Here is a 45,947-nt window from a genome sequence, read left to right on the forward strand (position 1 = left end):
AATGATTTCTCGCACCTTATGGATACGATCAAAAAAATCAATGTCCCCTTCTTTTTTAGCAATTGTTGGGTTCGAAGTTACCCCAGCAAGGGGTAACACTCGTGCCCATTTTTTTATCTCATCTAAATTTAAAGTATCAAGCATAAATTCCATATACATACCTCTTTACTATAGAGTATGCTCTGTCCGTCCAATAATATCATCTTGTGTAGCTCTTGATAGTACATTGAAGAAAGCTGAGTAGCCTGCAACACGTACAATTAAGTCACGGTGTTTTTCCGGATGTTTTTGAGCATCTAACAACGTTTCTCTAGAAACCACATTGTATTGAATATGGTATCCATGTAGACGATTAAAAAACGTACGGAGTAAAGCAATAAGTTTTAATTTATCTTCTTCTTTGGCTAAAGTTTGTGGGTTTACTTTTTGGTTCAGTAAAACACCACCAACAATTTCATCTGTTGGCAATTTAGAAACAGATTTTAGAACAGATGTTGGGCCATGTTGGTCCATATTGTGGGATGGAGAGCATCCTTCTGCTAGTGGAGTTCCAGCATTACGACCGTCCGGAGTAGCTAATGTTCCACGACCTTGTCCTACATTGGCTGAAATAGAGGACGTTCCTGAGTAACGGATACCACCGATTGGCCCACGTCCATAGCGAGTATTTGGATATTTAGCAATTTCATCCACATAAATATCGTATGCTTCTCGAACTAAGCTGTCTGCATAGTCATCATCGTTTCCATACTTCGGTGCATCATGAATAAGCATCTCTTGAATTTCTTTTCCACGTTCGCCCTCGTAATCGGTTTCCAGAGCATGCCATAGCTCTTGTGGCGTTAAGCGTCCTTCTTCGAATACCAGTTTCTTGATTGCTGCAAGTGAATCGGATAAGTTTGCAATACCCACTTGTAAACCAGAAATATAATCGTAGACAGCTCCACCTTCTTTTAGGTGTTTTCCACGTCCAATACAGTCATCTGTCAAAGCTGAACAGAGAATATCTGGCACTTCTCTTTCAAGAGATAGGTCGATCGAGTTTTCTACGATCACACTCATGCGGGTTAAGTGGCGCAAAGTCTTGTCCCAAGCAGTTTGCAATTCATCGAAGCTCTTCATGTCTTTAAAATGACCGAAGCTTGGTGCAAAGCGCTTGCCAGAAGCAGGATCGATTCCATCGTTCATCGTGATGAGCAAAACTTTAGGGAAGTTCATATAACTCATACCTGTACAGCGATAGCCCCATTTACCTGGAACAGCTGTTTCTACACAACCAATTGCACTGTAATCATAAGCATCTTCTTCAAGAACACCTTTTGAAATAAAGGATGGAATAATGATCTCATCATTATTGAAAGCAGGCATACCGAATCCGAGCTTCATAACTTCAATACATTCGTTCATGAAACGGGCATCCAAACCAGCATGGTAACGAACAGTTAAGTTTGGTTGAGGAAGGTGAGTTTGAGCAACAGACTTCAACACTAAATAAGACAATGGGTTAACGGCATCTTTCTTATCACGCGTTTGACCGCCAATCGTAACGTTTTGATAAAGTGGACTACCTGCAGATGAGAAGGTATGTGCTTGACTACGTACTTTGTTAATTGTAATAGTCTTAATCCAAAGGTTGGTCAAGCGTTCAACAATACTCTCTTCAGTTTCCCGTCCACTTTCCAAATCAGCTTTAACGTATGGATACATATATTGGTCAAAACGGCCATATGAAAGTGAGTGTCCATTTGATTCAATCTGAAGAATACATTGGATAAACCAAACAGACTGAACAGCCTCTGCAAATGTACTTGCAGGCTCGTATGGAACTTTCGAGCAAATCTCTGCAATTTCAAGCAATTCCTTCTTACGTTCAGGAGTTGCTGTTTCAGCAAGTTGTTTAGCAAGTTCCACAAATCGTTGAGCATAGGTCTTAACAGCATCAACTACGATAAAGATTGAATCGTAAAAATGGTACTTATCAATGCTAGCTGGATCCGTTAGATCTAGGGCTGCTTTAGCTTGGCGAGCTCTTTCTTCAAAACCTTTCAAGCCATATTGCAATAATTTTTGATAATTGACTGCTAAGTGGGCATCTCCTGAATTCATCTTCCCTTCCATACCGAAGAATCCTGTTTCCATATAGACAGATACTTCTTCAGGTAGAAGAGCTCCAGCTCTTGCACGTAAGTTATTATTTTCCCAGAACGGTGCGATACTACGGAGCTGCTCTTTCGTTTCTTCCGTAATATAGAAGACGTCACCATCCCGCTTTTCAAAAAGATCCAATTCCTTCAGAACGAACTCTAAAGTATATTCTGGGAAGATCGGAGCATCTTTATTAGAGGATGCTTGGTTTCCAGCAATCATGGATTCATCCTCAATATAGATTGTCATATTTTCAAGAATCTCTTTCAACATATAGGCACGTTTAAGAACATTTGGTTGTTCCTTATAACGATCATATGCCTTAGTTGCAAGAACGGCACGTTCAGCGTCGATATAAGGCTTCTTGTTTAAGACATCTTCACGATACTTATTCATGCGTTCAGTGAGGCTTCCAAAATATTCTGTTTTAATGCTTGTACTTGCTACTTCTACTTGTTTCATTTTTTCAAAACCTTTCTTTTGAAATTATTTTGTTTTCTTTCGTAACTATAGTAGCATTAAATTTTACGAATTTCAATGAATTATGGATAATACCTATAAATTCAATTCTAGTCGCACATCTGTGCATTCCTACTAAACGCACTATTTTTCAGCTTGTAATTCGTTGTTATAGGCAAGATTATCTTGGAATTTGAAAAATGGGAAATATACGACAGTCGAGGTTGCAAGAACTAGCACTTGAACGAAAGCACCTTGCCAACCTCCAACCATAAAGCCAGAAATAATGGCTGGTGTACTCCAAGGAAGGGTCACACCTGAGAATGGATGCATGAACCCAATAGCAATTGAAGTATAAACAATTATCGCTGCTAAAATTGGAACGATAATAAATGGAAGGAACATCACTGGGTTCATTACAATTGGGAAGCCAAATACGACGGGTTCATTAACATTGAAGATTGCAGGAAAAGCTGCAACTTTCCCAAGTGCCTTATATTGTTTTGACTTAGCAGCAAATAACATAGCAATAACTAAGCCAAAAGTTATACCTGATCCAGACAAAATAAGGAAACTATCTAAGAATTGTTGGGTGACAATGTGGGCACCATTTTCAACGGATAGCTTTCCAGCTGCCAACATTGATTTATTAGCATCCAGGTTAGAAAGTAGCAAGGCTGTTACTACCCCATTGACAACTGATTGTCCGTGCACACCAAACCACCACAAGAACGAAATAAAGAAGGCAATTCCAATCGCTCCGTAAAGGGATCCTGTTAGACCTTGTAGAGGAACCTGAATGACATCATAGATCATTTCAATGAAGGTACCGCCACTTGTCACTACTTTTGATACGATATAGACAATCATTGATAGTAAGAAAATCACGAAAGCAGGAATCATCGCTTCAAATTGTTTGGCAATGGCTTGAGGTACTTGTTCTGGCATTTTAATAACAATGTGTCTTTGGATAAACACAGTATAAATCGCACCAACTACCAGGCCAATAATAATAGCACCGATAATCCCTTGGCCACCAAACCATACTTTTGCAATGGCATCACCAATCGGTTCTCCCTTAGCTGGTACATAAGAAGATTTTAACAAGATAAAGAATGAAGATAGGGACAAAACTCCTGCTGGCAAAGGTTCTACACCACTGTTTTTTGCATATGAATAACCAATGGAGAAGCAAGAAATTAATCCCATGATGGCGAATGTTCCTGAATAAACCTGCATAAATGGCTCTGTCCATGTATCGCCAAATACACTAGCAATAGCCTGATTAAGACCTTCAAATGGTAATTGCCCAATAATCAGAAACAAACTACCAACTACCGTTAATGGAAGGATCGCTAACATCCCATCTTTAAGAGCAATAATTCCTTTCATGTTTACAAAACGCATGATTGGAGCGATAATTTTCTGAGAATTAAAATTAGACATGGGAAGCCTCCTTATTTTTCTCCTAGCAATTCTAGAGCTAGATTTAGTACTTTCTTACCATCCAACATCCCATAATCTGCCATAGGGATGACAGCAATAGGAATATGGTTTGCCTCACAAATCGCTTTTGATTTATCCAAAGTATAAGCTACTTGAGGGCCCAACAATGCAACATCGATTTCTGGGGCAAAATCTGCTAATTTCGCTTGAGAATAGGCATCGATCTCAGCATCAATCCCTAATTCCTTAGCCGCCACCTTCATATTATTTACTAACATTCCTGTTGAAAATCCTGCTGCACAAAACAATCCAATTTTCATCTTCTTTTCCTCCTTATTGTTTCGCTGAAAGTTCTTTACGTAAGTCAATCATTTCTTTAATCAAGTTAATCTCTGTGATTGAAGTCATTAAGTGATCTTGTGAGTGCACAAACAGAGCTGTAATATCTGTCTTTGTCCCACCTGCTTCCTGGGCTAAAAATTGTGTTTGCAGGTTATGCGCTTCTAGCAATGCTGCATCTGCTTTTGCAATTTCATCTTCAGAAGATGTAAAATCGCCCTCCTTAGCATATGATAAAGCTTGGTAAATATGCTGTTTAGCATCACCCGCATTTAAAATCAATCCCATAATAATTTGGTCTGCAACAATTATTTCCATGTGCACTACACTCCTTTGTTAATCTACTGAAAGCGCTTTTTCTATTGTCAATATACCATTTATATTTTTGCCGGTCAATAAAAATCGCAACATTTGATTGTTGTTTTTGATTTTTGCACATTTGTGCTTTTTGACTCAAAAAAATAAGGACCGCATTCCTGCTGTCCTATTTTTTAGTAAATTGCTGATCACCATCTAATTCTAAAACTTTTAAGATCGTCGCTTCATCTGTGACTAAATGATTGATATAGTTGGCTTTCAAAACCGATAAAATAGCTTTTGCTTTCTGATCACCGTAGGCTAAAGAGATGGTGTTTGGTACCTTTCTCAATTCCTCCAATGTGATAGATATTGTTCTTTCCTGTAATTCAGGATAAACGGGGACACCTTCTTGATCAAAGAAACGACAGCATACTTCTCCTTCAGCATGTTCTGACTCCAATTTCTTAAAATCATTCGATGTCAGCATATCAAACCACTGAGGATTCTTGCTATCTGCATGGCCACCAATCCCCACAGCCGCAACATCCAAACAACGCCAACTAGCTTTCAAATCCTCAAAATACTTAGAAGATAAGATGCCTTCCGTCACCTCAGAATTTTCTTGAATGACACTCGCGTTTATAAAATGACATTCCCCATGAAATTTACTCGCCATACTGTAGATCAGCGTATTGACATGGTAGCGAGCATGAATATGACTGGGACCTCCAGCTAGGGGATAAAACTGAACACCATCCAAGCGTTTCGTTCCAACTTGTTCTACCATTAATCTGAGAGACTTGCCCCATGAAAATCCGACTGTCATTCCATCTTCAATCAAATTACGAAGCATGACCGCACTTGCTTGCGCCAGTCGCTTTTCAAGGCTTTCTCGAGGTTCATCAACTAGATTTGGTATAATCTCGATAGCTTTTAAGCCATATTTTTGTTTGATATAATTTTCTAAATGGAAGAGGCGAGTATCAAAGTTTTCGATTTCAATTTTTACAACTCCCTCTTTTTTAGCCTCTGCTAGCATTCTGCTGACAGTTGTACGGTAGATTCCAGTTTCTGCTGCGATTTGCGATTGACTTTTGTCTTCAACATAGTATAGATAGGCTAATTTAGCAAGTAACTTTTTCCGTTCATCTTTCAATTGGCTTCTCCTTCTTATACTAAAGTTAAAATCGTTTGCGAATCCTCAAGTTTTTCTTTCGCTTCTTGAGATATATTCTTATCTGTTATGACTCTCGAAACTTGTGAAAGTGCAAACCGTCTGACAGTTCCACATTTCCCAAATTTACTTGAATCTGTTAAGACAATCACTTCTTTAGAAACATCGGACATAGCTTGAACAACTTCACTTCTCATCATATCTTTCCCAGTAAAGCCAAGTTCGTCATCATATCCGTCTACCCCTACAAAAGCAAAGGGGACTCTAAACGAGCGGATCAATTCTTTCAAAAGCGGACCTACAGTCACTCTCGATTCTTTTTGAAATTCACCACCAAGTAGGATGATTTTACAGGAATCATATTCCTGAATATAATCTGCAATAAAATAAGAATTTGTCACAATCTTGACATTCTTTTTTGTTTGGCAAATTTCTTCCGCTAGCAAGGCACAAGTAGAGCCCGATTCAATCAAAACCGTGTCGTTATCCTTAATTAATTTAGCAGCTTCCCTGGCTATTCTTTTCTTGGTATCATATTGAAAGGACAATCGAACATTGATATCATCTCCACTATTTAAAACAGCATAGCCGTGTTCTCTATGCAATAATCCTTTGGATTCTAGCTTGTCCAAATCCTTTCGAATGGTCACTTTAGAGACTTGTAATTTCTCAGACAAGCTATTAACATCAATCTTTTCAAATTCCGATACTAATTTCAATATTTCATCTAAACGTTGCATTGTTTTTACCTCTTCTCTATTTTAGCAAATTTTCGAGTGAATTCAAAACAAAATAAACTTTCGTTCGTAATTGAATTAGTTTCTTAAATAATGTATAATGGACTTACTAGATTGATAGGAGAGCAAAAATATGGAACAAAATCGTGGCATAATCTTTAATATCCAACACTTTAGTATCCATGATGGCCCTGGAATCCGAACTACTGTATTTCTAAAAGGATGTCCCCTACGTTGTCCATGGTGCTCCAATCCTGAATCCCAGCGTGCAAATCCTGAAAAAATGTTGGATGCTGTTACTAAAAAGGAAACCATCACAGGAGAAGAAAAAACAGTTACAGAAATCATAGATGATGTCTTAAAAGACGTTGACTTCTACGAAGAATCTGGTGGTGGCCTTACCCTGTCTGGTGGAGAAATCTTCGCTCAATTTGAATTTGCCAAAGCAATCTTAAAAGCTGCGAAAGAAGTTGGACTTCATACTGCAATCGAAACGACAGCTTTTGTTGAACATGAGAAATTTGTCGATCTCATTCAGTATGTTGATTTTATTTATACAGACCTTAAACATTACAATACACTTAAACATAAGAAGGTTGTCGGAGTCAACAATCATCTGATTATTAAAAATATTCATTATGCCTTTGCTCAAAACAAAACAATCGTTTTACGTATTCCAGTCATTCCTAATTTCAATGACTCTTTAACTGATGCTGAAGAATTTGCTTCCCTTTTTAATTCTCTCAACATCGATGAAGTACAACTGCTCCCATTTCACCAGTTTGGAGAAAACAAATACAAGCTTTTAGGACGTCGCTATGAAATGGAAGGAATAAAAGCCCTGCATCCAGAAGATTTATATGACTACCAGCAAGTTTTTTTAGATCATGACATTCACTGTTATTTCTAATCCACTCAAAAATCCCCAAAGCTAGTTTCAATTTACTGAAACTTGGCTTTGGGGATTTCTTATTCTTTCACGAGCATCGAGAAAAAGAGAGATTGCCTGGTGAGCATGGCCCACATGGTCAATATCCTATTTTCTTCTCGCTTTTTTTACGGGCTTAGTATCTTAATTTACCAAATAATCACACGGTCTTCTGGTGCGCGCCACATGCCGTCGCCTTCTTTGACATCAAAGGTTTCAAAGAATTCGTCAAAGTTTGGTAATTGGACATTGGTGCGGAGTTTTCCTGGTGCGTGGACATCGACACTTGCGAGGAGTTGCATGTACTCTGTTCGGGCTTTCATGCGCCAGATGCGAGCAAAGTTGGTGAAGAATTCTTCTGCTGAGAAATCTTCCTCTTTCTTAGCGGCTTCAAGAGCTGCAGCGATACCACCGAGGTCTGCTACGTTTTCAGAAACGGTCAATTTCCCGTTGATCTTGGCACCGTATGAGTCTTGTCCTTCAAACTGATCGATGACTTTTTGAGTACGAGCGGTAAAGGCTTCGTAATCTTCTGGCTTCCACCAGTCTTTCAAGCTACCGTGCTCGTCAAAGGAGGCCCCATTGGTGTCAAAGGCGTGGGAGATTTCATGGGCAATGACCGCACCGATTCCGCCGTAGTTGGCTGATGATGATTGGTGAAGGTCATAGAAAGGTGCTTGTAAAATCGCTGCTGGGAAGACGATTTGGTTTTGTTGCGGATCATAGTAAGCATTGACCATATTAGCTGGCATGTGCCATTCGCTCCGATCGACTGGTTGGTTCCACTTGCTCCAAGTATGGGCAATGGAAATTTCATAGAGAGCTTGAGCATTTTCCACCAAGGTCTTGCTCTCGTCGATAATCTTTTTGGCGTATGTTTCTGGTAATTTTTCAGGGTAGCCAATATGCGGTGTAATGACATTGAGTTTGACAATGGCTTTTTCACGAGTTTCAGGAGCGAGCCAGTCTGCTTTTTCTAAGCGCTCCTTGTAGACGTCAATCATGGTCGCTACTTTATGCTCTACGTCTGCTTTTGCTTCTGGTGAGAATTTTTCGCCCGCATACCAAAGGCCAAGTGCTTGGCTATAAGGTCCTTCTGCCAAAGCCAAAGCGGCTTTTTCTTTCGGACGAGCTTCTGGAATCCCCGTGATGATCCGTCCATATTCACCAGACAGGACACGGATTTCTTCGGTCAAGAAAGATGTCCAATCTAAGGCTGCACCGAGTTTCAATTTGGCATGAATGGTTTCCCAGTTGGCTGCCGAGTAGTATTTTGGAGCGAATTCCTTCCAGAAACGCTCTTCCGGCACGATGATTTTATCTGGTGTTTGTCCGATCACTTCTGCAAAGAAGGCATCGAGTGGCAATTCTGGAACCAAGGCCTTGAAATCTGCCCACTCATAAGGATGGTAGAGTTTGTTGTACTCTGATCTTTCTTCATTTGACAAGACATATTTGGCTAATTCTGCGTCCGCTGCAATGACCTTATCCAGGATATCCTTGATTTCTTCCTCTGAGAATTCAAATTTAGGTAAGAGTTTTTCCATCATTTGGCGCCAGATAGCCAGCAATTCTGGACCCTTTTCGTTGCCTTCTTCATAGTAGGTCGTATCTGGCAAGATGAGAGCAAGAGACTCTCCCCACAAGACATTCATTTGAGCATTCATAAAGTCTGGTGATACGCTAAATGGCAAGAGATTTGGTTTGCCAGCTAGTTCATAGATGCCTAACTTGCTGGTATAGTCTTCAAAAGAAGACAGAGCCTTAATTTCATTGATCAAGGGCATGACTGGTGCTACACCAGCTACTTCTCGCGCATCAAAATCTGCCACCATTTTGTGGTATTTGACAAAGTTTTGGAGAATGCTGTCTTCGGGCAGCTCTTCTCCCCGTTGCCATTTTCCGGTAATATCCAACATCAAGTTTTCGATATCTTGGATCAAGTCCATAAAACCACCAGTTGACGGTTTGTCATCAGGAATAACAGCTGTCTCAGCCCATTCCCCATTGACGTAATCATAAAAATCATCTTGTAAACGTACCATGATCTTCTCACTTTCATTCTTTTCTATTAACCTTATCAAAAATAGGTCTATTTTTCAATGATTACAAAAGATTTAATCTAAATTATTTTAAAAATTAACTTGACTTAATTTTTTCATTCATGTATATTAATGGTAAAGGAGCAAAATCATGATTCAAATTGAACATCTAAGTGTTGCTTACCAGCAAACACTGGCCTTGGAGGATCTTTCCCTCACCATCCAGGGTCCAACCATCCTAGGCATTCTTGGACCCAACGGAGCTGGAAAATCAACCCTGATCAAGGCCATGCTAGGACTTCTCCCTCATTCGGGAAAGGTCCAGCTCGATCAAAAAGACCTCGGCCAAGTTCTTCAACGAGTGGCCTACGTCGAACAGAAATCCGCTATTGATTTCCACTTCCCCATCACGGTGCGGGAGTGTGTCTCGCTGGGGCTCTATCCCCATCTTTCTATCTTCAAGAGAAAAAGCAAAGAGGATCTCCAAAAAGTAGAAAATGCCTTGAAACTTGTCAATCTTCTTGATCTAGCAGATCGCCAGATCGGCCAGCTTTCAGGAGGGCAATTCCAACGGGTGCTAATCGCCCGCTGCTTGGTTCAAGAAGCAGAGGTCATCTTCTTGGATGAGCCCTTTGCTGGGATTGACTCCGTTAGCGAAGACATCATCATGCAGACACTCCAAACCTTGAAAAAGGAAGGCAAGACCATCCTGATTGTCCATCACGATCTGAGCAAGGTCCCAGCTTATTTTGACCAGATCCTGCTCCTTCATCGCAAACTGATTGCTTTTGGGAAAACAGAAGAAACCTTTACCAAAGAGAATCTTCACGCAGCCTACGGCCATGAACTTTTTATAGGAGGTGAAATCAGATGATTGCAGAATTTATCGATGGATTACAACAATTTCATTTCCTCCAAAACGCTCTCATTACAGCTATTGCCATCGGGATCGTCGCTGGTGCAGTCGGATGTTTCATCATTTTGCGAGGCATGTCTCTCATGGGAGATGCCATCTCACACGCGGTCCTTCCAGGTGTGGCCCTTTCCTTTATCCTGGGCATCAATTTCTTTATTGGCGCCATTACCTTCGGGCTTTTAGCTTCCATCCTCATCACCTATATCAAGAGCAACTCCATCATCAAGAGCGACACGGCGATTGGGATTACCTTTTCTTCTTTCCTCGCCTTAGGAGTCATTCTGATCGGAATCGCTAAAAGTTCCACCGACCTCTTCCACATCCTCTTTGGGAATATCTTGGCCGTGCAAGACCAGGATATGTGGATGACTATCGGTATTGGGGTGGCGGTCTTGCTGGTGATTTGCCTGCTCTTTCGACCCTTACTGCTCACATCTTTTGACCCCGTTCTGGCTCAGTCCATGGGTGTCCGGGTTAAGGTCTATCACTACCTTCTCATGGTGCTCTTGACCTTGGTTTCTGTCACTGCTATGCAGAGTGTCGGGACCATTCTCATCGTCGCCATGCTCATCACACCCGCTGCGACGGCCTATCTCTATGCCAACAGCCTCTGGTCCATGATGCTCCTTTCATCCGGATTAGGTGCTCTGGCCTCCATCCTGGGACTCTTTATTGGCTATAGCTTCAACATCGCCGTCGGGTCTTGTATCGTCCTCACTTCTGCCATCTTCTTTCTCATCAGCTTCTTTATCGCTCCTAAGCAGAGAAAGAATAAGCACGCTCTTTCACCTCATTAAAGGAGAAACACATGAAAAAAATCACTTCTGTCCTCGCCCTCTTTGTGGCGCTCTTATTCTGCCTTATGGCCTGTAGCAAAGGCTCTTCTTCCAAGTCTTCATCTGATAAATTGAAGGTGGTTACCACCAACTCCATCCTCGCAGATATCACCAAAAATATCGCGGGGGATAAAATCGAGCTCCATAGTATTGTCCCTGTCGGCCAAGATCCCCACGAATATGAACCACTCCCAGAAGATGTCAAAAAAACTTCACAAGCAGACCTGATCTTCTACAACGGGATCAACCTCGAAACGGGTGGCAATGCTTGGTTTACCAAGTTGGTCAAAAATGCCAATAAAGTAGAAAACAAGGATTATTTCGCAGTGAGCGAGGGAGTCGATGTCATCTACCTAGAAGGTCAAAACCAAGCTGGAAAAGAAGACCCTCACGCTTGGCTCAATCTCGAAAACGGGATTATCTATGCTAAAAACATTGCTAAACAATTGATCGCCAAAGATCCAAAAAATAAGGACTTCTACGAAAAAAATCTAGCAGCCTACACTGAAAAACTCAACAAGCTAGACCAAGAAGCCAAGCAAGCATTCAATAACATCCCAGCAGATAAGAAGATGATCGTAACCAGCGAAGGTTGCTTCAAGTACTTCTCCAAAGCCTACGGCGTCCCATCTGCCTATATCTGGGAAATCAACACCGAAGAAGAAGGGACACCCGAACAAATCAAAACGCTGGTAGAGAAATTGCGTCAAACCAAGGTACCGTCCCTCTTTGTCGAATCCAGTGTCGATGAACGTCCTATGAAAACTGTGTCTAAAGATACCAATATCCCAATCTTTTCAAAAATCTTTACTGACTCAATTGCCAAAGAAGGCGAAGAAGGCGACAGCTACTACAGCATGATGAAATGGAATTTGGAGAAAATCGCAGAAGGTTTGAACAAATAAGATTCCAAACTGATTAGATTCTCAAACAAATCAGTGGCTCTTCCCCCTTCATTAATGTACAATGAAAAGAAAAAAGGAGTCTTTGCTATGACAACATTTTTAGGAAACCCTGTTACCTTTACCGGATCTCAACTTCAAGTTGGCGATACTGCTCATGACTTTTCACTGACTACACCAAACTTGGAGAAAAAATCTTTGGCTGATTTTGCTGGGAAGAAAAAAGTCCTCAGTGTGATCCCATCTATTGACACAGGGATCTGTTCTACTCAAACACGTCACTTCAACCAGGCCCTCTCTGACATGGAGGACACTGTGGTCTTGACAGTTTCCGTCGACCTTCCGTTCGCCCAAGGCAAATGGTGTGCTGCTGAAGGGATCGAAAATGCCATCATGCTCTCAGACTACTTCGACCATTACTTCGGAAAAGCCTATGGCCTCTTGATCAATGAATGGCATTTGCTCGCACGCGCTGTCTTGGTCCTAGATGCGGACAACAAGGTCACTTACGTCGAATACCTAGACAACATCAACAGCGAACCCAATTACGACGCGGCAATCGAAGCCGTCAAAGCACTTGATTAAATGAAAAAGGGAGTGGGAAAGAACTCCGAAAAGCTAAAAAGAGTTCGTCTTCCCACCCCCGCACAGTTGATTAGGTCATCTTTGGAGCTTAAAGAGCGAACAAAGGTGCCAATCAACCACTGCGTCTTGCACTTATTCCTATCAAACATCAAAGGCTGGACAGTTTTTGCCCAGCCTCTTTTTATCTACTATAAAATCCGATGGAGTCCATTCTGGAAGAGGACTCGCCAGCGTAAGCGTGGGATTCCTCTGAGGAAGCGCCGCACACGCTTTGCTACTTGTTGCTTGTAGCTCTTGCCTCCTTGTGCAAAGGTTCCCTTCCGGCTCCAGTATCCTTCAATACTACGATCATTCTTCGGAGCGAGATAGCGAACACCTTGCTGATAGAGGACTTTCTTACGAAATGGCGGATCCCACGGTTTAACGGGATCGATATCCAAGTCCTTATGGGTTCGGCCTCTAGCTAAGCCATAGTTGAAACTGGCTCCATTGACAATGCCATTTTCAGAAATCTGATTCGGATCCACTTCGTTGAGAAACTGGCCACCCTGATCCAGGATATACTCTGTATGAAAGTTAAGCAAGACCTTAAAATTCAACTGAGTCTGGGCACGAGATGGGAAGGCGAGCTGGCCGTTTTGATCCACATAGACCTTATTGTGAAGACGAGCCGCCGCATAGGCATCGATCTTAATTCCTTTTGTCTCCTGTAAGTAAGCTTGTAGCGCCTCTTCATCAGTCTGTCCAGTTTTGGCATAATGCTCCCGAATCCACTGGGTCTGGTAGGCAGAGAGCAGATAGCGGAACTGGTGGATCTGGCGTTTTAAGAGCTGATCTCCTGCTTTGCTGGCTAATGAATCCAGAGCAAAAGCTACTTGGACCACTCTTGAAAAAGAGGACCAAAAAGGTGAATGAGGGGGACAATCTGGCCAGAACCGCTTCAGTAAGAAGGCGGTCTCCTCACAGGTTCCCGATAAATCCCGTGGCATGAGACAGAGATGCATAACCCCTTTTAAGAGGGCCTGGGCACGACCTGCCGTCAATCCTTGCAGTTCTCTCTGCCACATCTCTTGGAAAAGAGGGCTGGCAAAGACAAAGACAGAGCGGTAACAGTCTTGCCTTTTTGCTTCATCTTCGCAAGACTGCAGTCGTTTTTCTAAGTAGCTGAGACCTCTGGTCGTCCAACCCAACTTTTCTAATTCCCGTCGCTTCATCTGCCCCTCCTTTCCATATTGTTTTCAGTTTATGCTTCTATACTATCATCTTTCGCCCTCCTAGACAATTCCTATCCACTGACCAAGCCATTTCGCACTTTTTTTGATATACTAGAAGGAGCGAAGAAAAGAGGACCCTATGACACCGAATAAAGAAGATTACCTCAAGTGCATCTATGAAATCGGCACGCAACATGAAAAAATTAGTAACAAAGAGATTGCGGCCCGAATGCAGGTTTCGCCTCCAGCCGTGACTGAAATGGTCAAACGAATGATCTCGGAGAATCTCCTCATCAAAGACAAGACCCACGGCTATCTGCTCACCGAGCTCGGCCTTCAAACGGTTTCCGATCTCTTTCGCAAGCACCGCTTGATTGAAGTGTTCTTGCTCAAAAAACTGGGCTATACAACTGAAGAAGTCCATGAAGAGGCTGAGGTGCTCGAGCATACTGTCTCCGACCGCTTTATCGATAAACTTGACCAGATGTTAGACACTCCTAAGACCTGCCCCCACGGAGGAACTATTCCCCCAAAAGGACAACTTCTCATCGAGGCTTACCAGGACCGTTTGAGTGATGTCAGCGAACCGGGAACCTATCGTTTGCGAAGAGTCCAGGATAGCTTTGAATTGCTGAATTTTTTAGACCAGATCCAGCTGACCATTGGAGATGTCATTCTCTTCAAAGGCTATGATGATTACACCGGCCTCTATCAGCTCCAGATCAAAGACCAAGACATCCAGATCAATCATCTGATTGCCCAACAACTTTACATAGAAAAATATGCTCTTTGATTAAGAGCATGTCAGATTGAAGAAATAGTATTCCTAGAAACTTTCCTTAGGTGAGTACGGACGTCAGCGAACTTCTACGAAGTTCCATGACTTAGTTTTGAACCTAAGGTTTCAAAACTCCCGAGTGCTTGAAACAACAATGTTTCAAGCATTTTTCTCACGGCGGAAAGTTTCGGATTTACTTCGACAACTCAAAGTAATATAAGGATTTTTTTGAAAAATTATTCAGCTATCCTAAGTAAAAAGTAATTTGTCGACATTCAAACAAGCCCTTTAATCAAGGGCTTGTTTTTCTATGGATTTTTCGTATCGAGGATGATGGTCACCGGGCCATCATTGATGAGTTCGATTGCCATATCTGCAGCGAAGATCCCTCGTTTGACAGGGACTTCCTTTTCTAACAAATCATTGAAATCATCGTAGAGCTGGCTGGCCATCTCTGGATTGGCTGCCCCAATAAAGGCTGGACGATTGCCTTTTTTTGTCTGGGCAAAGAGGGTAAACTGCGAAACAGAGAGGATTTCTCCTTGAATATCCTTGACAGATAAGTTCATCTTCCCTTCTTCATCCGAGAAAATCCGCATTTGGGTGACCTTGCGCACCGCATACTCCAAATCCTTCTGGTCATCCTCAGGCCCCACTCCCACCAAGAGAAGAAGTCCTTCTTGAATCTGACTATAAACTTGACCGTCAATAGAAACCGAGGCCCTTTTGACCCGTTGAATTACTAATTTCATCTTATTATCCTATTTTAACAATCTATTGAGCATTCACCGCTAACCTTGAAAGAAAATCGACATCAGACAAGGCAGTGAGATGTAGGCACACTATCTGAAAAGTAAAGGCTGTTCAGTTGCTTTTAGAGCAAGGCAGCGAGACGAAGACAGTACTGTAGTACGGCGAGGCGAGCTAACGAAGCAATAAAAGATAACTGAGCAGCCGATTAGCCGTTGGTACGCTTAACAGAGTACACCTCCGGCACACTCTTAATCTTATCCACCACCGTTGTCAACATAGACAGGTTTGGAATCCCGAAGGAAATGTGGATATTGGCAAATTTCATATCCTTGGTTGGTTGGGCATTGACGGTTGAGATCATCTTAGCCGTATTGGAGAGGACTTGAAGGACATCGTTGAGGAGGCCTGCACGGTTGAGGCCATAAATATCGATATGGGCGATGTAGTCCTTGGTCGTGTTATTGTCTTCCCACTCGACATCGATCAAGCGTTGCTCGTAGTTGTCTTGGGCCCGCAGGTTCATACAGTCTTGACGGTGGATGGCAACCCCACGTCCTTTGGTAATGTAGCCGACAATTGTATCTCCTGGCACAGGATTGCAACACTTGGCAATCCGGATCAAGAGACCAGAAGCGCCTTGGATGACGACACCACCTTCATGGCGGACCTTGAGGGTATCTTTTTTATTTTCAACCTTGACTTCGCCACCTTTGACCAGCTCTTCGGCTTCCGCACGCGCCTTGGCTTTTTCCTCTTCGCGGCGTTCTTCTTCTGTCAAACGGTTAAAGACGGAGATGGCTCCCACTTCTCCAAAACCGATGGCCGCAAATAAGGCATCTTCGGTCTTGTAGCTGGTCTTTTGCAATACCTTGTCCATGTGCTTCTTGTCCATGAACTTGTTGGCAATCATATCATGCTCATGGAATTGAGCCATGAGCAACTCTCGTCCACGGTTGATCGAGAGTTCCTTGTCTTGGTTCTTAAAGAATTGGCGGATCTTATTGCGGGCCTTGCTGGTCTTGACGATATTGAGCCAGTCACGACTTGGACCAAAGGAGTTGGCATTGGTGATAATCTCCACCTGATCCCCTGTCCGTAGCTTGGTATTGAGAGGCACCATCCGGCCATTGACCTTGGCTCCAACAGCCTTCTCCCCTACCTTTGTATGGATCTCATAGGCAAAATCGATCGGTCCAGAATCCTTTGGAAGGGAACGGACAGTTCCATCCGGCGTAAAGACATAAATCTCTTCAGCCAGATAGTTTTCCTTGACCGTATCGACAAATTCCTTGGCATCATCTGCCTGATCTTGGAGTTCCATCATCTCCTTGATCCAGTTCATCCCAATAGCTGATTCTTTGCTATTAACTTGGCCCTTGATCCCTTTCTTATAGGCCCAGTGCGCCGCAACCCCGTACTCAGCAACTTCGTGCATTTCCTTGGTACGGATCTGGAACTCGATGGGACCTTTGGGACCGTAGACAGTGGTATGAATAGACTGGTAACCATTGGCCTTGCGGTTAGCGATATAGTCCTTGAAGCGACCTGGCATGGGCTTCCAGAGCTCGTGGATATAGCCCAGCATAGCATAGACATCGCTCGGTGATTCCAGGATACAGCGAATGGCAATCAAATCATAGATTTCATCAAAGCGCTTCTTCTTATCCTGCATCTTGCGGTAGATGGAGTAGATATGCTTAGGACGACCATAGATTTTCCCGTAGAGGTGGCGTTCCGCCGCATAGGACTCGATCTTTTGGACGACTTCTTCTACCAAGGCTTCCCGCTCGCGACGCTTCTCCTTCATCATATGGGAAATCTTGTAGAATTCGACTTCATTGAGATAACGGAAGGATAGGTCTTCCAATTCCCACTTGACGCTGGAAATCCCGAGACGATGGGCTAGTGGCGCATAGATTTCCATGGTTTCTTGGGAAATCCGCTCTTGCTTGTCCTTGCGCAAATGCTTCAAAGTCCGCATGTTGTGCAAGCGGTCTGCTAGCTTGACCAAGATGACACGGATGTCCTGAGACATGGCCATGAGCATCTTGCGGTGGTTCTCTGCCAACTGCTCTTCGTGGGACTTGTATTTGACCTTCCCGAGCTTGGTCACTCCATCGACAATCACTCGGACATCGTGTCCAAATTCGCGTTCTAGATCATCTAGGGTCGCGTCTGTATCCTCGACAACGTCGTGCAAAAAACCACAGGCAACCGTCACAGCATCCAACTTCAATTTTGCCAAAATGCCGGCAACTTGAATAGGGTGGATGATATAGGGTTCACCTGATTTACGGAATTGCCCACTATGGCAGTCGACCGCATAAAGGAGAGCTTTTTCTACAAATGCAACATCCTCTCCCGACAAGTATTTTTTGGTAAGGGCAATAACCTGGCCCCCTGTTAAAGGTTCTTCTTTCGGCATCTAGTTTTCTCCACTTTCTTGCCTTCTATTCTATCACTTTTAGCTTTATATGAAAACTAGTCCGATTGACTTTCCGAGAAAGGGCTCGCTTCCCCAAAAATAAGAAGCACAATTCCCGAACTTAAAAAAATTTTTCTTCGGTTTTTAGGCTTTCTTTCGGTTTTTAGAGTAAATTTTATCCATTTATCATATAGAAATCCTGCGAAAACGAATACATTCTGAACAAAATAAGATATAATAGAAAGACATCATTTTATTTAGGAGGACAACCATGTCATCATTCCGTAAACAGGCTGCCCTATTCAGCCTTGCTGCAGCTTTCTTGGCAACGACGACTGCCCAAGCAGATGAAGCGACAAGCTCAAGCGCAACTGATTCGTCAGCAACTGCTGTCACAGAGGCCGCAACTCCTGCGTCTCCTGCGACTAGCGCTGAAGCATCTACTAGCAATAACACTCCGACTGCTAGCGGAGAAGCCGCTACTACAGCAACCGAAGCGACTCCAGCTGCACCTCAAAATAGTGCCAGTGACGCAAAAGCGACCACTCCAGTTGAGGGGCAAGAAGTCGACGTCCGCATCCTTGCGACAACGGACCTTCATACCAACTTGGTCAACTATGACTACTACCAAGACAAACCAGCGCAAAACGTTGGTCTGGCAAAAACAGCTGTCTTGATCGAAGATGCGAAAAAAGAAAACAGCAACGTCCTCCTCGTTGATAACGGAGATACTATCCAAGGAACTCCTCTTGGTACCTACAAGGCCATCGTCAATCCTATCAAAGATGGTGAGCAACACCCAATGTATACAGCTCTTCAAAAATTGGGCTTTGATGCGGGAACCCTTGGAAATCACGAATTTAACTACGGACTAGACTACCTCAAAAAGGTCATTGCAACTGCTGGTATGCCAATCGTTAATGCCAACGTTGTGGATGCAAATACTGGCGCTTTTGTCTATGATCCCTACAAGATCATCAAAAAGACCTATACTGACAAAAACGGTCGTCCAGTCGATGTCAATATCGGGGTAACAGGCATCGTTCCTCCACAAATCCTTAGCTGGGACAAGGCCAATCTCGAAGGTAAGGTCAAGGTCAATGACTCCGTCGAAGCCATCCAGGCTATCATCCCAGAAATGCGCAAAGCTGGAGCTGATGTCGTCCTCGTCCTTTCTCACTCTGGTATCGGAGATGACAAGTACGAAAAAGGTGAAGAAAACGAAGGCTACCAAATCGCTAGCCTCCCAGGTGTTGACGCAGTCGTAACAGGTCACTCACACGCAGAATTCCCAAGCGGAAATGGAACTGGCTTCTACGAAAAATATGCTGGTGTTGATGGGGTAAACGGTAAAATCAACGGTACACCGGTTACCATGGCTGGAAAATACGGCGACCACCTCGGAGTTATCGATCTCAACCTTCGCTACACAGACGGCAAATGGTCTGTTGTTGGAAGCAAGGCTGCCATCCGCAAGATTGACACCAAGTCAAAAGTAGCTGATGAGCGCATTACAGCGATCGCGAAGGAAGCCCACGAAGGAACAGTCAAATATGTCCGCCAACAAGTCGGAACTACTTCTGCTCCAATCACCAGCTACTTTGCCCTTGTGAAAGATGATCCATCTGTCCAAATCGTGAACAACGCACAAATTTGGTATGCTAAGAAGGAATTGGCAGGAACTCCGGAAGCTAACCTTCCAATCCTCTCTGCTGCTGCGCCATTTAAGGCAGGTACCCGTGGAGATGCTACTGCCTACACAGATATCCCAGCTGGCCCAATCGCCATCAAGAACGTCGCTGACCTTTATCTCTATGATAATGTCACTGCCATCCTCAAGGTGACTGGTGCGCAACTCAAGGAATGGTTGGAAATGTCTGCTGGACAATTCAACACGATCGACCCAACCAGCAAAGAGCCTCAACAGCTTGTCAACCCTAACTACCGGACCTACAACTTTGACGTTATCGACGGGGTGACCTATGAGTTCGACGTGACCCAACCAAACAAATACGACCGCGAAGGAAAAACGGTTAATCCAGACGCTAGCCGTGTGCGCAACTTGAAATACCAAGGTAAGGAAGTCACTGCGGATCAAGAATTTATCGTAGTGACCAACAACTACCGGGCAAACGGAAAATTCCCAGGCGTTCGCGATGCTAGCCTAAACCAACTCCTTGGATTGGAAAACCGCCAAGCTATCATCAACTACATCTTAGAAGAAAAGAACATCAATCCAAGTGCAGACGGTAACTGGCACTTTACAAGCAGTATCAAGGATGCAGATGTCCGCTTTTTAACTGCTGACAAAGCTAAGGATCTGGTTGGTAAAGACGGAGATATCGTCTATCTTGAGCCATCTAAACAAGAAGGATTTGGAGAATTCCGCTTTGTTTATGTGGAACCTAAAACGACTCCAGCAGATCAAAACAATCCGGCTAACTTGGCACCTAACCAAACAAACCAAGCACAGGATGAAATCATCACCCTTGCCCATAACCAACAAACCATCACGCTACCTGCACCTACTAAATCTGTAGTCAAAGCAGAAAGCCTGCCAGAAACTGGCCAACGTGCTTCTATCATGGCCCTTGTCGGATTGGTGATGACCGGACTTGGCTTCCTTCTTCCATCTCGTAAGAAAGAAGAAAACTAAATCTTTCCTATTTTAAAAAATTAACGAGGCTAGGACAAAAGTCCTAGCCTCTCATTTATTTTTGGATTGTTGAGCAAGACGCAGTGGTTGAGTGGGCTCTACTACGCTGATTGCATCAGCTTTTACAGCCCTACTCAACTGTGCGGAGGTGGGACGACGAAATCGAATGCTAACGAATGACCGATTTCTGTCCCACTCTCGTTTTTCATTAATTCTGTAACAACACTCACGGCGCTGAGGGCGTAGAGTGGAGCTGTTTCGGCTCGAAGAATGCGAGGTCCAAGTCCTGCAAGGACTGCTCCTTTAGCTGTAAAACTTTCAATTTCCGCAGGTGAAAGACCACCTTCTGGTCCAAAGATAAAAAGCAATTTGCTTCCAGCTTCTAAACCGGTCAGCGACTGAATCAGAGCGGCTGCCTCTCCTTCTTTGGCCGACTCTTCATAGGCCACCACGATCCGGTCAAACTGGTCTAACTGAGCCAGAAAGTCTGCCTTTTTCTCAAAAAGAGTAATGCTCGGCACCAGATTCCGCTTGCTTTGCTCGGCTGCTCCAAGAGCGATTTTTTCTAGTTTTTCGACCTTTTTACCCAACTTCTTGCCGTCCCATTTAGCGACGGACCAGTCGGCAGGGAAGGCCCAGATTTGGCTAGCACCGAGTTCGGTTACTTTCTGAGTGATGAACTCGAGCTTGTCTCCTTTGGGAAAGCCTGATGCGATGGTCACTTGAATTGGTAATTCTACATTGTCAGCCAATTCCTCAATCAGCTCCAACTGACGCGCCTCCACATTGACCACGCGCGCCAAGCGCTTGATCCCATCATCAAAGACTAAAGTAACTTCGTCATCCTCCTTCAGGCGCATAACCTGAAACATGTGCTTGCTGGTTTCCTTGTCCTCGATGGTGACAGGTGAGGTCGCAAGGCCTTTTACAAAATACTGCTGCATGCTAGCCTCCAATCACACCGGAGACATCCTTGGTCTTCTTGAAGACGCAGGCATTCCATTCCCCTTGGATCATGTGGGTTTCAAGGAAAAATCCAGCCGACTCAGCTGACTCACGCACCATGTCCCACTTGTCCTTGATAATGCCACTCATGATGAGATAACCTTCGTCCTTGACCAAACGATAAGCATCATCTGTCAGATGGATAAGGATATCCGCTAGGATGTTGGCCACGATGACATCTGCTTCAATCTCCACACCCTTAAGCAAATCGCCTGGGGCTACATGGATGTTCTCCATGCCCGGGTTGAGCTCAATATTTTCCTGAGCGACGCGAACCGCCACATCATCCAAGTCATAGGCGAAGATTTCCTTGGCACCCAGAAGCGAGCTAGCAATAGAAAGGACACCGGAACCAGTTCCTACATCCAGCACCGTTTCCCCACCACGAAGAACCTGCTCCAAGGCAAAGAGGCTCATCTTGGTTGTTGGGTGGGTTCCTGTCCCAAAGGCCATCCCTGGATCTAGTTTGATAATCTTTTCTCCCGCCGTCGCTTCATAGTCTGTCCATGACGGCACGATGGTCAAGTCATGAGTGATGCGAGCTGGCTCATAATATTTCTTCCAGTTGTCAGCCCAGTCTTCCTCAGCCAAGGCAGTCGTACCCATCTTGACCTCTCCTAAATCCATAAAATCCGTCAATTCTGCCAGACGAGCCTGCAAATCCGTTTCAACAGCTACTACATCAACCGTTTCGGGGTAGTAGGCGGTCACCACGATTTCTTCTTGCTGCTCGACATCAGGAAAAATCTCACCGAAACGATCAACATTGCCCACATAGTCCATGCTGTCTTCGATTGCAACACCCTGGGCACCTAACTCGATCAAGAGATTAGAGACCAGCTCCTCACCCTCACGCTTGACTGTAACTTTTAACTCTTGCCATGTTTCCATCTGATTCTCCTTAACAATCCATTATTTCTTCTAATTCTTTTAAAGTCTTGCCGTCCTTATTTTTTCAATCCGTTCGTCCATTCGTATTCATTCCTAGTACAAAAGCAGCTGCATAAGATGGACTGGAGAACAGTTGTTTTTCTTGTAAAACACCATCTTTAATCACATTTGATTTGATTAACTCCTCACGCAATTCTTTTAGACTTGCTGGTATTGCAAGTGAATCAACTTCATCAACTTGACTGCCTTCTAAAACAACAAAACCCTCCGAAGTCTGTTCACAGATAGCTTCAATCATTCGATTTGATTTCTTTGTTTTTCGCTTCAAATAGAGATAAGTTGAATTTTCATCAGAAATATTCTGACTTGTTTTCTTGGTCATAGGAACAAACACTCGGTACCCTAAGGTCCCTACAATCATCAAAGTGTTTTCCACAACCTCATCTAACTCTGACTGCTTTTCTTCTGTTACATTCCCAGAATTGGGCTCATTCCCATTTTTTACAATGAAGCGCCCCGCGTCCTTTGCTAGTTGTGTAAATTTATTTTCCAAGTAACTAATTTCCGTGGGGCCAAAGGAATTATTCTGCGTCGTCAAAATAATCACATCATTAAAATAATCTGCATGGATATCACGAGTATGTTCCTGAACACGTAAAAGGACACCTTCACCATTTTTGCGATTCGTTACCTGCCCGATGTAGGTAACATCCTTTTGCTTATCCTCATTATGACCAAATAGGAAATAAATCCCGCTTTGCTTCATTTCATCACGTGATTTTAAATCTGCCAATTGAATTCGAGGAATTTTTTAAATCACCCCTGTCCAATTCGACAAGGTACATTTAATTATCCCAGTAACTTCTCCATCCATGAGAAACATATTGATATTCTTACTACGATTTGGCACCTACCTTACTTCCTCCAAATAATCCCTCAATCTACCCTGCAACTGCGGAACTACTTGACTGGATGTCAAAAATTCCTCAATGTTCATCAGTTTATAGGCTTGCCCTTCATCTCCAAAGATAATATTGTCAAATTGTTCTTGTCTTAGCTGACCAACCATAAAGACCGATTGCTTGCCTTCAAAGATTACGCTAGGATAAATTTTGCCCCAAAGCAAACAATCTTCATTTAAATGAATGCCTAGTTCCTCATAAACTTCACGCGCTGCGCATTCAAAGGGACTTTCATCCCCTTCACGGCCACCACCTGGCAACTCCCACATGTTGGGACAAGGGATATCGTCCTTGTCATCACGTAAGATAGTCAAGACCTTATCCCCACAAATCAAGGCAATCTTGCAACCTTGGAAATCCATTCTGCTATCCAATAATTCCATGATATTTACTCTTTTCTATGATAACAATTACTCTCTAGGAAAATACGAGCTAGCTTTCTTCGATTACTTTTTGGCACTCTGCATCCCAGTACGCCTGCCATCTGCCATGTTTTTTAGCAAAATAAACCGTAAACTCATCATTGACATAATCTGCAACATAGCGAAGATTAGGAGGATTTTCATCAAAACTTAATATCCATGGATGGAAGTAAAAGGTTTTCTCCCACCTCTTCTGAGTATAGCCGAGATTCTTGGCAAACTGAGGGATAGGTTGTTGCAACTCGCTTTCCAAATGGGACTGAATGGCATTGTCAATACTATTTAAACGAGCTAATAGTTGTTGGAACTGCTCTTCATCTTCCGTCTTAAAACCAACTAAAAATTCAAATTCCGCAAAGTCTTCAGGAAATTCAAGTTCTGTGACTGTGCCATCTTCTGCATAGCGCCCTTCCTCATCGACAAGGCGACGAGTTCCAGACTTTAACATTCTCTCGAAATCTAAATCCGCAAAGCGATTGCGGGGCAGAATGCAAACTGATTGCTCATATTTATCTGACTTTCTCCTGAAAAACTGTTTGACTTTTTCTAGCATAGTTTTCCCCTTCTCCTTGAATCCAGTATTCAAAAAAACACTTAGAATCTTTTCTAATATCTTGGATAGGGATAAAAGGTGCTTTCTTCTAGGCCAACTTTCCCTTCTTCAAAGACTTCTTGGTTCCAGACGATCTCAAAGCTCTCTGCTTCTTCGTCTGCTAAGAAATCCATGAGGTCATCCAAGGCCAGCTCGGCTGTATCTTTGAGGAAGGTCGCAAAATAAGCTAGAAACTCCCGAGACAAGCCTTTTTTCGGCTCATACGGAAGGGCTGTTAAATAGGCATCTTCTTCCACATGCGACTTGGCTGGATTGTAGAAGATGACGGCTTCTTCAAAGAAGATATCCTCGTCAGACTCCTCACCCGACTCATCGACCAAGGCAACCCCTCCTGTGTTTTGTACTTCTAAGAGAAAAGCCACTTCTACCGCATGATTCTTCTTATCCCAATTGATCTCAAAGTCAAAGGGAAAGACCTTTTCCATTTCCTCTTCTAAAACATCCAAAAATCCATACTTAGACATCGTGTCCTCTTTCTAATTTCCCACTCTTAGAGCGGAATATGATACAATAGTTACTACAATCTTACCATAAAAACTGCCTCTTTTAAAGGAGACAAAGCTAGAAAGGAGACCCTCATGCCGGACAATCTCGCCCTGCGCATGCGTCCCAAAACCATCGATCAGGTCATCGGACAAGAACACCTGGTCGGCCCAGGGAAAATCATCCGCCGCATGGTGGAGGCCAATCGTCTCTCGTCCATGATTCTCTTTGGCCCACCAGGGATTGGCAAGACCAGTATTGCTTCTGCCATCGCGGGCACAACCAAGTATGCCTTTCGGACCTTCAATGCAACCGTCGACAGCAAAAAACGCCTGCAAGAGATTGCAGAGGAAGCTAAGTTTTCAGGTGGCTTAGTCCTGCTTTTGGATGAGATCCATCGCCTCGATAAAACCAAGCAAGATTTTCTCCTGCCTTTGCTCGAAAGCGGTCTGGTCATCATGATCGGCGCAACGACTGAGAATCCTTTCTTCTCCGTGACGCCTGCCATTCGCAGTCGGGTACAGATTTTTGAGTTGGAATCCTTGACCAATGAACAGGTCAAAGAGGCTATCCAGTTGGCGCTGAGCGACTCTGAGCGGGGCTTTGACTTTCCTGTTACCCTCGACGAGGAGGCCTTGGATTTCATCGCCACTTCGACCAATGGAGACCTGCGTTCTGCCTATAACTCTCTTGATTTGGCCGTCCTCTCTACCAAGGAAGGGGAGGATGGCGTTCGCCACATCAGTCTCGAGATCATGGAAAACAGCCTCCAGCGCAGCTACATCACCATGGACAAAGATGGAGACGGCCACTACGATGTGCTCTCTGCCCTGCAAAAGTCTATCCGTGGTTCGGATGTCGATGCCAGCCTCCACTACGCCGCACGCTTGATTGAAGCCGGTGATTTGCCCAGCTTAGCTCGTCGCTTGACAGTCATTGCCTACGAAGATATCGGTCTGGCTAATCCAGATGCGCAGATCCATACGGTGACAGCCCTTCAGGTAGCGGAGCGCATCGGCTTCCCCGAAGCCCGCATCCTCATCGCCAACATCGTCATCGACCTAGCCCTTTCGCCTAAGTCCAACTCGGCCTACGTCGCCATGGACAAGGCTTTGACTGACCTCCGGAAGTCTGGCAATCTTCCTATCCCTCGCCATTTACGGGATGGCCACTATGCCGGAAGCAAGACCTTGGGGAATGCTCAAGACTACAAATACCCCCACAATTATCCTGGTAATTGGGTCCAACAGGACTACCTACCAGACAAGCTGAAGGGGGCATCTTATTTCACTCCAAATGAAAATGGCAAATACGAGCGAGCCCTAGGGACGACAAAAGAGAAGATTGATCAACTCAAGAAAAGGTGATATCGGTTCCAAAAAAATGAGATTTTCCCTTGAAATTTTTTTGAAATATGGTATCATATACATATAGAAACGCTGTGGTGTACGACTTCACACTTAAGTGTTGACCGACTATTTTTTGTATTATTAGGGAAACAAAGGACTTCTAACAGCATGCAGGCCGTATCACGCGGAAGCAGCTTCAGTTAGAGCAAGTTGCCCACCTGCTTAATTGCGCGGGTTCAATACAAACCGTGAAGTTTCGGCACCAATACAGCTTTTTTTTGCCTCCTTAGCTCAGTTGGTAGAGCAGTAGACTCTTAATCTATGGGTCGCAGGTTCGAGCCCTGCAGGGGGCATCTAAATCAACAGGAAAAAGCCTTGATTTATAAGGCTTTTTTGCTTGTCTATAACTGATTTGCCCCATCATTTGCCCCACATTTTTTTATGAGCAATCTTTCCAGACATCTCTGATTACGAAAAACAAAAAAGCTATCCTACCTTTGCAAATTTGGATAAGATAGCAGAATATTTTAATGCAACTCCAACCCAACTATTTGGAACTAGTAAAGAGATTGAGTTAGAAAAGAGTGTTCTTGAATCTAATGAATACTCTGATAAAGTAAGTGAGATTTTAAAAGCTGTCAAATACATCGAAGATTTTCTAGAAACTGATGGACAGTACTTAGAGGATTTACTTTACTTAACAAGAGGCAACCAACTATACACAGAAGATGGAGATGAGTTGTATATTGATCCAACTTCTCAGAAAAGAACACTTCATAACCAATATGAACCTGGTTTTATTGAAGCAAGGGATAAATCTCCACTAGAACTCTTAATTGAAAATAAGGAATTGTTTGATAAATAGAAAAAGCGAGGATAACCTCGCTTCAGATTGAAGTTAAAATCTTTAGAAGACACTTTTATAAGGACTTTGTCTTCAATCTGTGAAAAGGAGTGAAAACTCCTTTTCTTTTTGTAAGTCAGACTGAAACTTCCAAATTGTTTATTTATTTTATTGACATTTTCTATAAAAATAAGTACAATAGTTTTATTAGCAAACTATACTATATAGGGGGTATTGAAATGAAATTTTCTAATCGTTTACTGCTATTCCTTGCAGGAGTTGTTTTTGTCCTTTTAGGACTTTTCCTATTTACAAACCCAGTAGCTAATCTTGTTGCTTACAGCTGGTGGATTTCATTTGGTTTACTGGTTTCTTCTATAGCAGCTATTTTAGGCTATTTCTCTGCACCAAAAGAGCTTCGCTCACCTGTTTATCTTTTCCAAGGATTTGTTAGTCTTCTCTTAGCTCTTTACCTCGTTGCTTATGGCTTTGTGACCCTGCCGGTCGTCATTCCGACCATTGTAGGAATTTGGTTAATTGTAGAAGCCATTATTGCTTTCTTTAAAGGCAATCGTCTAGGATTGATTTTCCCTATTATTGGTAGCAATATCACGTGGGTAGCCTTGCTTGAATTTTTACTAGGTCTAGTGATTCTGTTCAATCCAGTGGCTACAGCTGTCTTTGTCGTTTATGTCATTGCCTTTTCATTTTTAGTTACTGGCTTCACCTACATTATTGAGGCCTTTCGTAAATAGTCTAGTTGCTATTTCTATCGCATTCAAAAAAGCTGGGAAATCATATTCTCAGCTTTTTCGTCTCTTTAATTATCACTTTTTCGCATTCCATTCTACGTAGAAATTTGTTTTTCCATTTTATTCTCCAATTTGATCTCGCACTGACATTTATTTATAACAAAACTATATATCTAGAATAGCATAATCATTAGGTATTATAGGTTTTCAAACAAAATACGAGTCATTCGTTTTTGCCCCGCTTTTGCCCCATTTTTAAATCCTGACATTGAAAATACCTAAAAGTATTTCCCTAAAATCAGCTATATTTCAACATTTTTGTTTATTTTCAATATGAAAAGTTCTTACAAATCCATGTAGGGGGTATCTAAATCAACAGGAAAAAGCCTTGATTTATAAGGCTTTTTTGCTTGTCATTTTGTTTTTTGTACCAAATTTTGTACCAAATAATTTATATTCACCAAATTAGAGAGTCTCATCCAAAGACTCGTTATTTATCTCACACTCGTTTTCGTCGAAAAAACCACCGCAAGGGTGGTTCTTTTTTATCAATCGTCAAATACTCCGCCTGTGAGTTGGTACATGAGATAAATGTGTTCCAGGACTTTTACTTTATCCATGTGATCCACATCTTTAAAGCCTCCTAATGCCAAGAGCGGGACAAAACCGAAACATTGGTTATAAGACAGAGCACCATGTTTTGATACAGCTTGTCTATATAAATCAAGTTCAAAGTTATCAGTCACATATGAGTTATCTAAATACTGAAGGAAATATTTCAAGCTCTTTATAATAATGTCGCAGTCTTGAAGGTTATATTTTACAATACCAACAAATTCATTCTCTTCCCAAGTAATAATATCTCCAAATGCTGTTACGAACATAGGAAAAGCGATATCTCCTCTGAAATAACTATCTTGGAGAAGTTCAAGATAGTCATCTGGATTAATGACTTTGAGATAACCATCTAAAAAGGTTCCCAAGCCATCTTCCTGCCAAATCTGTAACAACTCAGCAGGGACTTGGTCCTTGTATTTTTCAATAACTTCTTGGGGCATATCTGCCACTTTGATAAAGTTTTCTAGCATGTTTTCCTCCGATTTGATTTTTAGCATCATTTCTCTACAACCATAGTATGCCATAAACCATATGTACCAACATTTGTTAAACAACAAGAAAACCACCGCGTAGGTGGTTTATTCTTTAGATATAACTATTTGCCATTATGCTCTCTTTGGAAGGCTTTCATAGCCTTGAACTGTTCTAGTTCTTTTTCATTAGCTGGTTGCTTTCCGAGATATTTATATTCAAAAAAGTCCATTTGTTGACCTGAACTATAATCACTTTCATTCCAAGGTGCATAGTCAAATTCAGCAGATAATTTCGTGCCAATTACTTTTATAGTACAAGAAGTCCACAAAGGTTGGCCTTCTTTCTCAAAAATTTCTCTCAACTCCCAAGCTAATCTAAAGGTGCGTCTTTCTTGATTCCGAAATTCTAAATTAGGAATACCATACCGCTTTGGAATATATAGATTGTAGATATACTCATTTTTCCCCTCTTCATTAAAGAAATAATATACCTCTCCTCCATCAAAAGCTAAACTTATGTTAATAAAAAGATTATCCCATGCTACTGGTATTGTCTCATTAACACTCTGTGCAATCTCACGAATTTTTTCATTAATTTGTTTTTCCATTTTATCCTCCGATTTGTTCTCACGCCGACATTTATTTATAACAACACTATATATCTAGTATAGCATAATCATTAGGTATTATAGATTTTCAAACCAAATGCGAGTCATTCGTTTTTCCCCACTTTTGCCCCATTTTTAAATCCTGACATTGAAAATACCTAAAAGTATTTCCTAAAATCAGCTATATTTCAATATTTTTGTTTATTTTCAATATGAAAAGTTCTTACAAATTCATTCTCTTCCCAAGTAATAATATCTCCAAAAGCTGTTACGAACAGCGGAAAAAGAAGTAAGGAACTATTCATAATAATAGCCGTAGCAAATCTTTGCATTTTTGTCTTATCTTTTTTAAGATAGTACTATTAAAAAAAGATAAGGTGAAAATCATGGAAACATATACACTTGCAAATGGGGTTACTATTCCTAAAATTGGTTTTGGAACTTGGCAAATTGCTGAAGGCGAAGAAGCCTATAACAGCGTTAGCTTCGCACTTAAGGCTGGTTACACACATATTGATACCGCACAAATTTACGGTAACGAGTTTTCTGTAGGTAAGGCGATTGCTGATAGTAATTTGGCACGTGAGGATATTTTCCTAACTACCAAACTTTGGAATGATAAGCACGATTACGAGTTTGCTAAGACTTCTATCGATGAGTCTCTCGAAAGACTTGGTGTGGATTATTTGGATCTTTTGCTTATCCATTGGCCTAATCCAAAGGCACTTCGTGAGAATGATGCTTGGAAGGCTGGCAATGCGGGTGCATGGAAGGCTATGGAAGAAGCCTACAAAGAAGGTAAGGTGCGTGCTATCGGTGTGTCAAACTTTATGCAACATCACCTAGAAGCTCTTTTTGAAACAGCTAAAATTGTTCCACATGTCAATCAAATCCTCTTGGCTCCAGGTTGTGACCAAGAAGACTTAGTTGACTATTGCCAAGAGCGCGATATCCTTCTTGAAGCCTATAGTCCACTAGGTACAGGTAGCATTTTTGGAAATGAAGATGTTGAAGCAGTGGCTGAACGTAACGGTAAATCTGTGGCACAAGTTGCTCTGCGTTGGAGCCTCCAAAAAGGTTTCTTGCCACTTCCTAAGTCTGTGACACCTAAAAATGTAAAAGATAACTTGGATATCTTCGACTTCGACTTATCAGAGGAAGATATGGCAGTCTTGGATAAGATTCAAGGCACCAAAACTCAGAATGATCCTGACACAGTTAATTTTTAATAGGATTTTAAGCAACTCGTCAGGGTTGCTTTTTAGCGTGTTTCTTTAGATTTGCTATGATGAAACTATCATTTTTTATTTATAGATGGGAGTTACGTAATGGAGTCTCGAAATCTTTTGCTTCAGAATACACGTACTTCATTATCAATCACCAAACACTCCGCCTGTAAGCTGGTACGTGAGGTAAATGTGCTCCAAGGTTTTGACAATTCGCGTCACATGAAGTTATTTAAGCATATCCTTTTCTCTCATTACCATTTTCTGTTATAATAAATCGTACTTCTAGAATGGAAAGGACTTGAGATGACAACTCTTGTTAAACATAAACGTGTAAATTATTCAGAACTTTTTTATGATCTAGTTTTTGTTTTTGCGATTTCAAAAGTAACTGCTTTAATTCACCATCTTCATAACGGTATTTTGACTTGGAATTCTTTGCTTGATTTTTTCATGTCTGTCTTGCTTCTCATCAATGCCTGGATGATTCAAACCGTTTATACCAATCGCTATGGAAAGAACTCTGTATTTAACATGGTAATCATGTTTATCAATATGGGACTTTTACTCTTTATATCCAATTTGATTAAAGATGATTGGCAACAATATTTTCATTATGTCTGTTGGGCTATTGGTACATTAACCCTTACCTTATTTTTTCAATATTTGGTTGAGTTTTTTAAAAAATCAACCGATAATGTTCATAGGGAAAGTATCAAAGGTTTTCTATGGATAACAGGTCTACGAAGTTTAGAAATCTATCTAGCAGCTCTTCTTCCTATTTACATTGGAGTCTATATCCTTTATGCTAGTATTCTGCTAACATTTATTACGCCAATTACCTCGATTAGTAAAGATGATCATTTCCAGATAGTTCTCCCCCATTTAATCGAGCGCATCTCCCTTCTTGTCATTATTACGTTTGGAGAGATGATTATGGGGCTAGTTAACTTCTTTACAATCGAGAATTTCTCGATTTATTCGGTTCTTTATTTCATTATTATGCTTTCTCTGTTCTTGTTTTATTTTGTTCAATTCGACCATGCTATTGATGAAGAATCTAATCAAAAGGGACTATTTCTAATTTACAGTCACTATCCTATTTTCATTGGACTTCTTATGATGACCGTTTCGATGAGTTTTCTTCTGAATCCTGAAACTAATCTTCTCTTTGCAACCAGCTTCTTTTATATCGGAATTGGCCTCTTCCAAGCTGCTGTCCTAGCAAATGGGCCCTATAACAAACACTATCTTCGCTATTCGAAAAGTTACTACTGTGTCCAAGCTACACTCTATCTGGCTGCCTTGATTCTCTCTTTAATCTTTGCTTCTAATCCTATAATAGTAGTAAGTATTACAACCATTTTAGCTCTAGCTATAGCTATTCATTCTATTTATTTTTATATGACACAGACTAAAAAACATTCCACACCTTACTGGGAGTTGTTTTAATGAGTTTATAGCATTAAAAAAGCCTTGGTTTCCAAGGCTTTATTTGATATCAATCACCGAACACGAAAATGTTTAACTTACAGAACTGCTAGTGAAGCTCTAGAGGATGAGTTCGAGTAAATATTGCACTTATTCTTGTAACTTATCATTTACTTGATGCACGAACTCAATATTTTTTTCGTTAATTTGTTTTTGCCCCACTTTTGCCCCATTTTTAAATCCTGATATTGAAAACACCTAAAAGTAATTCCCTAAAATCAGCTATATTTCAACATTTTTGTTTATTTTCAATATGAAAAGTTCTTACAAATTCATGCAGGGGGCATCCAATAAATCAACAGGAAAAAGCCTTGAATTATAAGGCTTTTTTGCTTGTCATTTTGTTTTTTGTACCAAATGTTGTACCAAAAAATTTATATTCACAAAATAAGTGAGTCTCATCCAAAGACTCGCTAGTTATCTAACACCTTGTTTTCATAGAAAAACCACCCTCGCGGTGGTTTTGGGATTATTCTGGCAGGTGGATATGAAGGGTGTAGCCACTTTCTGCCAGTTGTTGCGAAACGACATTTAGGAACTTGACTGCATTTTCAGTCAAGTCGTACATGAAGTGAATGGAGATAATAATCTTATCAAAGTCATCTCCGTATTTCGGTACATATTGCTTGCTATCCAGATAAAGAAGGTAATTATTGAGCTTATCCTCAAGCAACTCAAAATGCTCTTCTTCAAATTCCCAATTACAGGTGTCAATAATCAACAATCCCAGGTTACCATTTACGACTCCTATTGTGTCGATTTGGTCTGTTTCAAATACGCTCATTTTTCTAGCCTTTCTTTACAATAATCCACAATGTATTCATTGATCCATTTACTCTTATTTTGGAATTTTCCAAGTTGACGCTTTGCGATCAAATCTTCAGCCATTTGGAGTGCATCTGCATACTGTTCCCGGTGGATCATTAACAGCATTCCCATCAAGTCATATTGAGCAGGAATTGGTGCATTCTCGACCACATAAGTATAAAAATCTTCAAAATCAGAGAAGCTACTGATAAGTTTACAGACTTCTTCATGGGTCTCTGAGAGCACTTCGAAAACCTTGGTTTCAACCTTTTCTAAGTCGAGATCCTCTATCGTCCAGTCTTCTGTAGCTATCTTATCCGGTAGGAAAAATTTATCGACTGTAAAAGCCCCAACCGCTCGAAGACTCATAGGTGCTTGAGAATTACTCGCCATATCAAAGACTTCCCAAAAAATATCATCAATGATATAAGGTTTGATATAAGGACTAACGATTACACGAAACTTATTATCTGGGAAATTAATATTAATCATGTAATGTACAAAATAGTCTCCTACTTTATCAAAAACATTTTTACTTCTTGATTTAAGTTTTAATTTCTTCGCAACCACACGAATTGCTTGTTTAAGCTCTTTTTCCAGTTGTTTATCAATCTTTGAAAACTTGACCATTCAATCACCTCACTAATCTGGTCTGATAACTTTAATTTCAGCGAACTATTTGCTATTATGCTCTCTTTGGAAGGCATCCATAGCCTTGAACTTCTCAAGTTCTTTTTCATTCGCGGGTTGCTTGCCGAGATATTTATATTCAAAGAAATCTATTCTATCCGTTGGTCCAAAATCACTTTCGAGCCATGGCGCATAATCAAAGTCCAAAGAGACTTTATTATTTTCATCCACCTTAATTGTAAAGGCAGACCACTCTGCGAGACCGTGCTCGATGAATATCTTCTTTATCTCACCACCTAGATCAAACAATTCAAAAAATTCCTTATCAAATTCGTCTTCAGAAATGTTAAATAAAGATGGAATATCCATGTAATAATGATATTCTCCTTTATGTTTAAAGAAAAAAATCACTCCCCCGCTGAGCGTCTTATCCACTTCAAAGTTGATATAAAGGTCCTCCCATTCAACCGGAATCATATTATTCACTTTGTTTACAATCTCTGTCATTTTTTCATTAATTTGTTTTTCCATTTTATCCTCCGATTTGGTTTCAGTCTCTGATAAGAGCCACCAACTCGTTTAAAGCAAAATCTGTAGATCTTTTCCTGAAACACCATCTAAAATCAAGGAACTTAGGTTCGGATGTAGCTTCTTCAATTTGAATTTTTGAATGGTTGTTATTTCAGGCTGATAAGAGATCCTTCCACTCAGATAGCGCTCTTTCAAAAGGTTATCATAAACTTTCTTGATAAAAGTTTCCCAGGATTTCGATAAAGGATTTGCAAAAGCATCTTCTCCTTCAACTAAATATCGTATTCCATCTGCTCTATAAAAAGCTAATAAGGCAATAGGAAGAGTGCAATTCGGATGAGTAATAATTGCCTCTGGCACTTCAAAACCATTGTCCCAGTTATAATTATCAAGCAAGATAAAGAGTTCATCTTCACTGTTGATAGACTGAACCAGTTTCACAGCTTCAGCCATGCTTTCAGAGTATAAAATGTTAGACAGTTTCTTTAGTTGCTCAGCATCCATTTTGTCTTCCTTTCTTGTAACTAGAATAGCAGTCATTTGTAAAATTTTTGTTTGATTTCCTCTATCTGTTCATATTCCACAAATTTTCCTATCCACGTTTCACTCTGCCTCTAGTATACCACATTCCATATGTACCAGCTTTGACCAAAGCACAAGAAAACCACCTCGAAGGTGGTTCAGTCAAATCAGTTTTCTTCTTGAACTAATAAGTCGTATGGGAAGAAGTCCAAATCTTTGAAGCGCTCATCATAGATCCCCCGCATCTTACAAAGGGCAGCGGTGTCAAAACTCCAGTAGCCGTAATAGGCATCCTCTGTCTTATGGGTATCATACCATGATGCTTCGGAGTGTGCATAATACCAGAATTTCTGCGACTCGATGACACTCTCCGCATCATCTCCAATCATATTGAGATACTCTAGGTGAGAACGGAAGTTTTCTACCTTCCCTTCCAATAGATAGAGGGCCAAGGTGTCGATGTAGCCGTCCTCATACTGCTCGCCCGCATCTACGAAAGACTGATACTTACTGAAGATTTTCTCAACATCTTCTATAAATTCTTCTTTGCGATCTTCGAATAGGACTCCTAAGGATAGGTAATCTATCAAGTCATAGATACTTTCAAATGCTCCATAAGAAAGTTGGTAGTATCTCAAACTAATCTTGAACCATTTGAAAACCTCATTCAATGGATTACCTATAGAAAAACACATGGAAATCAACTCTCGAGAATACATAGATAAAGGACTCGTAATATCTAGGATTCTCTCTTTAGGAACAGATAATTCCAAGTCTTTTAATTCATCGAACGACTCAATATTAAACTCAATATTTTCTCTAAAATACTTCGAATTCTTGTATTTATCTCTAAACATACTTCCCTCACTTCATTTTCTTAGCCATTTCATCTAATTGATTGACAATGCCATAGCCATCACTCCCTTATCAGCCAACACCATCCAAGTCTATCAAATAAGACTAGTATACCACAAACTATATGTACCAGCTCTGCTCAAACCACAAGAAAACCACCTCGAGGGTGGTTTGTTCTTTAGTTATAGTTATTTTCCATTATGCTCTTTTTGAAAAGCCTCCATGGCCTTGAACTGTTCTAGTTCTTTATCATTTCGAGGTTCAAAACCAAGAAACTTATATCTGAAAAAGTTCTTACGAGCGATTGGCCCAAAATTGCTTTCTAACCACGGAGCATAATCAAAGTCGACTGATAACTTATTATCTTCATCCAAATGAATGATACAAATGTACCAATCTGCTAAGTCATTCTCAACAAATACTTTTTTCAATTCTTCAGATTTTTTAAATAAAACCTTATTCTCGTTTAAAACTTCCATCATTGATAGACCAAAATCTTCTGACATTTCAAGATGATAATGATACTGGTCTTTGTATTTAAAGAAGAAATATGCCCCTCCACTATAGGTCTTATCAATCTCAATTACAATATACAAGTCATCCCACTCTACCGGGATCATATCATTAGCTTGATGCACGATTTCGATTATTTTCTCATTAATTTGTTTTTCCATTTTATCCTCCGATTTGATTTTTGAATCATTTGAAACTATACACATAGATAAAAGACATTAGTCTGATTTGATTTTCTCTTTACAATAATCCACAATGTATTCATTGATCCATTTACCCTTATTTTGGAATCTTCCATGTTTACGCTTTGCAATCAAATCTTCGGCCATTCGGAGTGCATCTGCATATTGCTCACAGTGAATCATCAAAAGCATCCCTATTAAGTCGTAACCAGCAAGACTTGGCCCATTCTCAACTGTATAAGCATAAAAATCTTCAAAATCAGAGAAGCTAGTGATAAGTTTTAAGGCTTCTTCATGGGCCTCTGAGAGTGCTTTAAAAACCTTGGTTTCAACCTTTTCTAAGTCGAGATTCTCCATCGTCCAGTCTTCCTTGGCAACCTTATCTGGTAGAGATAAACCTTCAACCGTAAAGGCTCCAACTGCTCGAAGACTCATTGGTTCCTGTGAATTACTAGCCATATCAAAGACTTCCCAAAAAATATCATCAATAATATAGGGCTTGACTTGCGTTTTTACATTCATCGCAAAACTACCAGTTTGAAAACCAATTCCTATTCTATGAATAATAAAATAATTTCCTACTTTTTTAAAATAGGCCCAATCTCGAGATTTTAATTGTAATTTTTTTGCTACTTTATCCTGAACTTTTTTTAGTTCTTTTTTTAACTCTTTACTAACTAGAATTCGTTTTGCCATTTACTTCTCCTTATTTCGTCCCAGTTACTTCTATATTTGTTCCTAGCGAGATTTCAAACCCACCTTTGAATATTTCCTTACATTTGCCAACAACCCGAGCAGTAGCATCACCTTCAATCATTTTTTATGCTACTGTTTGATTATCTGTAAGCAAGCCATTATCGTAGGGTGGTAATATCTTTGCCAGATTACCACTAAATTTTCTAGCTCTATAAGACTAGTATACCACATCCCATATGCACCAGCTCTGGTCAAACCACAAGAAAACCACCTCGAGGGTGGTTACAGTAATCCGTTTTCTTCTTGAACTAGTCAGTCATAGGAGAAAGAAATATCTATAGAAGGATGTCTTGAGATCCAATCTCAGACAGAATACCATTGATAAACTTTATCCCAACTCCGTTCTCCTTGTCCCAATCACAATCACATATAAAACCAAATTCTTCAACATGTTCATCAAAAGTCAAAGGGAACATAATTTGTTTGGGTTTCAACAGAGAATAAATTTGTTCTTCGTCTCCAATTTTTTCCAAAAAATATTGTTTTGCGCTGATATTGGTGTAACCCGAAACAATGCCTGCTATTTCACTATTATAGTAAGACACAATGGAAGCATTCGATTCTTTGATAATTTCATCTAAGTGCTCTTTAAAATAGATATATGCTCTTTCTTGATTGACTTCAAATTCTCCATCAGCATCTGCGTCAATATTCATTTCTAAGACAGACTTCTTACCAAAAATAGTTACAGTAATATCCTGAGTCCAACCATAGTTATAGTTTATTTTTCCAAAAATTTGATGATTCAATTCCATTATTTACAACTTCTTATCTACAAACCTAATCTTTTATAGGACAATTGACACATTCATCAATGATTTCCCAAAAATTCAAGTTATATTTTGGCGGTTCTTCTATTCACCTGTCATCTGCGCTTCAAACCTAATATCCCTGTCTGAAATATTTGTTATTTTTATTTGTTTTGAGTTTGGAATCTCAAATTCCCAAAATTCTTTTGATTGAAGAACGACACCTTCTTTTGATAAATATATACTATTATTTGGATCATTTTTGATTACTTTTGTTGGGATATTGCTTGATGACGAGTAGATTTCGCTAATTTCTTGCTTCAAAACATCATAGTTAGTCCCTACAAGGTTTCCTTCTCCACCCTGCCACCATGAGGTTTTCCCAGATAATTCTAATTTCCCACCAGAAATCTGAGATAGATACAATTTTGGAGAAAATTCCTTTTGTTTTGAGGTCGGAACTTTTAAAACTATGGAATCCCCTGGTTTCAAGGTGTAACTCGCATTTTTGAAATACAAATAAATATAATAGGAAAACACAATCGCTACAATCGCAACCACTCCAGAACATCCTAGATTCCATTTATTAAATTGTTTTCTTTTATTTTTCACGCGTACTTCTCCCCATTCTTCGTCAGCATCTCAGATTGAGACCTGTCACTAGTCTGCTCCCAGATCCTCTCTCCCATACTTGTCCATCACTCGCGCGCCAAAATGGGCTTAAGACGATGTTTTCAATCATACCAACTATTTTGCTACTTTCCTTTTCGCTCTTTGCCATTTACAACTAGGATCTGTTAGGGATTTGTTCTTCTTCTTTGAATTTTCGACGCTCACCCGACCACTTGATACAGAGGAATAACACTATCAAACGAAGAACTAGATACAGCAGACGGACAGTCTTCATCTTGCCAAGAACATGCAAGAAGTCTTGGCGTGCTTGGTCGATATCCTGAGTCAACTCCTCAACAGTTTTCCCAGTCTTTTGTTCTATGACAGTCGCATGATCTGCTGTCAGATAATGCTTGCTATCTACTGTTGAAAAATAAGCATTCGTTAATGCTCCATCTAAGGGAAATAAAATTTCGTAATTGTTTGTATCAGGAGCTTGACTGTATGTAGCGAATACCTGATCGCCAGATTTGGAAGGGTAAGCTCTTATCTTAGTCGTTTTATAATCTAAATGCATGAGTCCCTTCAAGGCAGGCGTAGTCCATTCTTCTGCATAGTGATAGAGCTTGGCCTTTCCATCTACCATAGGCCAAACCATCACATAGCGGCTATGCATAAATTCCTTGGTCAAAGACGAGTTGCTAGCGAGACTAGTCGCACCGATCTCATAGACTGACCAAACCAAAACTAGAAGCATCAAGATTGCTTGAGTAGTTTTTGTTTTAACATACTTTCTTAACATGTGCACTCTCCGATAGAGATCCAAGATTTCTCTTAAGCAGTCAACTAAATTGTACTGACCAGACTATTACCGATCCACCACTCGCGCTTTAAAGCGGGCTCGCTTATCGTCTACATTGGTGATGGTGATGGTGAATTTCTTATTATTCGTGACATCAAAAACTTTTTCACCTAGGTAGGTGACGACAATCCCATCTTCTACCAATTGAATATCCTGTTGATTGTTAGGAAGCTCCTTAGAACCACTTTCAGTATCACCGATCTTCACGACCTTTTGTCCTTCTACTTCAAATAACACATCACCAAATTGTTCAGACCAAACAGTCATTCCAGATAATTTGATTTTTTGATCATCCTTCTTTTCTAAAATCAATTCCGAATTATACTCTAGCTGGTCCGTATTTGGATAAACTCTCAATTGAACACTTTGACCAGGCTGGAGGGTATAGCTCCCATAAGTAAGGATCGAATAAACAAACCAGACTGCAAATGAAGCATATAAGAAGCCAATGATCCTTCGTGAACGTTTGCTCTTAAAACGACGTAGAAGTAAGACGAGAGAAATAATAAATATCAGGGGTGTTACCATTTGACTTCCTTTCTTACAACTAGAACGAGGCACTTGTGGATCAACTATTTGTAATTTCTAAAAAATTACCGATCCACCACTCGCGCTTCAAAGTGAGCCGGTTCATCGTCTACATTGGTGATGGTGATGTTGTAGGGTTTTCGTTCCGTCACCCCAAATACTTCCTCTACTTCCCCTTGAACCACTATTCCATCGTTTTCTAAATAGAAATTCTTACTTTTATCATTCGGTAAGTCTTTACGCTCTGTTTTGTCTTTTAAAAAAATTAGCTCCGTTATTGTTTGATTTTCAACATTATAGACTATATTACTGTCTTTCATTCCCCAACCTTTTCGACCGGACAATTTTAATTTCGCATCGTCTAATTTTTTAAAATGAAGTTCCGAACTATACTCTAGCTGGTCCGTATTTGGATAAACTCTCAATTGAACACTTTGACCAGGCTGGAGGGTGTAGCTTCCATAAGTAAAAATCGAATAAACAAACCAGACTGCAAATGATGCATATAAGAAGCCAATGATCTTTCGTGAACGTTTGCTTTTAAAACGACGTAAAAGTAAGACGAGAGAAATAATAAATATCAGGGGTGTTACCATTTGTCTTCCTTTCTTGCAACTTGAATGGGTACTCACACTTTAAGATTCATTTTTAAATAAAACAAAAAGCAAAGAAGGGGCTCGAACAATCACGAATGTCTGTAGCAGCACCTATATCTATATTTAGGCATATAAGATCCGATATATATTTTCCATGAAACCGTCAATCTCGCCTCGAACAATTTTCAACAGACGCTCTTCTTCGGATTGCGAGATAGAGACTCCTTCTCTTTTTCCACTGTCGTTATCCTGAGAATAGTTAGAATAAACTAAATTAAGGTCTTTATCTAACACGAAAGCTACATATGTTTGTTTATCATTAACTTGTGTAACGAAAAATAACTGAAAATCTTTTGCATCTTTCTGAGGAGGGCTGATTTTCAAATGTACATCTCCTTCTATTTCAAGTGGATAAATGACTCCATCTAGACGAATAGCGCCATCAGATGGAATGATGTATCCCGCTTTACGTATTTGAGATGCGTACTTTTCCGACGTCATTAAATAATGAAGAGCTTCGATTCTATCCTGTTTTTCAAAAGCTGTTTTTAGAGTACTGGATTCTTGAGAATTTTTAAAAGTAAGATACAAAGGAATGACTAATAAGATAAAAGATACTATTATCAACCACTTAAACTGTTTCATTTTATCTAACATTACTCTTACCACCTCTTTCCAAATAGTCAAAGAAGGCTTTCTGATTCTTCTTTCACCCTATCTCTTCTTTTTTATCTGAGAATAAACGAAACTGATCGTAGCATCCAACAGAATGGCATATCCAAAAATTCTTATGGTTACTATGAGCCAGCTTGGGCTATGTTCAGCATCTATATTCAATATTTTTAAAGAAACTGCTAGAGTCAAAAATAAGACAACCTCTGTAGTCAAGCGGTGCTTGGCCTTTTTGAGATCTATGGTTTTCAAAAAGAACTGACTCTGGTCTTCCTTCGGTCCTTCTTCCCAATAGGTCTTATCCTTACTTCTTAGATAAAGGAGATAGCCAACTTCGACGATTAACCTTGAAAAAGCTGAAGTAAACACTACGTTACTCACAACCCCAAATGTTTGCACATAATAACCGGATAAACTAGCCAGCCCCCCGCCTAACAAAGTGATTCCGAAAATAAGCCAGAGGGAGGATTTGCTAAAGACACTAGAGGTGGCGATAGAATTCCCGGCAGCTCGTTTTTCTGAAAAGCCTCGTCCTAATTGCTTTTTTAACCAGCTGACATTATAAACTGTCAAACCGATAAATAAAACAGTAAAACTCAACCAATAAATCAACGAGTAGATCAGCGAATCTTTTAGAACCTCATTCGTTAAAATAGTGAGAATATAATCCATTAAAACTAATGAGAGATGGATCCCATTGATCAGTACAAAGAGCATCGCAGTACTAAAGAATTGATGCTTGTAGATGAATGGTTTGCTGAATGACATGATTTGACAGACCAGCATGAGTAATAGAAGGAGACATAGAAAGCGAAAAGGAACATTCGAAAAGGGATCTACAGTGAAATGCTCCTTGATAAAAAAGTATAGATGAGTCAGGTCGATGCTCCCTACAAACAAACCAGCCCAGGCCAAACTCAACATTCTCACAGAAGCTCGCGTGGAACCCAGCGCTTGAAAATAGTCCTTATTTAATGCTTCTGACTGACGGTTCATATCCTACTACTCCTCTTCTAACTGACCACTTTTGACCAACTTCTTATAATAGCGTTTGCTGTACCAGTCACGGTCACTAATTCCCAGATACTCTTTGTATTCCATCGGATACTTATGAATATAGTAGGCTTGAACAATATGTACATTGATTAGAAAAGCCACTAAATAAGCATAAGCAATAAACAAAACAATTAACAACAAGCCTAAAGGATAAAAATACCACAAAATTGGTAACTTATTTACCAGATAATAAACTAAAGATACAGGAAAAAGAAGGGCCATCATTCCTAGTGTCATCAACAGGACTTTCTTCAGAATTGGTTTTGGCTCCTCATCATTCAATCGTCTCTTGATATTCTGAATACTATTGATAACTATCCAGAAAAAGAAAGCTATTCCCACAATCAACTGAAGCCAGAACCCCAGCAGAGTATAGGCATCGAAGGCTACAGCACTTGCATAATAACTCACGGATACAAATCCGCCCCAGCCCATTGCAAAATAAAAAGGAAAGTAGGTCCAGACTTGACGATTTAGACTATTTTTCGGCCAGAACATAGGGAATAGAGCAAATAGAAATGTACAATAAGAAAGTAAATTCACTGGGAACAAAAAACTTCCTATCTTGCTAATTAAGACAGCAGATTCATAAGAAATATAATGTAGGTCTTTATCACTCGCAATTCCTTGTGGAGCTGCTAAAAGATTTACATAAATCAAAATCCCGAACATAAATATTCCGACAATAAAAACTGTAAAGATACGCTTAAGAAGGCTCATATGAATGGGATTTGGCATTCCTGCAGTCAGTGAAAACTTGCCACTGGTTACGATCTTTTTACTGTCTTCAAAATCAGCTCCAAATAAACCAATTCTTTTCATTCCTTACTCTCCACTGTCGTCCTGCTCTTTCTTAAAGAGCACTTTCCCTTGGCTATATAGCTTCATAATTTTCACAAAACGAACTGGATTGTTTTGGTTATACATTAACACGAGTACATAGAATAATAATCCACCCATCCAGAATTCATTACCTAGTTCAATCTCCTGACCAAATTTTTGAGTACAGCTATAAAAAACATAGAACAAGTAGATATTAGTGGCAATGATTAGAAAACGAACGAATCGGAAGATTTTTGTTGACAACTTAGCTGGATCAAAGTTATCTTCCCCCACCATCAAGTTATGAGAAGCCGCATAGTAAAAGACCTTCTCTGTCGTCGGCCGGGCCTTGCGAACATTTTTATATAGTCCTCGTTCAAGAATCGCAAACAGGAACAAAAACTCTGCCAACCACAATAATAGAATAAAAGTCAGACTGGTCCAGTTGTAAACTCCTATACTCATAGCCGCAAGGAAGCCAAAGCCTCCCGTTCCACCAGCCATAAAGAAAATTACCAATTCAGGAATGTAGGCGTTGGTCTTTCGAGCCCCTTCAGTATTAAGCAAGACGCTCTTAGGAGCGGCTAAAGCCTCTCCGGTCTTTTGGTCATAATAGACCGCCTGACCATCACATTCGCCAATAAAGACACGACGACGTCTCAGAAAAAACATACATACCTCTTTCTAATCATGAAAATAAGTTCTTAAAATCTCCTATCCATTAGGAACAAGCTTCAAAATGAAAAAACTACTCTTCATATTCTGGGTGTTTGCGTACATAGAGCGCCGCCTGGACTCCATCCACTATGAGAGCTGGTAAAAAGAGATTCATCAAGATGCCCAAGAAAACACCAAAGACATTCTCAATGTAGCCAGTAATAATAGCTGGCGCTAACAATACAGCTACAAAAGCAACTCCAACATTAAACAATCGCTCTTGCTTCTTGCCTTTTTCTTTACCATCATAAGTCTCCCACCGGTTGAAAGCCCAGATTTTCCCCTGATTTTTAGGAAGATAATACCAGGAGTAGAGACCTGTAGAAAAAAGCAGGATACATAGAGCTACGAGATTGTAAATAAGTGCCAAGCCTGAATAGATCCCGTCATTACCAACTAGCATAACCAAGCCTGTAAAAGTCATGTCAACGTTTAAAATCAAAACAAGTAAGGAAACAAAAAGATAGATAAAACTCTTAAATCTCACAATAAAACGATCGAAGAAAGAGAGTGGGATTGCTACACCACTAATAACCATGCAAATAATGAACAAGATTTTATAAATGCCAATATAATCGATATAGGTCGTCCCAAAAAATCCTATAAAAGAGACTGCTAGTGTAATCCAAGGTAGAAGCTTGATATAGCCTAAACTAACCCCATTTGTAATCAAAGGGCCGTGGTAGCGTTCTTCGATCACTACTTTCTTTTTCTTTGAAGCTTTTGACATGAACTCCCCCTCCTTGAATGGACTGATTGATTTTATCCAAGAAAACTATTTTCCTTTCATTACTTTTTCCATCATGTCCATTTTCTTCCTTCTATTTCAAAACTTGGTTTTTATCCTTCTCTAGTTCGGTGATGATAGGTTCTTGATCTGTTCCCATCCTCACTTTTAGATAGACATCTGGATCGTCATCAGCTCTACATATCACACTAATTTCCCCCTCCTCAAACCGTTGTGACAATTTCAAGATTCTAACGAAATTATTTTGATTGAACCCAACAAAAGACCTGCAAATATAATCTTAAAAATCTCTCCTCCAATCGGTTGCCCCAACAAGTCTTTAAAGCGGGAAATAAAATCATAGACATAGTAGAAACCTACTGCAGGAATAGTAAATAAGAGTGCATTAAAATATAAAAAAGCACCTTTACTAAAACCTTTTTCCGTCTTTTCCTCTTCGTCTTGATTTTCGTCATCGGGATAAATCATAGTAGTCAGACAAACCGTTTGGGTAGTCACTTGAGCTATATTGACATTTCTATACAAGGCTCGTTCTACAAGGAGAGTGACAAAAGCAAATTCTGCTATCCAGATAAGAATAACACTCCAAAAAGTAGTCATGCTATAAGTTCCTTGTAAAAATAGACTAAAGAAGGAAGAAATGCCACCCCCGCTAAACATAAAGAAAACAACTAATAGAGGAATATGCCGATTCATCCTGCTCGATTTCTCTGTATCCAACAGCTTGCTCTTTGGAGCTTCTAAAACTTCGTGGGTTTTACGATCATAATAAATGGCTTTGTCATAATATTGATTCAAATAAAAACGACGTCTTCTAAAAAACATATCTGTCCCTTTCTCACCCCAGTCTATTCCAAGTATTTCTTGGCATAGTCTTCGTAGCTTGGTTGCTCTTTTTTATTCATCGCATACAGCAAGAGTCCGCTCAAATCATCCTTTTCTGAACTCGGTTGAATCATGATGGCAACATTTCTGTCCTGATCTGGGAAAATCACAGAATAAGACTCACCATTTTGCTCGATTTTGTAGTATACAAGATTCCCTTTTTTCTCAATAGACTTTTGTTTATAGGGATATTCTTCTCCGTCTATTGTCACAGTGTCTTTGGTAAAGACCAGCACACCATTTTTCTTATCGCCTGTTTGGACTTTCCATTCCCCTTCGAGCTTAGCCGAAGATGTACCACAAGCCGCTAACAGAACCAAAGAAAGAGACAGAAGAACCGCAGCCATTATTTTTTTCATTTTACCCATTATGATTTTACACTCCTAAAATTTTATTATTTTCCCTCTCCTACAAAAAACTCGGACCCCTTTCACTCACTTGTAAAAACAGTCCTAGACTCATAGGATCGGGGAAATTTACATAGAACTAGTATACCATAAATGCTAGATGGCAGAATGGATCTGGGCACAAG

At 40.5% G+C, this 45,947-nt stretch carries 48 protein-coding genes, 1 tRNA gene, 1 other RNA gene and 2 pseudogenes (1 of these 52 cut by a window edge); 14 read left to right on the forward strand and 38 right to left on the reverse strand.

Annotation, left to right across the window (positions count from 1 at the left end; genetic code table 11):
- The 7 genes from AC3E8G_RS04290 to AC3E8G_RS04320 all read right to left on the reverse strand — a co-directional run.
- Window positions 1-153, reverse strand: partial view of a fructose-6-phosphate aldolase gene (locus AC3E8G_RS04290; RefSeq protein WP_048717592.1) — the start only. The gene continues 516 nt to the left of window position 1, outside the view; only the first 153 of its 669 coding nucleotides appear in the window; it begins with the start codon at window positions 151-153; its stop codon lies beyond the left edge, outside the window.
- Between the two features lie 15 nt (window positions 154-168).
- Window positions 169-2,607 carry a glycyl radical protein gene (locus AC3E8G_RS04295; RefSeq protein WP_023027619.1) on the reverse strand — a complete coding sequence of 813 codons (2,439 nt, stop codon included), beginning with the start codon at window positions 2,605-2,607 and terminating at the stop codon, window positions 169-171.
- A 141-nt stretch (window positions 2,608-2,748) separates the two neighbouring features.
- Window positions 2,749-4,050 carry a PTS sugar transporter subunit IIC gene (locus tag AC3E8G_RS04300; RefSeq protein WP_048691625.1) on the reverse strand — a complete coding sequence of 434 codons (1,302 nt, stop codon included), beginning with the start codon at window positions 4,048-4,050 and terminating at the stop codon, window positions 2,749-2,751.
- A gap of 11 nt (window positions 4,051-4,061) precedes the next feature.
- Complete coding sequence (locus AC3E8G_RS04305; RefSeq protein WP_013904534.1) at window positions 4,062-4,370, reverse strand: PTS sugar transporter subunit IIB; 309 nt, start codon at window positions 4,368-4,370, stop codon at window positions 4,062-4,064.
- 13 nt (window positions 4,371-4,383) lie between these two features.
- Window positions 4,384-4,707 (reverse strand): PTS lactose/cellobiose transporter subunit IIA, encoded by a 324-nt coding sequence (locus AC3E8G_RS04310; RefSeq protein WP_368403021.1) that lies wholly within the window; start codon window positions 4,705-4,707, stop codon window positions 4,384-4,386.
- A 166-nt stretch (window positions 4,708-4,873) separates the two neighbouring features.
- On the reverse strand, window positions 4,874-5,845 hold the full coding sequence (locus AC3E8G_RS04315; protein WP_490677108.1) for a sugar-binding transcriptional regulator: 972 nt from the start codon (window positions 5,843-5,845) through the stop codon (window positions 4,874-4,876).
- A 14-nt stretch (window positions 5,846-5,859) separates the two neighbouring features.
- Window positions 5,860-6,603, reverse strand: a complete 744-nt coding sequence (locus AC3E8G_RS04320; RefSeq protein WP_048717589.1) for a DeoR/GlpR family DNA-binding transcription regulator — start codon at window positions 6,601-6,603, stop codon at window positions 5,860-5,862.
- A gap of 130 nt (window positions 6,604-6,733) precedes the next feature.
- On the opposite strand from AC3E8G_RS04320, the gene AC3E8G_RS04325 reads away from it, so the two are divergent.
- Window positions 6,734-7,510 (forward strand): glycyl-radical enzyme activating protein, encoded by a 777-nt coding sequence (locus AC3E8G_RS04325; RefSeq protein ID WP_048691616.1) that lies wholly within the window; start codon window positions 6,734-6,736, stop codon window positions 7,508-7,510.
- Between the two features lie 167 nt (window positions 7,511-7,677).
- On the opposite strand, the gene AC3E8G_RS04330 is transcribed toward AC3E8G_RS04325, so the two are convergent.
- On the reverse strand, window positions 7,678-9,573 hold the full coding sequence (locus AC3E8G_RS04330) for a M13 family metallopeptidase (protein ID WP_313964731.1): 1,896 nt from the start codon (window positions 9,571-9,573) through the stop codon (window positions 7,678-7,680).
- Window positions 9,574-9,721: 148 nt separating this feature from the next.
- Between AC3E8G_RS04330 and AC3E8G_RS04335 the strand changes: the two genes are divergently transcribed.
- From AC3E8G_RS04335 to tpx, 4 genes are all read left to right on the forward strand, one after another.
- Window positions 9,722-10,444, forward strand: a complete 723-nt coding sequence (locus AC3E8G_RS04335) for a metal ABC transporter ATP-binding protein (protein ID WP_048691612.1) — start codon at window positions 9,722-9,724, stop codon at window positions 10,442-10,444.
- On the forward strand, window positions 10,441-11,283 hold the full coding sequence (locus tag AC3E8G_RS04340) for a metal ABC transporter permease (protein ID WP_120701320.1): 843 nt from the start codon (window positions 10,441-10,443) through the stop codon (window positions 11,281-11,283). The genes AC3E8G_RS04335 and AC3E8G_RS04340 overlap by 4 nt, the downstream gene beginning before the upstream one ends.
- 11 nt (window positions 11,284-11,294) lie before the next feature.
- Window positions 11,295-12,227 carry a metal ABC transporter substrate-binding lipoprotein gene (locus AC3E8G_RS04345; protein WP_313964729.1) on the forward strand — a complete coding sequence of 311 codons (933 nt, stop codon included), beginning with the start codon at window positions 11,295-11,297 and terminating at the stop codon, window positions 12,225-12,227.
- A gap of 87 nt (window positions 12,228-12,314) precedes the next feature.
- Window positions 12,315-12,809 (forward strand): thiol peroxidase, encoded by a 495-nt coding sequence (tpx, locus tag AC3E8G_RS04350; RefSeq protein WP_313964728.1) that lies wholly within the window; start codon window positions 12,315-12,317, stop codon window positions 12,807-12,809.
- A gap of 188 nt (window positions 12,810-12,997) precedes the next feature.
- Here the strand turns inward: tpx and AC3E8G_RS04355 are convergent, their stop codons facing one another.
- On the reverse strand, window positions 12,998-14,023 hold the full coding sequence (locus AC3E8G_RS04355) for a DUF3114 domain-containing protein (protein WP_313964727.1): 1,026 nt from the start codon (window positions 14,021-14,023) through the stop codon (window positions 12,998-13,000).
- Between the two features lie 139 nt (window positions 14,024-14,162).
- Between AC3E8G_RS04355 and AC3E8G_RS04360 the strand changes: the two genes are divergently transcribed.
- A complete protein-coding gene (locus AC3E8G_RS04360) occupies window positions 14,163-14,816 on the forward strand; it encodes a metal-dependent transcriptional regulator (protein ID WP_313964726.1) in 654 nt (217 codons plus the stop codon).
- Between the two features lie 293 nt (window positions 14,817-15,109).
- Here the strand turns inward: AC3E8G_RS04360 and dtd are convergent, their stop codons facing one another.
- Together dtd and AC3E8G_RS04370 are read right to left on the reverse strand one after the other, a co-directional pair.
- Complete coding sequence (dtd, locus tag AC3E8G_RS04365) at window positions 15,110-15,553, reverse strand: D-aminoacyl-tRNA deacylase (RefSeq protein WP_313964725.1); 444 nt, start codon at window positions 15,551-15,553, stop codon at window positions 15,110-15,112.
- Window positions 15,554-15,759: 206 nt separating this feature from the next.
- Complete coding sequence (locus tag AC3E8G_RS04370) at window positions 15,760-17,979, reverse strand: RelA/SpoT family protein (protein ID WP_125329764.1); 2,220 nt, start codon at window positions 17,977-17,979, stop codon at window positions 15,760-15,762.
- Window positions 17,980-18,250: 271 nt separating this feature from the next.
- On the opposite strand from AC3E8G_RS04370, the gene AC3E8G_RS04375 reads away from it, so the two are divergent.
- Window positions 18,251-20,635: a bifunctional 2',3'-cyclic-nucleotide 2'-phosphodiesterase/3'-nucleotidase gene (locus AC3E8G_RS04375; protein WP_490677109.1), complete on the forward strand. Its 2,385-nt coding sequence runs from the start codon at window positions 18,251-18,253 to the stop codon at window positions 20,633-20,635.
- A gap of 134 nt (window positions 20,636-20,769) precedes the next feature.
- On the opposite strand, the gene AC3E8G_RS04380 is transcribed toward AC3E8G_RS04375, so the two are convergent.
- From AC3E8G_RS04380 to AC3E8G_RS04405, 6 genes and pseudogenes are all read right to left on the reverse strand, one after another.
- Window positions 20,770-21,579 (reverse strand): 16S rRNA (uracil(1498)-N(3))-methyltransferase, encoded by an 810-nt coding sequence (locus AC3E8G_RS04380; RefSeq protein ID WP_490677110.1) that lies wholly within the window; start codon window positions 21,577-21,579, stop codon window positions 20,770-20,772.
- A gap of 1 nt (window position 21,580) precedes the next feature.
- A complete protein-coding gene (prmA, locus tag AC3E8G_RS04385; RefSeq protein WP_490677111.1) occupies window positions 21,581-22,531 on the reverse strand; it encodes a 50S ribosomal protein L11 methyltransferase in 951 nt (316 codons plus the stop codon).
- A gap of 64 nt (window positions 22,532-22,595) precedes the next feature.
- A pseudogene (locus AC3E8G_RS04390) lies at window positions 22,596-23,441 on the reverse strand (GIY-YIG nuclease family protein).
- The gene (locus AC3E8G_RS04395; protein ID WP_490677112.1) at window positions 23,442-23,876 is read right to left on the reverse strand and encodes an NUDIX hydrolase; all 435 of its coding nucleotides are present in this window, start codon (window positions 23,874-23,876) and stop codon (window positions 23,442-23,444) included.
- 49 nt (window positions 23,877-23,925) lie between these two features.
- On the reverse strand, window positions 23,926-24,468 hold the full coding sequence (locus tag AC3E8G_RS04400; RefSeq protein WP_490677113.1) for a hypothetical protein: 543 nt from the start codon (window positions 24,466-24,468) through the stop codon (window positions 23,926-23,928).
- Window positions 24,469-24,521: 53 nt separating this feature from the next.
- On the reverse strand, window positions 24,522-24,992 hold the full coding sequence (locus AC3E8G_RS04405) for a DUF3013 family protein (RefSeq protein WP_023027600.1): 471 nt from the start codon (window positions 24,990-24,992) through the stop codon (window positions 24,522-24,524).
- Between the two features lie 114 nt (window positions 24,993-25,106).
- On the opposite strand from AC3E8G_RS04405, the gene AC3E8G_RS04410 reads away from it, so the two are divergent.
- The 5 genes from AC3E8G_RS04410 (at window position 25,107) to AC3E8G_RS04430 (ending at window position 27,959) form a co-directional block, all read left to right on the forward strand.
- The gene (locus AC3E8G_RS04410; RefSeq protein WP_490677114.1) at window positions 25,107-26,378 is read left to right on the forward strand and encodes a replication-associated recombination protein A; all 1,272 of its coding nucleotides are present in this window, start codon (window positions 25,107-25,109) and stop codon (window positions 26,376-26,378) included.
- 66 nt (window positions 26,379-26,444) lie between these two features.
- Window positions 26,445-26,638: non-coding RNA, 6S RNA (gene ssrS, locus AC3E8G_RS04415), on the forward strand.
- A gap of 2 nt (window positions 26,639-26,640) precedes the next feature.
- Window positions 26,641-26,713: transfer RNA gene (locus AC3E8G_RS04420), tRNA-Lys, on the forward strand.
- 95 nt (window positions 26,714-26,808) lie between these two features.
- Entirely contained in the window at window positions 26,809-27,225 is a 417-nt protein-coding gene (locus AC3E8G_RS04425; RefSeq protein ID WP_225305933.1) for a helix-turn-helix domain-containing protein, read from the forward strand.
- A 218-nt stretch (window positions 27,226-27,443) separates the two neighbouring features.
- Window positions 27,444-27,959, forward strand: coding sequence for a DUF308 domain-containing protein (locus AC3E8G_RS04430; RefSeq protein ID WP_195611382.1), 516 nt, complete (start codon window positions 27,444-27,446; stop codon window positions 27,957-27,959).
- A gap of 545 nt (window positions 27,960-28,504) precedes the next feature.
- On the opposite strand, the gene AC3E8G_RS04435 is transcribed toward AC3E8G_RS04430, so the two are convergent.
- Window positions 28,505-29,044 (reverse strand): T6SS immunity protein Tdi1 domain-containing protein, encoded by a 540-nt coding sequence (locus AC3E8G_RS04435; protein ID WP_049473943.1) that lies wholly within the window; start codon window positions 29,042-29,044, stop codon window positions 28,505-28,507.
- A gap of 125 nt (window positions 29,045-29,169) precedes the next feature.
- Window positions 29,170-29,655, reverse strand: coding sequence for an immunity protein YezG family protein (locus AC3E8G_RS04440; protein ID WP_009732100.1), 486 nt, complete (start codon window positions 29,653-29,655; stop codon window positions 29,170-29,172).
- 386 nt (window positions 29,656-30,041) lie between these two features.
- Between AC3E8G_RS04440 and AC3E8G_RS04445 the strand changes: the two genes are divergently transcribed.
- A complete protein-coding gene (locus tag AC3E8G_RS04445) occupies window positions 30,042-30,884 on the forward strand; it encodes an aldo/keto reductase (RefSeq protein WP_490677115.1) in 843 nt (280 codons plus the stop codon).
- 303 nt (window positions 30,885-31,187) lie between these two features.
- Window positions 31,188-32,333, forward strand: coding sequence for a low temperature requirement protein A (locus tag AC3E8G_RS04450; protein ID WP_049473941.1), 1,146 nt, complete (start codon window positions 31,188-31,190; stop codon window positions 32,331-32,333).
- 508 nt (window positions 32,334-32,841) lie between these two features.
- On the opposite strand, the gene AC3E8G_RS04455 is transcribed toward AC3E8G_RS04450, so the two are convergent.
- The 19 genes and pseudogenes from AC3E8G_RS04455 to AC3E8G_RS04545 all read right to left on the reverse strand — a co-directional run bounded on the left by AC3E8G_RS04455 (window position 32,842) and on the right by AC3E8G_RS04545 (window position 45,783).
- Entirely contained in the window at window positions 32,842-33,156 is a 315-nt protein-coding gene (locus AC3E8G_RS04455) for a DUF6572 domain-containing protein (RefSeq protein WP_485769842.1), read from the reverse strand.
- Window positions 33,153-33,809, reverse strand: coding sequence for a hypothetical protein (locus AC3E8G_RS04460; protein ID WP_485769840.1), 657 nt, complete (start codon window positions 33,807-33,809; stop codon window positions 33,153-33,155). Before AC3E8G_RS04460 ends, AC3E8G_RS04455 begins: the two co-directional genes overlap by 4 nt.
- A 45-nt stretch (window positions 33,810-33,854) precedes the next feature.
- Window positions 33,855-34,340: a TIGR01741 family protein gene (locus tag AC3E8G_RS04465; RefSeq protein ID WP_485769838.1), complete on the reverse strand. Its 486-nt coding sequence runs from the start codon at window positions 34,338-34,340 to the stop codon at window positions 33,855-33,857.
- 48 nt (window positions 34,341-34,388) lie between these two features.
- Window positions 34,389-34,844, reverse strand: a complete 456-nt coding sequence (locus AC3E8G_RS04470) for a DUF4274 domain-containing protein (protein WP_154858980.1) — start codon at window positions 34,842-34,844, stop codon at window positions 34,389-34,391.
- Window positions 34,845-35,029: 185 nt separating this feature from the next.
- Window positions 35,030-35,719 carry a PoNe immunity protein domain-containing protein gene (locus tag AC3E8G_RS04475; protein WP_154858982.1) on the reverse strand — a complete coding sequence of 230 codons (690 nt, stop codon included), beginning with the start codon at window positions 35,717-35,719 and terminating at the stop codon, window positions 35,030-35,032.
- Between the two features lie 186 nt (window positions 35,720-35,905).
- Window positions 35,906-36,391 (reverse strand): immunity protein YezG family protein, encoded by a 486-nt coding sequence (locus AC3E8G_RS04480; RefSeq protein ID WP_154858984.1) that lies wholly within the window; start codon window positions 36,389-36,391, stop codon window positions 35,906-35,908.
- Window positions 36,392-36,448: 57 nt separating this feature from the next.
- On the reverse strand, window positions 36,449-37,108 hold the full coding sequence (locus AC3E8G_RS04485; protein WP_154858986.1) for a hypothetical protein: 660 nt from the start codon (window positions 37,106-37,108) through the stop codon (window positions 36,449-36,451).
- 335 nt (window positions 37,109-37,443) lie between these two features.
- Window positions 37,444-37,923: a DUF6985 domain-containing protein gene (locus AC3E8G_RS04490; protein ID WP_154858988.1), complete on the reverse strand. Its 480-nt coding sequence runs from the start codon at window positions 37,921-37,923 to the stop codon at window positions 37,444-37,446.
- A gap of 99 nt (window positions 37,924-38,022) precedes the next feature.
- Complete coding sequence (locus tag AC3E8G_RS04495) at window positions 38,023-38,529, reverse strand: hypothetical protein (protein ID WP_154858990.1); 507 nt, start codon at window positions 38,527-38,529, stop codon at window positions 38,023-38,025.
- Window positions 38,530-38,704: 175 nt separating this feature from the next.
- Window positions 38,705-39,331: a hypothetical protein gene (locus tag AC3E8G_RS04500; protein ID WP_485769834.1), complete on the reverse strand. Its 627-nt coding sequence runs from the start codon at window positions 39,329-39,331 to the stop codon at window positions 38,705-38,707.
- Window positions 39,332-39,397: 66 nt separating this feature from the next.
- Complete coding sequence (locus tag AC3E8G_RS04505; RefSeq protein WP_490677116.1) at window positions 39,398-39,919, reverse strand: hypothetical protein; 522 nt, start codon at window positions 39,917-39,919, stop codon at window positions 39,398-39,400.
- Between the two features lie 65 nt (window positions 39,920-39,984).
- Complete coding sequence (locus tag AC3E8G_RS04510) at window positions 39,985-40,515, reverse strand: hypothetical protein (RefSeq protein ID WP_154858996.1); 531 nt, start codon at window positions 40,513-40,515, stop codon at window positions 39,985-39,987.
- A 123-nt stretch (window positions 40,516-40,638) separates the two neighbouring features.
- A complete protein-coding gene (locus tag AC3E8G_RS04515; RefSeq protein ID WP_154858998.1) occupies window positions 40,639-41,172 on the reverse strand; it encodes a thiol-disulfide isomerase in 534 nt (177 codons plus the stop codon).
- 57 nt (window positions 41,173-41,229) lie between these two features.
- Window positions 41,230-42,183, reverse strand: coding sequence for a cytochrome d ubiquinol oxidase subunit II (locus AC3E8G_RS04520; RefSeq protein WP_154859000.1), 954 nt, complete (start codon window positions 42,181-42,183; stop codon window positions 41,230-41,232).
- Window positions 42,184-42,189: 6 nt separating this feature from the next.
- Window positions 42,190-43,065 (reverse strand): beta-carotene 15,15'-monooxygenase, encoded by an 876-nt coding sequence (locus AC3E8G_RS04525; RefSeq protein WP_154859002.1) that lies wholly within the window; start codon window positions 43,063-43,065, stop codon window positions 42,190-42,192.
- Window positions 43,066-43,068: 3 nt separating this feature from the next.
- On the reverse strand, window positions 43,069-43,737 hold the full coding sequence (locus tag AC3E8G_RS04530) for a hypothetical protein (RefSeq protein WP_154859004.1): 669 nt from the start codon (window positions 43,735-43,737) through the stop codon (window positions 43,069-43,071).
- 76 nt (window positions 43,738-43,813) lie between these two features.
- Window positions 43,814-44,512, reverse strand: coding sequence for a hypothetical protein (locus AC3E8G_RS04535; protein ID WP_154859006.1), 699 nt, complete (start codon window positions 44,510-44,512; stop codon window positions 43,814-43,816).
- A 91-nt stretch (window positions 44,513-44,603) separates the two neighbouring features.
- Window positions 44,604-45,355: pseudogene (locus AC3E8G_RS04540) on the reverse strand (hypothetical protein).
- 23 nt (window positions 45,356-45,378) lie between these two features.
- Complete coding sequence (locus AC3E8G_RS04545) at window positions 45,379-45,783, reverse strand: glycosyltransferase (protein ID WP_154859010.1); 405 nt, start codon at window positions 45,781-45,783, stop codon at window positions 45,379-45,381.
- Window positions 45,784-45,947 lie beyond the last annotated feature (164 nt).

This window comes from Streptococcus sp. SCPM-O-B-15294 (M123), assembly GCF_058200455.1.

What these genes read in the sequence shown, in the direction of transcription:
- AC3E8G_RS04395 (WP_490677112.1), bottom strand. Translation starts at nt 23,876, where the DNA reads ATGGAATTATTGGATAGCAGAATGGATTTCCAAGGTTGCAAGATTGCC.
- AC3E8G_RS04325 (WP_048691616.1), top strand. Translation starts at nt 6,734, where the DNA reads ATGGAACAAAATCGTGGCATAATCTTTAATATCCAACACTTTAGTATC.
- AC3E8G_RS04500 (WP_485769834.1), bottom strand. Translation starts at nt 39,331, where the DNA reads ATGTTAAGAAAGTATGTTAAAACAAAAACTACTCAAGCAATCTTGATG.
- AC3E8G_RS04450 (WP_049473941.1), top strand. Translation starts at nt 31,188, where the DNA reads ATGACAACTCTTGTTAAACATAAACGTGTAAATTATTCAGAACTTTTT.
- AC3E8G_RS04490 (WP_154858988.1), bottom strand. Translation starts at nt 37,923, where the DNA reads ATGGAATTGAATCATCAAATTTTTGGAAAAATAAACTATAACTATGGT.
- AC3E8G_RS04305 (WP_013904534.1), bottom strand. Translation starts at nt 4,370, where the DNA reads ATGAAAATTGGATTGTTTTGTGCAGCAGGATTTTCAACAGGAATGTTA.
- AC3E8G_RS04465 (WP_485769838.1), bottom strand. Translation starts at nt 34,340, where the DNA reads ATGGAAAAACAAATTAATGAAAAAATGACAGAGATTGTAAACAAAGTG.
- AC3E8G_RS04530 (WP_154859004.1), bottom strand. Translation starts at nt 43,737, where the DNA reads ATGTTTTTTCTGAGACGTCGTCGTGTCTTTATTGGCGAATGTGATGGT.
- AC3E8G_RS04455 (WP_485769842.1), bottom strand. Translation starts at nt 33,156, where the DNA reads ATGAGCGTATTTGAAACAGACCAAATCGACACAATAGGAGTCGTAAAT.
- AC3E8G_RS04345 (WP_313964729.1), top strand. Translation starts at nt 11,295, where the DNA reads ATGAAAAAAATCACTTCTGTCCTCGCCCTCTTTGTGGCGCTCTTATTC.
- AC3E8G_RS04510 (WP_154858996.1), bottom strand. Translation starts at nt 40,515, where the DNA reads ATGGTAACACCCCTGATATTTATTATTTCTCTCGTCTTACTTTTACGT.
- AC3E8G_RS04405 (WP_023027600.1), bottom strand. Translation starts at nt 24,992, where the DNA reads ATGTCTAAGTATGGATTTTTGGATGTTTTAGAAGAGGAAATGGAAAAG.
- AC3E8G_RS04445 (WP_490677115.1), top strand. Translation starts at nt 30,042, where the DNA reads ATGGAAACATATACACTTGCAAATGGGGTTACTATTCCTAAAATTGGT.
- AC3E8G_RS04515 (WP_154858998.1), bottom strand. Translation starts at nt 41,172, where the DNA reads ATGTTAGATAAAATGAAACAGTTTAAGTGGTTGATAATAGTATCTTTT.
- AC3E8G_RS04380 (WP_490677110.1), bottom strand. Translation starts at nt 21,579, where the DNA reads ATGCAGCAGTATTTTGTAAAAGGCCTTGCGACCTCACCTGTCACCATC.
- AC3E8G_RS04410 (WP_490677114.1), top strand. Translation starts at nt 25,107, where the DNA reads ATGCCGGACAATCTCGCCCTGCGCATGCGTCCCAAAACCATCGATCAG.
- AC3E8G_RS04435 (WP_049473943.1), bottom strand. Translation starts at nt 29,044, where the DNA reads ATGCTAGAAAACTTTATCAAAGTGGCAGATATGCCCCAAGAAGTTATT.
- AC3E8G_RS04400 (WP_490677113.1), bottom strand. Translation starts at nt 24,468, where the DNA reads ATGCTAGAAAAAGTCAAACAGTTTTTCAGGAGAAAGTCAGATAAATAT.
- AC3E8G_RS04295 (WP_023027619.1), bottom strand. Translation starts at nt 2,607, where the DNA reads ATGAAACAAGTAGAAGTAGCAAGTACAAGCATTAAAACAGAATATTTT.
- AC3E8G_RS04460 (WP_485769840.1), bottom strand. Translation starts at nt 33,809, where the DNA reads ATGGTCAAGTTTTCAAAGATTGATAAACAACTGGAAAAAGAGCTTAAA.
- AC3E8G_RS04505 (WP_490677116.1), bottom strand. Translation starts at nt 39,919, where the DNA reads ATGGTAACACCCCTGATATTTATTATTTCTCTCGTCTTACTTCTACGT.
- AC3E8G_RS04545 (WP_154859010.1), bottom strand. Translation starts at nt 45,783, where the DNA reads ATGGGTAAAATGAAAAAAATAATGGCTGCGGTTCTTCTGTCTCTTTCT.
- AC3E8G_RS04300 (WP_048691625.1), bottom strand. Translation starts at nt 4,050, where the DNA reads ATGTCTAATTTTAATTCTCAGAAAATTATCGCTCCAATCATGCGTTTT.
- AC3E8G_RS04320 (WP_048717589.1), bottom strand. Translation starts at nt 6,603, where the DNA reads ATGCAACGTTTAGATGAAATATTGAAATTAGTATCGGAATTTGAAAAG.
- AC3E8G_RS04370 (WP_125329764.1), bottom strand. Translation starts at nt 17,979, where the DNA reads ATGCCGAAAGAAGAACCTTTAACAGGGGGCCAGGTTATTGCCCTTACC.
- dtd (WP_313964725.1), bottom strand. Translation starts at nt 15,553, where the DNA reads ATGAAATTAGTAATTCAACGGGTCAAAAGGGCCTCGGTTTCTATTGAC.
- AC3E8G_RS04335 (WP_048691612.1), top strand. Translation starts at nt 9,722, where the DNA reads ATGATTCAAATTGAACATCTAAGTGTTGCTTACCAGCAAACACTGGCC.
- AC3E8G_RS04475 (WP_154858982.1), bottom strand. Translation starts at nt 35,719, where the DNA reads ATGTTTAGAGATAAATACAAGAATTCGAAGTATTTTAGAGAAAATATT.
- AC3E8G_RS04535 (WP_154859006.1), bottom strand. Translation starts at nt 44,512, where the DNA reads ATGTCAAAAGCTTCAAAGAAAAAGAAAGTAGTGATCGAAGAACGCTAC.
- prmA (WP_490677111.1), bottom strand. Translation starts at nt 22,531, where the DNA reads ATGGAAACATGGCAAGAGTTAAAAGTTACAGTCAAGCGTGAGGGTGAG.
- AC3E8G_RS04330 (WP_313964731.1), bottom strand. Translation starts at nt 9,573, where the DNA reads ATGGTACGTTTACAAGATGATTTTTATGATTACGTCAATGGGGAATGG.
- AC3E8G_RS04360 (WP_313964726.1), top strand. Translation starts at nt 14,163, where the DNA reads ATGACACCGAATAAAGAAGATTACCTCAAGTGCATCTATGAAATCGGC.
- AC3E8G_RS04355 (WP_313964727.1), bottom strand. Translation starts at nt 14,023, where the DNA reads ATGAAGCGACGGGAATTAGAAAAGTTGGGTTGGACGACCAGAGGTCTC.
- AC3E8G_RS04430 (WP_195611382.1), top strand. Translation starts at nt 27,444, where the DNA reads ATGAAATTTTCTAATCGTTTACTGCTATTCCTTGCAGGAGTTGTTTTT.
- AC3E8G_RS04520 (WP_154859000.1), bottom strand. Translation starts at nt 42,183, where the DNA reads ATGAACCGTCAGTCAGAAGCATTAAATAAGGACTATTTTCAAGCGCTG.
- AC3E8G_RS04440 (WP_009732100.1), bottom strand. Translation starts at nt 29,655, where the DNA reads ATGGAAAAACAAATTAATGAAAAAATTCGTGAGATTGCACAGAGTGTT.
- AC3E8G_RS04375 (WP_490677109.1), top strand. Translation starts at nt 18,251, where the DNA reads ATGTCATCATTCCGTAAACAGGCTGCCCTATTCAGCCTTGCTGCAGCT.
- tpx (WP_313964728.1), top strand. Translation starts at nt 12,315, where the DNA reads ATGACAACATTTTTAGGAAACCCTGTTACCTTTACCGGATCTCAACTT.
- AC3E8G_RS04310 (WP_368403021.1), bottom strand. Translation starts at nt 4,707, where the DNA reads ATGGAAATAATTGTTGCAGACCAAATTATTATGGGATTGATTTTAAAT.
- AC3E8G_RS04480 (WP_154858984.1), bottom strand. Translation starts at nt 36,391, where the DNA reads ATGGAAAAACAAATTAATGAGAAAATAATCGAAATCGTGCATCAAGCT.
- AC3E8G_RS04485 (WP_154858986.1), bottom strand. Translation starts at nt 37,108, where the DNA reads ATGGCAAAACGAATTCTAGTTAGTAAAGAGTTAAAAAAAGAACTAAAA.
- AC3E8G_RS04340 (WP_120701320.1), top strand. Translation starts at nt 10,441, where the DNA reads ATGATTGCAGAATTTATCGATGGATTACAACAATTTCATTTCCTCCAA.
- AC3E8G_RS04470 (WP_154858980.1), bottom strand. Translation starts at nt 34,844, where the DNA reads ATGGATGCTGAGCAACTAAAGAAACTGTCTAACATTTTATACTCTGAA.
- AC3E8G_RS04525 (WP_154859002.1), bottom strand. Translation starts at nt 43,065, where the DNA reads ATGAAAAGAATTGGTTTATTTGGAGCTGATTTTGAAGACAGTAAAAAG.